The following is a 57,671-nucleotide window of genomic DNA, read 5'->3' as shown; positions in this document are numbered from 1 at the left end:
TCGCTCATCTGGCAGCGCGACCGCACGGCGGCCCTCTTCGGGATGGACTTCCGCCTCGAGATCTACGTGCCGGCGCCGATGCGGGTGCACGGCTACTACGTGCTGCCGTTCCTGTTCGGTGACGAGCTCGTCGCGCGGTGCGACCTCAAGGCGGACCGCGCCGCCGGGGTGCTGCGGCTCCAGTCCGTGCACTGGGAGCCGGGGGCGCCGCAGGAGGCGCGCGCGGCCCTCGACGACGAGCTCGCCCTGATGGCGGGCTGGCTGGGCCTCGCCCGGGTGGGGACCACCGCAGGTCCGGACGACGCCTAGCCGGTCTCGGCAGTCAACAGCACGTAACCGTTGTCGCGTCCGATCTCGCGCCAGTGCCACTGCTGCTGCAGCGCATCGGCCAGGGGTCCGTCCGCCCGGAGCAGCGCGGCCTTCGCCCCCGAGTCGGCCACCGTCGCCTGCCACCCACGTCGGCCGTCGAAAGCGGACACGTAAGCCTCGACGTAGGGCAGCGCGAAGACGTCGGTCCTGCCGTCGATGACGGGGTCCAGCTGGGGCTGCGTGAGTCCCATCCACCCGCCCAGGCGGTAGTCGTTGAAGACGACCGTGTGCGGGGTGAGCTCGGTGAGGGACCTGTTCAGACCCGACGGGAAGGTCGTGTCCGGCACCCGGGCCACCGACGGGGCGACGAGGAGGACCAGGCTGATGGCGAGGACGTAGCCGCCGCCCACGACGGCCCACTCACGGCGGGGGCGGAGGGCGATCGCGCCGGCACGGGAGCTCCCTTCGAGGGCGCTCGCCGCGATCGGTGCGAGCATCACCGCTCCCAGCGCAACGGTGCGGGCGTAGGCGATGATCCAGACGGTCGCCAGGATCCACAGCCCGATCGTCGCGTAGGGCACCGACAGAGAGCTCTTCGCCCAGAGAGACGCCACACCGATCGCCAGGACCAGGGCGGCGACGAAGAACAGCTGGTCGACGGAGCCAGGACGCCACTCGGTGACGAAGTGGGCGTAGCCCCGGACCTCGAGCGGGGCGAGGAGGAGACGGGGACCGACCGGCGTCATCGCGGCGACCACGGTGGAGGCGACCGGGATGACCGCCAGGACCAGGCAGGCTCGCACGGGACGGGTGCGGTCCAGCAGCATGCCCGCCACCGCGACCCCGCCTGCCATCACACCCGCGAGCCACAGACCGTGGCTGCAGGCCCAGACGTAGGTGAGGGGAACCAGCCACCATCGGGCCCTGCCGTCCCGGACGGTCCGCAGCCAGGCGGTCGTCGTCACGGCCAGCAGGATGAACGACACGATCTGGGGTCGCGCCGCGAATCCTCCTGAGGCACCGACCCAGCCGACGAGCGCGACGACTGCGGCGATGAGGCTGGACGCGAAGGCGCGGCAGCAGGCGTACAAGGTCGCGAGCAGGAGCAGGACGACCACGGCCTGCACGGCGGCGACGCCGGCGAATCCACCGATGCGGTAGGCGCCCGCGAACAGCAGCTCGGGCAGCCACTCGTGCATCACGAAGGGCTTCGCGGCAAACTTCGAGAACGGGTCATCCCCGACGAAGGTCCAGGTGTCCCAGAGGTACGAGCCGGCCCGGATGTGCCAGAACGCGTCCGGGTCGTCGAGTGGTTTCAGCGCGACCCGCAGGAAGGCGATCGGTGCGACGGCCATCAGCGCGACGGGCAGCCACCGGAAGAGGGTGTTCGGCCCGGGCTCGCGCTCGGCAGGGGCGTTCGACGCGTTGGCAGGCACGCAGGCAACTCTGCCGTGTCGGGCCCACGAGAGGTGAGGAATCGGACACCTGTGCCTGAACGGGTGAGCACCGGCGCCGCTCGACGACTGACGGCGGGCCGCACCGCCGCTGGCGGGATCCGGGGGACGGTTGTCCGGAAAGCGCTGTTCGCRCCGCCGTTCTGGCAGATAGCCTGCGACAGTGACGATTCCTGCCGCGACTGCGACCACCACCGCAACCCGAGGGCCGCGCGTGCACCGGGCCTGGTGGGTGGCCGCCGTGATCCTCGGAGCCCTCGTGGCGGCGGCCGGCTTCCGCTCCTCGACGGGCGCGCTCCTCGAGCCGCTCGAGTCCGAGTTCGGGTGGTCGCGCGCCACCACCTCGGGCGCGGTCACGGCGAACCTCGTGATCTACGGCCTGACCGCACCGTTCGCGGCGGCGCTCATGGAGCGGTTCGGCCTGCGCCGGGTCGTCACCCTGGCGCTGGTCCTGGTGGCGGTCGGCAGCGGCCTCACGACGGTGATGACCGCGCCGTGGCAGCTGTGGCTGCTGTGGGGTGTGTTCGTCGGCGTCGGTGCGGGTGCGATGGCACTCGTCCTGGGCGCCGTCGTGGCGAACCGGTGGTTCGTCGAGTCGCGGCGCGGACTGGTCACCGGGATCTTCTCCGCGGCCGGAGCCGCGGGGCAGCTCGTGTTCCTGCCGGGCATCGCGGCGCTCGCCGCCGGCCCCGGCTGGCGGTATGCCGCGCTCGTGGTCACCGGAGCCGCGCTCCTCCTCGTGCCGCTCGTGACCTTCGTCGTCCGCGACCGACCCGCCGACCTCGGCCTGCGCCCGGTCGGGGCACARCCGGGCGACGTGCTCGACGAGCCGGCCACGCGGCATACCGGATCGCAGGTCGGACCGGCGACGCTCGCGGTCCGCACGCTGCGCGAGAGCACGCGGTCACGGACCTTCTGGATCCTCTTCGGCACGTTCTGGATCTGCGGCTGGTCGACCAACGGGCTGATCGGCACGCACTTCATCCCCGCGGCCCACGACCACGGCATGCCGCAGACCACGGCGGCCGGCCTGCTCGCCCTCGTCGGGGTCTTCGACCTCGTAGGCACCATCGCGTCCGGCTGGCTCACCGACAAGGTGGACCCGCGGCTGCTACTCTGCGGCTACTACGGCTTCCGTGGGCTGGCGCTGCTGTTCGTCCCCGCGCTGCTGGGCCCGGACATCCACCCCAACCTGTTCATCTTCATCGTCTTCTACGGCCTCGACTGGGTGGCCACGGTCCCGCCCACGATTGCCTTGTGCCGCAGGCATTTCGGGGTCGCGCGCTCGGGCGTCGTGTTCGGCTGGGTCTTCGCCGCGCACATGGTGGGGGCCGGCGTCGCGGCGAGCTACGCCGGCTGGGTGCGGCAGAGCACCGGTGACTACTTCACGGCCTGGCTCACCGCCGGGGGACTCTGCCTGTTCGCCGCGCTGGCCTGCCTGGCCATCGCGAAGTCGCCGGAGCGCGGCTCGTGGAACTCCGAGGGTGAGGACGCCGAGGTCGGTGCCGTCGCCTGAGGCGACTGGCCGGAGCTCCGTGCGCCGAGAGGGCGGCAAACCGACCCTTCCCGCCCGGGAAGCGCCGGTTTGCCACCCTCTCGGCAGCAGCTGTCAGTGCAGCCCGCGCAGCCGCATGACGACACCGGCGTGGTCGGAGGGCCACAGGCCCGTGGCAGCGTCACGGTCGGACACCTCGTTGCCGGTGACGGTGCCGCGGTCCACGGCCGCTCCGCCCGCCGCGGTTCGCGCGAACACCAGGTCGATCCGGTGGTCGAAGCCGGCCGCGGTCGCGTCGGTCACGGCCTCGGACAGCCCTGAGGTGCAGCCGTCGTCCCGGACGTCCACCGGGCAGCTGCCCGGCCGCAGGCGCAGCCACTCGTCGGTGAAACCGCTTGCCACGATGAAGTCGTACGGGCCTGAGTGGGGGGTGCCGAGCGGGTCGGTGCGCTTGACGCTGTGGTCGAGCGGGTCGGAGTTGCAGTCGCAGACCACCACGGTGGGCTTGCTCGAGGGCGCGGCCGGACCGGCCAGGAGCTCGCGGGCCTGCCCCAGCGCGATGTCGGAGCTGGCCGACTCGAGGTGGGTGTTGACGACGCGCACGACGGTCGACCCCGAGCGGACGTCGGCCCAGTTGTAGCCGCGGATGAACACGAACGGAACGCCGCCGACGCTGACCGGGAGACGGGTGGCGTACTGCCCACCCCCGCTGGCCTGCACGGTGAGGCCCGGGTCGACCCGCACCAGCATCGCGTCACGCATCGTCAGCCGCACGTCGCGCGCGCTGGTCATCGTCCCCGCGAACGGGTTGCCCTTGAACGCAGGCCCCTCCACGTCGGACTCCTGCTGCACGTTGACGACGCGGTACTGCGCCCCTGCGGCCGCGAGGTCGTTGGTGAGCGTCGTCAGGAAGTCGTAGTCGACGTCCGGCGCGTTCGCCGTGCCGATGGCGCCCAGCTCCAGAGGACCGCGACGCCACATCGCCACCTCCTGCAGGCCCACCACGTCCGGGCGCTGCGAGGCGATCTCGGCCGCCAACAGCTTGCTGCGCAGGGGAAAGCTGGTCTGGTCGACGACGGCGCGCAGCTCGTCGTTGGAGTTGCCGAACGCCACCAGGGCCGCGGCGCCGGTCTTGCCGGCCGTGGCCACCAGCGGGCGGTTGATGTCCCCACCGAGGTAGAGGTTGCGGGTCATCACGGTCAACGGCCTGCCCGGTGCGGCATCGGGGGGAGCGGCCACGGCCGGGGTCCACGCGTTGGCGGCAAGGGCGCTCGCCAGTGCGACTCCTGCTGCCGCGGCGACTGCCCGGAGGGCGGGACGGGACGGGTGGTTGGACATCGTTGGCCTCCCTGCGTCGGGTGTGTGGGCTCATGGTGGTCACTGGTCCGCGCCGCGGCAAGGGTTCAATGGCGTAGTCCCGCTACCGGGGAGGCGCGCGACAGCCCGTCCCGGGGCAGGCAGGACCCGTCACCACCGGCGTTGACAGTCGTGCTTGGCTGGGGCCATGACGGACCCCGTGATCACGGACAACCCCGCCCAGCACCGCTACGAAGCCCACATCGACGGCACGCTGGCGGGCTTTTCCGCGTACCGGTTCAAGGGCGACCACATCGTCTTCACCCACACCGAGGTGGACGACGCGTTCGCCGGGGAGGGTGTGGGTGCGGAGCTGGCCAGGGGAGCGCTCGACGACGTCCGCGCCAGGGCGGAGCACGACGTGGTGGCACTCTGCCCGTTCATCTCCGCCTGGATCGCCCGCCACCCGGACTACCAGGACCTCGTGGCGCCCTGAGGCGCAGAGTGCCACACAGGGTGCCCACACGGCATACCTGTGTGGGTTGCCCGCGGTGTGCCGGGGGGTGCGGAACCGGCGCGGGCTGCGGCGCGTTCGGCGCTGGGGGAGGGTTCCCCCGCCCGCACGTCCGCGGTGGTGCGCCGACTCGACTAGCCTAGGTCGGGCCGTTGCCACCCGGATGACCACGGCTGCGAACTTCCGGGCGTAGCAGGAGATCAGAAACTTCCGGGCGTAGCAGGAGATCAAAACTTCCGGGCGTAGCAGGAGATCAGAAACTTCAGGAGATATTGCGTGTCCAAGATCGTCGAAAAGCTGCTGCGTGCCGGTGAGGGCCGCATCCTCAAGAAGCTCCACGGGATCGCCGCCCAGGTGAACTCGATCGAGGAGGACTTCGCCGCGCTCAGCGATGCCGAGCTGCGGGCCGAGACCGACGTCTTCCGCAAGCGCCTGGCCGACGGCGAGACGCTCGACGACCTCCTTCCCGAGGCCTTCGCCGCGGTCCGCGAGGCGTCCAAGCGCACCCTCGGCAAGCGGCACTTCGACGTGCAGCTGATGGGTGGCGCCGCGCTGCACCTCGGCAACGTCGCGGAGATGAAGACCGGTGAGGGCAAGACCCTCGTCGCGACCCTGCCGTCCTACCTCAACGCCCTCGAGGGCAAGGGCGTGCACGTCGTCACGGTCAACGACTACCTCGCCGAGTACCAGTCCGAGCTGATGGGCCGCGTGCACCGCATGCTGGGCCTGGAGACCGGCGTCATCCTCGCGTCGATGACGCCGGAAGAGCGTCGCGTGGAGTACGCCAAGGACATCACGTACGGCACCAACAACGAGTTCGGCTTCGACTACCTGCGCGACAACATGGCCTGGTCGGTCGACGAGCTCGTCCAGCGCGGCCACAACTTCGCCATCGTCGACGAGGTCGACTCGATCCTCATCGACGAGGCCCGCACGCCGCTGATCATCAGTGGCCCGGCCGACGCCGCGACCAAGTGGTACACCGAGTTCTCCAAGATCGTCCAGCGGTTGACCCGCGGCGAGCTGGAGTCCGGCGAGGGCGACTACGAGGTCGACGAGAAGAAGAAGACCGTCGGAGTCCTCGAGGCCGGGATCGCCAAGGTCGAGGACTACCTCGGCATCGACAACCTCTACGAGTCCGTCAACACCCCGCTCATCGGCTACCTCAACAACGCCATCAAGGCCAAGGAGCTGTTCAAGCGGGACAAGGACTACGTCAACATGAACGGCGAGATCCTCATCGTCGACGAGCACACCGGCCGCATGCTCGCCGGCCGGCGCTACAACGAGGGGATGCACCAGGCGATCGAGGCGAAGGAGGGCGTCGAGATCCAGAACGAGAACCAGACGCTCGCCACGATCACGCTGCAGAACTACTTCCGCATGTACGACACGCTCTCCGGCATGACGGGCACCGCCCAGACCGAGGCGGCCGAGCTGAACTCGATCTACAAGCTGGGTGTCGTCCCGATCCCGACCAACCGCCCGATGATCCGCAAGGACCAGGCCGACCTCGTCTACCGCACCGAGGAGGCGAAGTACTCCGCCGTCGTGGACGACATCGCGGAGCGGTATGCCGAGGGGCAGCCCGTGCTCGTCGGCACCGTCTCGGTCGAGAAGAGCGAGTACCTCTCGGACCAGCTGCGCCGCAAGGGTGTCCCGCACGAGGTCCTCAACGCCAAGCAGCACGAGCGTGAGGCCGCGATCGTGGCACAGGCCGGTCGCAAGGGCGCCGTCACGGTGGCGACGAACATGGCCGGTCGAGGCACCGACATCATGCTCGGCGGCAACCCCGAGTTCATGGCGGTCGCGACCCTCAAGCAGCAGGGCCTGGACCCGGTGGAGACGCCGGAGGAGTACGAAGCCGCCTGGGATGCCGCGCTCGTCAAGTCCGAGGAGGCCGTGCAGGCCGAGCACGACGAGGTGACCGAGCTCGGTGGTCTCTACGTGCTCGGCACCGAGCGCCACGAGTCGCGCCGCATCGACAACCAGCTCCGTGGTCGTTCCGGCCGCCAGGGAGACCCCGGCGAGTCGCGGTTCTACCTGTCCCTGCAGGACGACCTCATGCGGCTGTTCAACGCGGCCATGGTCGACCGGTTCATGACCACGGCCAAGATGGAGGACGACGTCCCGATCGAGTCCAAGATGGTCAGCCGCTCGATCCAGAGCGCGCAGGGCCAGGTCGAGGGCCGCAACTTCGAGATCCGCAAGAACGTCCTCAAGTACGACGACGTCCTCAACCGCCAGCGCACCGTCATCTACGACGAGCGGCGCCGCGTCCTCGAGGGCGAGGACCTGCACGAGCAGATCCGCCACTTCATCAACGACGTCGTGGGCGGGTACGTCGACGCCGAGACGGCCGAAGGCTTCGCCGACGACTGGGACCTCGACCGGCTGTGGACCGCGCTCAAGACGCTCTACCCCGTCTCCGTCACGCAGGACGCCGTGCTGGCCGCCGAGGGTGGCTCGCTGACGCCTGACACCCTGCGGGAGTACATCACCTCCGACGCCCACCACGCGTACGACGCCCGCGAGGCGGAGCTCGGCGAAGAGGTCATGCGCGAGGTGGAGCGCCGCGTCGTGCTGTCCGTGCTGGACCGCAAGTGGCGTGAGCACCTCTACGAGATGGACTACCTGCAGGAGGGCATCGGCCTGCGGGCGATGGCCCAGCGCGACCCGCTGGTCGAGTACCAGCGTGAGGGCTTCCAGCTGTTCGAGGCGATGAACGAGTCGATCAAGGAAGAGTCGGTCGGCTACCTGTTCAACGTGCAGGTCGACGTCGACCAGCCGCAGGCCGAGGCGCCGGTGGTCCAGCCGGTCAGTGTCTCCGACATGCTGGCGGGTTCGGGACTGTCGTCGGCCGCGACCGAGGTCGACGAGCCAGTGGACGCTCCCGCAGTGTCGAGCAACGGCGGCCAGGCCGCGGACGCAGACAGGGTGCCTGCCGAGTCCGCCGCGGCGGTCGACAAGCACCCGAGCTTCCGCGCCAAGGGCCTCGACCAGCCTGAGCGTCGGCCGCAGCAGCTGCAGTACTCCGCCCCGAGCGAGACCGGTGAGGTCGAGCACCGAGCGGTGGGCTCGGCCGGCGACACGTTGACGGAGGACCAGCTCAAGGGTGTCTCCCGCAACGGCCCGTGTCCCTGCGGTTCGGGCAAGAAGTTCAAGATGTGCCACGGGAAGGCCTGACCCGACCCTGATCGCGACGCCCGGCACTTCTGGCCACTCAGGTCGGGTGCCGGGCTCTCGTGGTCTCGAGACGGCGCACCGGTGGCCAGAAGTGGCTGGTGACTGGCACTTCTGGCCATTGATGCGGGGTGCGGGCCCCCGTCAGGGCGTCTGGTGGGCCACCGGTGGCCAGAAGTGGCTGGTGACCGGCACTTCTGGCCACTGATGCGGGGTGCGGGCCCCCGTCGGGGCGTCTGGTGCGCCACCGGTGGCCAGAAGTCGGGGGTGGCCAGATGTCGGGGGTGGCCCTCAGCCGACCTGGAGGGCTTCGACCCGCCATCGACCGTCGAGGCCGACGAGGCGGAAAGCCAGCGCGCGGACCCGGCCACCGTCCACCACGACGGCGCTCGCCTCGGCGACCCCGTCCGCCGGCTCACAGACCCGCACCCCGCGCACGACCGTTCTCCGCGTGGACCCTGCGCCACGCCGAGCCGAGACGGCGGCGCGGCGGGCCACCGCGGCATACACCTCGGGGGTGGTCCAGCGGAGCACCTGTGGTGCGGGGCGCGCGCCGGCCATCACTTCCACGAGCCCCTGGGCGATGTGGCCGGCCCACTCCCGTGGATCGGGCAGGTCGTCCCGGCGGGTGGGCCGCTCCCCGAAGAGCTGTTCGTCGGTCAGGCTGTCGAAGTCGATCGCGAGGGCGTCCTGGACGTAGCGGGGCGCCCCGATGTCGTCGGGGACCCACGACTCGGTCTCGGACAGCACGGGCGGTCTGGTGCGCGGCGCCGGCACGATGCGCAGGGGCCTGAGTCGCGAGACCGGCGGCTCTGTCGCCGGAGAGCCGACCGACCCGCTCACGGCCCCGGCCCCGGTCACGGCCCCGGTCACGGCCCCGGTCATCGACCCGCTCCGGAGGGCGCGCCGGCGGGGTCCGCGGCCGGGCGTGGCGGCGGTCGCAGGACCTGGCCGGGGAGGATCAGGTCGGGGTCTTCGCCGATCACCGTGCGGTTGGTGTGGTGCCAGGCCGGCCACGCGTCCGCGACCTCCGCATCGGTGGCGTCCGGCCCGAGATGGCGGCGGACGATGTCCCACAACGTGTCGCCCCTGTGGACGACGACGACCTCGGGTGCCGGGTGCGGGCCGATGCGGCCCGTGACCAGGCTGGAGGCGGGCTGGGGTCGCTGTACCGGCCGGGAGGGGGTCCACCCCGGAGCCGGAGGGGGAGCGGTCGCCCCTTCCTGGGCCGGGAGCCGTGCCGGCGAAGGGGCCCGGGTCGGTGCCGCGGTCGGTGTCGAGGGCGGTGCGGGAGAAGGGACGGTGGCAGAGGCCCTGGCGGGGGCGATGACCGGCGCCGGTGCGGTCGTCGTGAACGCGGGGGCCAGGGCGGCACGGGCTGCGGGCGGCGCGGTCGGGCCCTCCCCGAAGGCGGTCCCGGGCGCCAGGGCGGCTCCCACGACAGCGCCGACGATCGCGGCGGCGATGCGTCTGGAGACCGCTGGAGCCCAGGCCCGGGCGCACCGGTCGGCGGCATCGCCCAACCTCCCCGGCAGGTGCGCCAGCACCGCGGCGCCGGTGCTGAGGGCCAGCCAGGCGCCCAGGACGGCAGCGACGGCCACGACCATCAGCGTCAGTGCCTCGGCCAGGCTGGCCGGCCCTGGCGCGTGCACGATCCGCCACTGGGCGCGGACGGCGAGGCAGAGCGCGCCCTCGACGAGCCCGAGCACCCCCAGCACTGACATGGTGCCCACAGCGATACGAATGGCGCGGCTCATGATCCCCCCGGATGGTTGTTTGCCTGTGTTTGCGTCGGCTGAACCATAACGACGTGCGCTTGCAGATGGCAAGGAGGTCCGGCGCCACAACCAGTCCGGCCCGGCCGCGTCACGGTCGCTGGCCGGCGACGTCTCAGCGAACGGCAGCGGGAACAGGGACGAGGGGGGCACGCGATGCGGTGGGATGCCCTGTTCGCAGACCTGGCCGCCCAGTGGGAGGCCGAGTCGAGGCGAGAGCTGGACGCCGAGGTCGCCGACCGGACCAGGCGCGAACGCGCCTCGGTGGGCCTCTACGAGCGGCTGGCAGCCGCAGGGACAGGCCCCGTGACCGTGTCGCTGTGCGACGGCGCCATCGCACGGGGACGCGTTGCCGAGGTGGGCGACGGGTGGCTGCTGCTCGCAGCGGAGGCGAACGGGCCGAAGGCGGGGCCGTCGTCGGGCCCGGCACTCATTCCCTTCTCGGCCGTGACGGCCGTGACCGGGCTGTCGGCCCGCGTCCGCGGGACTGCCTCGGGGCGCAGGTTCGGGTTGGGCTACGCCCTGCGCGGGTTGAGCCGGGACCGCTCGGTCGTGCTCCTGACGGACCTCACGGGCGCCGTCGTCGCCGGCACGATCGATGCGGTCGGTCTCGACGTGCTCGAGCTCAGCGAACACGCGGCGGACCTGCCGAGGCGTACCGAGAACGTCACCGGGCGACGCCTCGTACCCTTTTCCGCTGTGGTCATGCTGCGCCCTGCGTGGGCCTGACCTCCATGACCCCCATCCCCCCGGATGGCGGCCCACGCAGGGCGCAACGTCTCAGTCCTGGCCCTGACCGAACGGGTGGGCCGCGACGAAGGTCTTGGTCTCGCTGTACATCCGCTGGATGTACCCCTCGAGCTCGGCGACCTCGACGCGCCACTGACCGCGGCCGCCGACCTTGATGGCCGGCAGTTCGCCGGATCGGACCAGGGCGTAGGCCTGGGCGGATGAGATGTCGAGCACTTCCGAGACCTCAGCCAGCTGAATGAAGCGCTTAGCCACGTCAATCCCCTCTTCTTTTCCGCCAGCCGACTTGACTGGAAGTAGACGTTCTCTTGACCGAATTTTTACCATGTTCTTGTGGCTGCGTCTGGTCGATGAGCAGATTCTGGCATCTATAGCCGTTTGGGGGAGTTGGCCTACCGACCTTGTGGATGACCCGCGAACCTGTGGATTCACCCGGCGCTGGACCACCTCGGTGCGTCATGATGTCCCGGCGGGTGCGGCCGAAGAGGCTGGTAAATGGATGATCGAGGGGACATCACCATGACCGATCTGCCCGTGCCGAAGGCTGCCAGGCTCCAGAAACCGCGGTGGCGGGACACCCGGCTCCTGGTGGGTGTGCTGCTGGTGCTCACCTCGGCGGGCCTCGGCTCGTTCGTGGTTGCCCACGCCGACGACCGGACGGCTGTGTATGCCGCGCGGGGACCGCTGGTGCCCGGGCAACAGCTGGGCGACGACGACCTCACACGGGTGGACGTGCGGCTGGGCTCCCAGCTGTCGCGCTACCTGCCGGCCACGGAGGGACTGGCTCCGGACCGATACGTGCTGCGTGAGGTCAGCGTCGGCGAGCTCGTCCCCGCCGCGGCGGTGGGGGGCAGGGACCAGGTCGGGGTCCAGCCGCTGACCCTGTCGGTCGACGCCGGCGCTGCGGCAGCGCTCCGGGTCGGCTCCCGCGTCGACGTCTACGTCAACCAGGCCGACCCGGGCGCGGCTCCCGGGGGCACGGCGTTCTCCGGTCCCGAACTGGTCCTCGAAGGCGTGTCGGTCTCGAGCCTCCCCAGGACGAGCGGGGGCCTGGGAGGCGGCGCGTCGGGTGATCGTCCCATCCAGGTGATGGCTCCCACCGCACAGATCAAGGAGATCATCGCGGCGGTCGACCTGGGGGCACGCATCACGGTCGTCCCCATCGCGGGGACGTCGCTGCGGGTCGACCAGTGACCCGTTCGGTCATCGCCGCGCTCAACGGCGCCTGGGAGTCCGAGCTGGTGACGGCCGTGGAAGCCACCACCGGCTACACGGTGTCGAGACGCTGCGCCGACCTGCCCGACCTCCTGGCCGCTGCGGCTGCCGGTTTCGGCGAGGTCGCTCTCGTGACGGCTGACCTGCGTGCCCTCGACCGGCCGGCTCTGCACGAGCTCGCCAGTCACGGCGTCGAGGTGGCCGGGGTCGTCGCACCCGGCGACGACCTGGGCGAGCGACGGCTCCGCCAGCTCGGCCTGACCGTCGTGCTCCGGGCCGACCTGGCCAGCCACGAGATCGACGACGTCCTCGACTCCCTCGGCCACCTGGGCCACCTCGCCGCCGGGGAGGGCATCGTCGTGGACCTCGCGGATGACCTGGACGAGTCGGCCCAGCCGATCGTGGCGGCCAAGGTCATCGCCGTCTGGGGACCGACCGGCGCCCCGGGACGCAGCACCGTCGCCCTCAACCTCGCGGCAGAGCTGGCCCGCAGCGCGCCCACCCTCCTCGTCGACTGCGACACCCACGGGGCGTCGGTGGCGCAGGCACTCGGCCTTCTCGACGAGGCTCCCGGCGTCGCGGCCGCGGCGCGGGCGGCCGACCAGGGCGCGCTCGACCTCGCGGCACTGGCTCGTATCGCTCCGGAGGTGGTCCCGGGCCTGCGCGTGCTGACCGGCATACCCCGGGCGGAGCGGTGGACCGAGCTGCGCGCGCCGTCGGTCGCTCACGTCCTCGCGGTCGCGCGACAGCTGAGCCAGTTCGTCGTCATCGACTGCGGTTTCGCGATCGAGGCCGACGAAGAGCTCTCCTACGACACGCTCGCCCCCCGACGCAACGCCGCCACCCTCACCGCGCTCGAGTCCGCCGACGAGCTCCTCGTGGTCGGTTCGGCAGATCCGGTCGGCCTGCAACGACTCGTCCGTGCCGTCCAGGACCTTGCGGCGGTGACGTCGCCGACCCCACGAGTGGTCGTCAACAAGGTGCGCGCGTCCGCGGTCGGCACCCGACCCGAGCGACGCATCGCCGATGCCCTGGGCCGGTTCGCCGGCATGGAGGACCTCACCTACCTGCCCTGGGACCAGGGCAGCCTCGACGGCGCCATGTTCGCCGGCACGTCGCTGGCCGAGTTCGCACCCCAGTGCGAGCTGCGGCATGCGATCGCGTCGCTGACCACCCCGTATGCCGTGTCCGCACCCGAGCGCCGCCGCCGCCGGCGCCGCTGACCCTGCCGGCTGAACCTCAGGAGCTGAACAGCAGGGTGAGGCCGCCGACGGTGTAGCCCACCATCAGCACGAGCAGGGGTACCTGACCCAGCACGGCGGCCCGGCGGGGGAACAGCGAGACGGCCCGCTCGTGCGCGGCGACGACGCCGAGGACGTGGCCGGTGATGATGGCGACGACCTGGATGCCGGCGACGAGGCCGGGAGCGATCAGCGACGCCGACGGGGTCACGCCCGCAGTGCCGAGCCAGTTGGCGCCGCTGCCCAAGGGGTCTGACATCTTCGCGAGGCCGTTGGTGCCCTCCCACACCCACAGCGACCAGTAGTGCGCGACGAGGTATCCCGCGGCGATCGGGATCAGCGAAGGGGCGAAGGCCGTGGCGACTCCGCGCACGCTGACTCCGGCGAGCCGCGCGGAGAGGACGGCCGCGGCATACAGGGAGGCGGCCACGACGAGGCTGAAGGTGACCAGCGCGCCGGTCTCCCACACCCGGGCAGGGAGGCTGGAGGACTGGACGAAGGTGTACCAGCGGGTCTCTCCGGAGAAGCCGTCGTAGGCGGTCGTTCCCAGCATCACCGAGCAGACCGCCAGCAGCCCCGGGGCGGCGCCGAGCTCCAGGGGGCCGTGCAACGGCGTGCGGAGGACCCATCGGCGGTCGGCCCGGCGCCCGAATGGGCTGAGGGTGCCGTAGAGGGAGGACCACGCGGTGAACGGGTCGCCGCGGCGCAGGTAGGGGCCGCCGAACGCCATCGCGAACACCAGGCTGAGGACCAGGTAGCCGAGGATCGCGACCCGCAGCACGGGAAGGTCCGCGTTGTCGGGTGCGATCAGCTCGAGCCAGGCGAAGGCGAGCAGCCCCGTTGCCGCGGGCCAGTAGCCGAGCCGGTACTCGGCCAGCGCGAAGTCCGGCTCTATCCGCAGCGCCGCGAGGATGCCCCGGTGCAGCCAGCGCACGGGGTTGACCAACCGCCAGATGCCGCCGAAGACCATGGAGACGAAGGCCAGCCCCACCCAGAGCCAGACGTAGACGACCGACGGCACCGGGTTGTTCGCGTTGTCCTTGCCGAGGGCCAGCGCCAGCAGGGTCCATCCGGTGATCGTCAGGGACGCGATGACGAACAGACCGCGCACCGCCGCGCTGTCGAGGGCCAGGGCGACCGGCATCGGCAGCAGCCGGCCGTCCTCGGGCCGAAGCCTGGGCTGTTTCCACAGGGCGCCCAGCGCCACGAACGACACGACGAGTGCCAGCCCCGCGCCGACCAGCAGGAGGGTGAACGGCAGTGGAAGGTCCTCGCGGGACCCGACCCCGTGGGCCGGCAGCGCGGCGAGAGCTGGCAGGGTCACTTGACCGCGATCTTCAGCAGGCGCAGCTCGGGGTGGTGGGTCTCGACCTCGTAGACGCCGGGCTGGGCACCGGTGACGGTCACGGAGAGCGGCTGCCCCGCGACCAGGTCCTTCTCGATCTCGAAGCCGTGGATGTGCAGCTGGTCGGCATGGTCGCTGGTCACGGTCAGGGTCAGGGACTCACCGACGCCGAGGTCGACGGTTGCCGGGGCGGGCGCCACCTGGTTGCCCGTGACCCTGATGTCGATCGTGCGGCCGGCGGGGGTCGATGAGCTGCCCGAGGCGCCGTCGGACGCCGACGTGTCGGGTGTGCTCGAGGACGACGAGCTCGACGACCCGCTCGTGGTGCCCACCGCGGCGTCACCGGCCCCGCCGCAGGCGGTGAGGCACAGGGCGAGGGCCAGCCCCGCGGCATACGAAAGGGGCACGCGCAGAGTCATCTTCGTCACGAACGCGAGTCTAAACAGCGCTTTCTGACACGATGAGCGGGTGCCTGACCGCCTGAACTCCCTCGACGCGTCGTTCCTCTACCTCGAGGAGGCGACCACGCCGATGCACGTGGGTTCGGTCATGGTGTTCGACCCACCGAGCGACGGGTTCGACTACGACCGGCTCGTGCAGCTCATCTCCACGCGGATCGCGTTCGTGCCGCGCTACCGCCAGCGGATCCGCCAGGTCCCCGGGCGGCTCGCCAACCCGGTCTGGGTCGACGACGAGAACTTCGACGTGACCTACCACGTGCGGCGCTCGGCGCTCCCGAAGCCGGGCAACGACGAACAGCTGCAGGAGTTCGTCGCCCGCATCCAGCCGCGCGCCCTCGACCGCAACCGGCCGCTCTGGGAGGTCTACCTCGTCGAGGGCCTCGACGAGGGCCGGTTCGCCATCGTCACCAAGTCGCACCAGGCCCTGGTCGACGGCATCAACGCGGTGGACATCGCGCACGTCATCGTCGACGGCGACCCGGCCGCCGAGGGGCTGGTCACCGACACCTGGCGCCCGTCGCGGGAGCCCAGCGACATCGAGCTGGTCACCGGCGCGCTCGTCGATGCGGTGCGTCGCCCGAGCGAGGTCGTCGAGAACATCCGCGGCGGCATCGTGGACGTCAAGGCCGTTGGCGCTCGCGCCCTCACCGCCGCAGGCGATGTCGTGGCGACGCTGGCTCGCACCGCAGCCCGGCCGGCCCCGCACTCACCGCTCAACGCCTCGGTGGGCGAGGCTCGTCGCTACGTGATGATCGGCACCGATCTCGAGGACTACCGCAAGGTCCGCAGTCGGCTGACGCGAGGCAACTACGCCGATGACGTCTCGATCAACGACGTCGTGCTCGCCACCATCTCCGGCGCCTTCCGCACCTGGCTGCTGACCCGGGGAGAGTCCGTCCACTCGGGCACGACGGTGCGGGCGATGGTGCCGGTCAGCGTCTACGACGCCGACGCGCGACACGTCGGCAGTCGCCTCACGGCCTGTTTCGTCGACCTGCCCGTGGGGGAGCCCGGTCCCTCGATGCGGCTGCACCAGATCGCCTTCGCGATGCGCCAGCAGATGGAGGGCGGCCAGGCAGTCGGTGCCGAATCGCTTGCAGGACTAGCAGGATTCGCACCACCGACCCTCCACTCGCTCGGCGCGCGGCTCGGCTCCGCCATGTCGCGGCGCCTGTTCAACGTCGTCATCACCAACGTCCCCGGACCGCAGCACACCTTGTATGCCGGTGACGCACGGATGTTGTCCACCTACCCCGTGATGCCGCTCGCCAAGGGTCAGGCGCTGTCGATCGGGCTGACGTCCTACGACGGCGGCGTCTACTACGGCCTCAACGCCGATCGTGACTCGATGCCCGACATCGACGTGCTCGGCCAGAGCATCGTCGACTCCCTCGGTGAGCTCCTGGACAGCCACCGGTCCAAGGCGCGATGACCGCCGCGTCCCGCCCAGGGGCCGAGCGCTCTCGCCCGCGCGGTCCGCGCCGGGGCCTGGTGCTCGGTGGCGGTGGTGTGCTGGGTGCGGCCTGGATGGTCGGCGCCCTCAAGGCCCTCGAGGACGAGCTCGGCGTCGACGCCCGCGACTTCGACGAGTTCGTGGGGACGTCGGCCGGCTCGGTCCTCGCCGGACTGCTCGCGTCGGGGGTGTCGGTCACCGACCTGCTCGTCCACCAGCTCGAAGGCACCATCGACGTGGGACCCCTCGCGGGGTACTCCTGGAACTACGAGAAGGACACAGGTGGCGACCGCCCCGGACTGCCCAAGGTCGGTCTGGGATCACGAGAACTGTTGCGGCGCAACGCACTCAACCTTCGCCACCTGCCGCCCACGGCGGTGCTGTCGGCCATCCTGCCGGAGGGGCGCGGCAGCATCGAGGCGGTCGGCGCGCTCGTCGGTCACGTCGTGCCGCGCGGATGGCCCGACCGGTCCGGGCTCACGATCGTGGCCCTCGACTACGACACCGGTGAGCGGGTGCCGTTCGGTCGGGCAGGCGCTCCGGTGGTGGACCTCTCCGCAGCGGTGATGGCGTCGTGCGCGATCCCCGGCTGGTACCAGCCCGTGCGCATCGGCGAGCACCGCTACATCGACGGCGGCGCCTGGTCGTCCACCAACCTCGACCTGATGACCGGCCTGGAGCTCGACGAGGTCTACGTCCTCGCGCCCCAGGTCAGCTTCGTCCGCGACGCGCCGACGCACTGGCGCACCCGGGTGGAGCGCCAGTGGCGCAACCGCGTGACGCTGCGGGTGCTGCGCGAGCTGGCCAAGGTCCACGGCGACGGTGCCGACGTGACGGTGCTCGGTCCCGGCGAGGAGGACCTGGAGGCGTTCGGCTCCAACCTCATGGACGTCAGCCGTCGCCCCGCAGTCATCGCCACCTCGCTGCGCACGTCCGCAGTGGCGCTGCACGAGCCTGCCCCCCTGCCCGACCGCTCGGCTTTCCAGGACGTTGGACCCAGTGAGGACGTGGGATGAGAGAACAATGACGCAGACCCGGATCTACGTACCGCTGCTCCCCGACGCCGTGCGTCGGCTTGCCGCCGAACGCCGGCTCGGACCAGCGCCGATCGCCGCGTTCGGCGTCACCGAACGCGTCGAACGTGCCGACCCGACCGGCCTCGAGGAGGAGTGGGAGTATGCCGCGCTGGTCGAGGCCGTCGAGGCCGCGGCGGGACTCCAGGGCACCAGCGTCGCCAAGCGGGTGGTGGCCGCCGCCGACGTCGACCCGGGGTCGGTGTCGACCGACGGTGGTCGCGAGGGCCTGGGCGCGGTGACCGTGTCGGCCGCTGTGCCGCTCTCGCGGATCGTGTCGTTCCACGTCGACGAGACGGCCGGGGACCAGGGCATGGCGGACCTCCTCTGGTACGACGCGACCGAGCTCGACGAGGTGCTGCGCCTGCTCTGAGGCGGGTCAGGTCGCTCACTGTCAGGGTCGACCGGCTCAGCGGGTACGGAGAACGCCGGTTCCGCAGGCTGACCGACCACCCCGATGCTCAGGGCAGGGAAAGGGCAGAGGGCAGGGAGTCGGGAGGCGACGTGCTGGGCGACGCGGAGCGTCAGGCGGGGCTGTCCGAAGCCATGGCCGCCAACCTCGCAGGCTCGACGATCCCGCACGTCGTCGTGATCCTCCCCGCGTTCAGCCTGGCCGACAGCCTCCTGGCGCACTATGCGACCAGGCTCGGCGCCTACGAGCACCGCTACCTGCTCACCACCCTGATGCTCCCCAGGATTCCCGGGTGCGAGCTGGTGTTCGTGACCTGTCAGGCCCCGGAGCCCGAGGTCCTCGAGTACTACGACCGCCTCGGGTCACCCGACCGCCCGGGGGGCCTGCTCGAGCGGCTCCACGTCGTCACCGTCGACGACCGCACCGCGCGGGGCGTGTCGGCCAAGCTGCTCGACCGGCCGGATCTGCTGCAGCAGCTCCGTCGGCTGACCGAGGACCGGCTCGCCGTGATCGAGCCGTGGAACGTCACCGACACCGAGCTCGAGGTGGCCAGGGCGCTGGGGGTGCCCGTCAACGGCACGGATCCGGGACTGTGGCCGCTGGGGTTCAAGAGTGCCGGTCGCAGGCTGTTCCGTGAGGTCGGCGTGCCCACGCCCGCCGGGATCGAGGACGTCCACGACCTCGCAGGCGTGGCCCGGGCGGTCGCCGAGATCCGACGGACCAGGCCCGAGCTCGCGTGCGTGGTCGTCAAGCACGACAACAGCGGGGCAGGCGACGGCAACGTCGTGGTCGCCGTCCGTGACCCGGTGGGACACGCCATCGAACCCGACGACCTCGTCGTGGCGCTCGAGCAGTCCCTCCCACCTTGGTACGTCGCTGATCTCGAGGCAGGTGCGGTGGTCGAGGAGCTGCTGACGGGTCGTCACGTGCAGAGTCCCAGCGCCCAGGTGGACGTCCTGGCGGACGGCTCCGTGCGGGTGGTGTCGACCCACGAGCAGATCCTCGGTGGCGACAACGGTCAGGTCTACTCGGGCTGCCGCTTCCCGGCCGACCCCGCGTATGCCGCGCGGCTCGGTGAGTACGCCGTGGCCGTGGGTCGGTGGCTGGCCGAGCGCGGAGCCCGTGGTCGGCTCGGCATCGACTTCCTCGCGCTGCGGCGCCGGGGTCACTGGGACGTGCGTGCCCTGGAGGTCAACCTGCGCAAGGGGGGCACCACGCACCCGTTCGCCGCCCTGCGCCACCTGGCGCCGGGGACCTACGACGCCGCGACCGGGAGCTACGACCTGCACGACGGGACCGGCCGGCGGTGCTACCGCTCCTCGGACGGGTTCATGGACCCGTCGTGGACGAGTCTCACGCCGAGACAGGTCATCGACGCCGTCGCCGCTGCCGGCCTCGAGTTCGACCCGGTCCGACGGGTCGGCGTCGTCCTGCACATGCTGAGCTGCCTGCGCGTCGACGGCAGGCTCGGGGTGACGGCCATCGCCGCCGACCACGACGAGGTCGAGCGCCTCTATGCGGCGACGGAGAAGGTCGTGTCGTCCCTCGTCACGGCCTGAGGCGTCATCAGAACTGGTCGGCCAGCCAGGGATCGACCAGGGAGTGGAAGGCAGCGGGCACGTCCCGGCGCACGCAGTGGTTGGCGTCCAGCAGCTCGAGCCGCACATGGGGGTTGTCGATCGCCTTGGCCCGCAGTCGGATCGGCTCGGGGAGCAGGGTCGATCTCTCGCCGATGACGACGAGCGTCGGCACCTCGATCGCTGCGACGAACTCCTCCCACGGCCGGGCAAAGGACGCGACTCCGAGGCGCAGGAAGTCGAGGTCGACCTCGGTCTTGGCCTGCGCCCACGGGGCGAACTCGGCCTCGGGCCAGGTGGGGTTGTCCGCGTGGCCTTGCGCGAGCTGTCCCGCGAGGTCGTCGACGAAGGCCAGACAGTCGGCAATCCGCTCGGCGACGACCGACGGGCCCCTCACTCGAAGCTCCGGGTCACGCCAGGCCGGCTCCTCGAGCACCGCAGCCCGCACGAGGTCAGGGCGGCGCGCGGTCAGCGCTGTCGCGATGCCCCCACCCATCGAGTGCGCCACGAGCGCCACGGGACCACTGGCCGAGGCGACCTGCTCCAGCGTCGCGAGGGCCGCGGCATACATGTGCTCGATGGGGTCCTGCGCCGCGCGCTGCTCCGGCGTGAACCGCGGGGAGCGGCCGTGTCCGAGCAGGTCCAGCCCGACCACCCGGTAGCTCGGTGACCAGCGGCGCACGGCATCCGGCCAGCAGTCGCCGGAGTCACCCAGTCCGTGCAGCAGCACGATCGTGGGGGTGGTCGGGTCGGCGGACCCGGACCAGCGGTAGGCGAGGTCGGCGGCGTCGAGGGCGGGCGGCATACGTGACACCATAGGTGGGCGCTGCGCTGCCCCACGGAGCTGTTGGGGACTACAGCCGCGCCCGAGCCACCGAAGCGACCCCGAGGAGCCAGCCCACATGGATGCCGTCACCCAGGTGCCCGTCCCCGTCAACGAACCCGTCTTCGACTACGCACCCGGTAGTCCGGAGCGCGCCTCGCTCGAGGTCGCGCTGGCCGAGCTGGGCAGCGCGAGCATCGACCTGCCGCACACCATCGCCGGCAAGCGGGTCATGGGCACGGGCAAGAAGATCGAGGTGCGCCAGCCGCACGCCCGTCGCAAGGTCCTCGGCACGATGCGGAACGCTACGGTCGGCGACGCGCAGGCAGCGGTCGACGCGGCCAAGGCGGCGGCACCCGGGTGGCGGGCACTGTCCTTCGACGACCGGGCGGCGATCCTGCTGAAGGCGGCCGAGCTGCTCTCCGGACCGTGGCGGGCCCACCTCAACGCCGCGACGATGCTCGGCCAGTCCAAGACGGCCGTGCAGGCCGAGATCGACGCGGCCTGCGAGCTCATCGACTTCTGGCGGATCAACGTGCACTTCGCGCGCCAGATCCTCGCCGAGCAGCCGCCGCTCAACTCCAAGGGCATCTGGAACCGCACCGACCACCGCCCGCTGGAGGGGTTCGTCTACGCGATCACGCCGTTCAACTTCACGGCCATCGCGGGCAACCTCCCCACCGCCCCGGCCCTCATGGGCAACACGGTCGTGTGGAAGCCGAGCCCGACCCAGCAGTTCGCCGCCAACCTGACCATGGCGCTGCTCGAGGCCGCAGGCATGCCGCCGGGCGTCATCAACATGGTGACCGGCGACGGCCTCAACGTCTCGAAGGTCGCCCTCGCGGACCCCGACCTCGCTGGCATCCACTTCACGGGGTCGACGCCGACGTTCCAGCACCTGTGGCAGGAGGTCGGCGCCAACCTGCCGAACTACCGCACCTACCCGCGCCTGGTGGGGGAGACCGGGGGCAAGGACTTCATCCTCGYCCACCCCTCGGCCGACCCGGATGTGTTGCGGACAGCCATGATTCGCGGCTCGTTCGAGTATCAGGGTCAGAAGTGCTCGGCTGCCTCGCGTGCCTATGTGCCGCGGTCGCTGTGGAAGAAGATCAAGGCGGACCTGGTGTCGATCACCAACGGCCTGAGCCAGGGCGACGTCACCGACCTGTCCAACTTCATGGGCGCGGTCATCGACGAGCGGGCCTACGCCAAGCACAGTGCGGCGATCGACCGGGCCCACGCGACGCCCGGGGTGGACGTCGTCGCCGGTGGCACCTATGACGACAGCGAGGGCTGGTTCATCCGCCCGACCGTCCTGGAGATCGACGACCCCACGGACGAGTCGTTCAAGACGGAGTACTTCGGCCCCATCCTGTCGGTCCACGTCTACCCGGACCGCCAGTACGACAAGGTGCTCGACCAGATGGAGAGCTTCGCGCCGTTCGGCCTGACGGGCTCGATCATCGCCCAGGACCGCATGGTCATCGCCGATGCCACACACCGGTTGCGCTTCGCCGCCGGCAACTTCTACGTCAACGACAAGCCGACCGGTGCCGTCGTCGGGCAGCAGCCGTTCGGTGGCGGACGGGCGTCGGGCACCAACGACAAGGCCGGCGCCGCCCAGAACCTCCTGCGGTGGACGAGTGCGCGCTCGATCAAGGAGACGTTCAACCCGCCCACGCAGCACGCCTACCCGCACATGGGCTGACGCCTCGCCAACAGACGGAAGGGCTTGGAACCGTTGGGGTTCCAAGCCCTTCCGTATGCCGTGGGCGGCCTCGCGGCCCCTCTCACCGCTAGCGGGCGAGCCACTCCTGCGCGGTCGTCGCCTCGATGTCGATGGCTTCCTCGATCGGCGGGGCGGCGGCCTTCTCGATCTTGCCGCCGATGAGCGGCACCCTGGCCTTGAGCTCGGCGTCCAGCTGCTCGACGGTGCCGGCCCCGCCGGGCGCGATCGCCAGCGTTCCCGTCAGGGCGATCGGAGCGCCGGCCACGGCCATCGCTACGGTGCCGCGCCGGCTGCCGTCGGCCGCTGCAGGGCCCCAGTCCTGCGTCTCGGTGACCTTGAGGGTCTCGCCCACCATCGACTTCGCGAAGTCCGGCAGCCCGTCGCTGGGCAGGATCCGCATCGTGGTGATGACGGTGTGGTCCCCGACGGTCTCGACGCCTGCGGAGTGCTTGATGGCCGCCGTGGCGGCGCACTTCGCCTCCTGGAACTTCACGTCCGACAGGACGGCGAAGACCTCCTCAGGGGTGGCGGCGTACTCGATCGACTTGGCGATCTTCATGCGTCTTCTCCTGTCGCGGGTTCGGGTGCCCACCGTGCGGCGGACGTCGCGTCGTCAGCGTAGCCACGTCACCGTCAGGACCGCGACGAAGCCTGCCGCAGCCGCACCTGCTGGCCCGGCACGAGCTGGGCGGCCGCGTCGGCAGAGCGGGACGTGAGGACACCGACGACGGGGTAGCCGCCGGTGACGGGGTGGTCGGCGAGGAAGAGCACGGGACGTCCGTCGGCCGGCAGCTGCACGGCTCCGCGGACGACGCCCTCGCTGGGGAGCTCTCGACCCTCGAACCCGGCCGCACGAGTCAGGGTGGGTCCGTCCAGTCGCACCCCGACGCGGTCACTCGCGGCATGGACGCGCCAGGTGGGCTCGGTGAGGGCGACGAGGTCGCCGAGCCATTCGCTGCGGGGCCCGAGGGTCACCTCGAGCGTCACGGTCCCAGCCTGTGGCAGGACCACCGGGGCGACGTCGACGAGGGGTTCGCCCACCGGCGACCCGACGGGGAGCTGGTCGCCGTCTCGCAGGGGCGCGGGGCCGATGTCGGAAAGCGTGTCGTACGAACGAGATCCGAGGACGGGTGACACCAGGATGCCGCCGCGGACGCCCACATAGGTGCGCATGCCGCTCGTCGGGGTGCCCACCCGCAGCACTGAGCCGTCGCGCACGAGGAACGGCGCGGCATACCCGACGGGTGTGCCGTCGACGGTGGCCGGGACCGGCGCACCGGTCAGGACCATGGTGACGCTGCCGTGCGCGCGCAGGGTGAGTCCGCCGTGGTGGCACTCCAGGGCGGCGCAGCTGGAGGGTTGGCCGAGCAGCCGCGCGCCGAGCGTGAAGGCGCCCAGGTCGGCCGCGCCCGACGGGCCGACGCCGAGCGAGGCGAGGCCGGGTCGGCCCAGGTCCTCGACGAGCGTGAGCGGCCCGGCGGACACCACCTCGAGGCGGGCGTATGCCGGGTGCTCGCCCGCCGTCACCGGTCGCCTCCCGCATCGACGAAACTGACCCGCAGTCCTGGTCGCAGCAGCGCCGGGGGATCGCGGTCGAGGTCCCAGAGGACCAGGTCGGTGCGGCCGATGAGCTGCCACCCGCCGGGGGAGGGCCGCGGGTAGATGCCGCTGAACTCGCCGGCAAGTCCCACGGCGCCGGCAGGCACGCGGGGCCGAGGGGTCGCTCGACGTGCGACGTCCAACCGCGAGTCGCCGTCGACGAGGTAGGCGAAGCCGGGCGCGAACCCGGCGAAGCCCACCCGCCACGACCGCCCGGTGTGCGCGCTCACCACCTCGTCAGGCGTCAGGCCGGTCAGCCGCGCCACGTCGTCGAGGTCGGGTCCGTCGTAGTGCACCGGAATCTCGACGACCCCGCCACCCTCGACGACCCCGCCACCCCTGACGTCAAAACTGTCGTCAGGGTCCGTAGGTACAGACCCTGGTGACAGCTCCGGACCCCGAGGCCCGGCCAGGAGACGCGAGACCTCGGCACGCACTCGAGCCAGGTCGCGGGCCGAGGCCGTGACCAGCAGGAGCGTCCGTGCTCCGACGACGGCGTCGAGCAGGCCGGGTGCCCGCTCGCGCACCCAGAGCCGGTGGTGCAGCGCGAGCACGTCGTCGAGGGAGTCGACCTCGACGAGGACCGCGTGCTCGCCGCTCGGCAGCACCCGTCCGGTCACGACGCCCTAGCCGGCGACCGCGACGAACGGCGCCAGCGTCACGCCAGCGGCTTCGAGGCCGGCCCGGACCGACGTGGCCATCGACACCGCTCCCGGGCTGTCGCCGTGGACGCAGAGGGAAGCCGCGTCGATCCGCAAGGACGCCCCGTCGGCTGCCTCGACCTCGCCGGTGACGACCATCCGCACGGCCCGCGCCGCCACCGTCTGCGGGTCGTGCAGCACGGCTCCCTCCCGGCCGCGGGGGACGAGGGTGCCGTCCGCGAGGTAGCCGCGGTCGGCGAAGGCCTCGGTGACGGTGGCCAGCCCGGCAGCCTCGGCCAGCCTGAGCAGCACCGAGCCGGGCAGACCGAGCACTGGCAAGGACGCGTCGACCCTGCGGACGGCCTCGACCACCGCGGCGGCCTGGGCCTCGTGGTGGACGAGGGCGTTGTAGAGAGCCCCGTGGGGTTTGACGTAGCGCACGGCCGTGCCGGCAGCCGCGCAGACGCCCTGCAGCGCACCGATCTGGTAGATCACGTCGGCCATCAGGTCGGCGGGATCGACGTCGATGAACCGGCGACCGAAGCCCGCGAGGTCGCGATAGCCCACCTGCGCCCCGATGACCACCGAGCGCTCGGCGGCCTGCTCGCAGACCCGCAGCAGCCCGCGAGGGTCGCCGGCGTGGAACCCGCACGCGACGTTGGCGCTCGTGACGACGTCGAGCATCGCCTCGTCGTCGCCGAGGGTCCACCGCCCGAACGACTCCCCGAGGTCTGCGTTGAGGTCGATCGTCGTCACCGGCGCAGTGCTCCGGCGTGGGTGGCGAGCACAGCCCTCGACTCGCGCAGGGTCGCGGCCAGCCGTTGGCGGCGCTGCCCGACCATGGCGGCGACCGCGTCGAGCTGGGCCTGCAGCTGCGCGCGCTGGGCGTCCAGGCGGGCGCTCGTCGTGCCGTCCGCGACACCGCTGACGCCCCATGCGGCCGCGAGCTCGCCGTCGGCCACGCGCAGCCCGGCTGCCTCGGCGCGGTCGGTGAGCAGGCGACTCCGGGCAATGGCTTCGGCGAGGTCGCTGGCGTGGGCCTGGAGGGCGGTGCCGATGCGGTCCACCTCGCGGGCCGCCGTGGCAGCCCCGGCGTCGAGGAGGTCCACCCGGCGTCGGGCCTGCGCGAGGACGGGTCCGGGGCGAGCACCGTCACTGCTGTCGAACGTGTGGTCGAACGCGTCGTGGGCCGCCCGGCCGGAGGTACGCAGTCGGGTGGCCAGCTGCCGCAGCGTGCCGCCGAGCTGGGAGCACGAGGCCGGGTCGCCGCTGACCATGCTGGTCACCGGAACACCTGACCGAAGCCGTGGTTCGACCACTCATGCTGGGTCGCGGGATCCATGGCGTGCTCGTGGTGCGGCGGATCCGGAGCTCGTGACCCCCCGGCGTTCAACGCCGCGACCCGCAGCACGTCGGCCAGGTCCGACGCGGTGGCATCGATCTCGCGCAGCAGGTCGGCTGCCTGCTCCACCCAGCCGTCGAGGGCCGCCTGGGTCTCACGGTGGCCCACCTCGGGGAACTGCGCGAGAACCTCCTCCGCACCCCGTCCGGCGCAGTCGCGCAACGGCCCGAGGGCCGCACCGAGGGAGCGGAGACGGTCGGGATCGACCGGAGCGGGCGGCATACCCATCACTGTAGTGAGGTCATGGCAACGGCCCCCGGAGATACCCACATGCTTTCAGGTGGGCACTCCGGGGGCCGTTCGTCACGAACTGAGTCCGATCAGTACCAGTGCTTCCGGCCACCGATGGCCCGACCGGTGCCACCCAGGACGGCCAGCACCAGCCCGACCACGATGAGGATGGCGCCGATGGTCACCAGGATGGAGAGGCTGTTGACCAAGAGGCCGAGAATCAGCAAGACGATGCCGAGGATGATCACGTGGAGCTCCTTCTGTTCGTGTTATGCAAACACCCCACCTCATCACAGATTCGGAAAAAACACACCTTGACCTGCGCAAACATGCGCCGTCTGGGGCCCCAGGGACGGGGTATGCCGCGTGCGGGCACCGAGCGATAGTCTCGGTTGCGGCGCACATCGTGGTGCGGCCACGTGCATGACGATCCACCGTGCATGACGAACCACCGAGCATGACGATCCACGTGAGGGTGAAGTCGACAGCCATGTCCGCGTCGTTGGAGCAGTCCCGTCAGCAACTCCTGCACACCGCCGCCGAGCGCGCGGACCACGGGGGTGGTGAGGCGGTCGAGCAGTTCCTGAGGACCTACTACCGACACGTGGCCACCGAGGACCTCCTGGCGCGGGCGCCCGAGGACCTGCTGGGCGCGGCGATGGCCCACCGCGAGCTGGCCCAGGACCGCCCCGTCGGCACCGCCAAGGTCGAGGTGTTCAACCCGGAGGTCGAGGAGCAGGGCTGGGCCAGTGGGCACACCGTCGTGCAGATCGTGACCGACGACATGCCGTTCCTCGTCGACTCGGTCAGCGCGGAGCTGCAGCGGATGGAGCGCTCGGTGCACCTGGTCGTGCACCCGACGATGCGGGTGCGCCGCAACGCCGCGGGCGAGCTCGAGGAGCTCGTGCTGGGTGACGCCGACGGGGCCCCGGCGTCGGGTTCCGACGGCTCGGGTGGGAGCGGTTTCGGGCTGGTCCGCGAGTCGTGGATGCACCTGGAGATCGACCGCGACAGCGACCTGGCACAGCGCGCCGACGTGGCCGAGGGGCTGCGCCGGGTGCTGGGCAACGTCCGGGAGGCGGTCGAGGACTGGCCCAAGATGAAGGCGACCTGCTCGCAGGTGGCTCAGGACCTCGTCGACTCCCCGCCGACCGGCATACCGAACGACGAGGTCGAGCAGGCTCACGGGCTGCTCGAGTGGCTGGCCGACAACCACTTCACCTTCCTGGGCTACCGCGAGTACGCCCTCGACCGGGGCGCCGACGGCGACCGGCTCGAGGCGGTCCAGGGCACCGGGCTGGGACTCCTGCGCTACGACCGCCCCGGCGAGGGTGTGCTGCTCAGCGAGCAGGCCAGGACCGTGGCCAGGGCTCGTGAGCTGCTCATCATCACCAAGGCGAACTCCCGGGCGACGGTGCACCGCAACACCTACCTCGACTACGTGAGCGTCAAGCAGTTCGACGACGCCGGCGAGGTGACCGGCGAGAAGCGCTTCCTCGGCCTGTTCACCTCCAGCGCCTACACCGAGTCCGTGACCCGCGTGCCGGTGCTGCGCGACAAGGTCTCCGCGATCTTCCAGCGCACCGGGTTCCTCCCCGACTCGCACTCGGGCAAGGACCTGCTCGAGGTGCTCGAGAACTACCCGCGCGACGAGCTCTTCCAGGCCGAGGAGGAGTCGCTCTACGACAACGCGACCTCGGTGCTGCACCTGCAGGAGCGTCGCAAGACCAAGCTCTTCCTCCGACGAGACCGGTTCGGCCGCTACGTCTCATGCCTGGTCTACATCCCGCGCGACCGCTACAACACCGCGGTGCGACTCAAGATGGAATCCATTCTGCGGCAAGCCTTTCCGGGCGCCACGGTGGACTTCACGACTCGGGTTTCCGAGTCGGTGCTCGCCCGGCTGCACTTCGTCGTCCGGGTGCCGGCGGGGGAGTCCATCCCGTCCATCGACGAGGCGGTGCTCGAGCGCCAGCTGGTCGACGCCACCCGCACGTGGGACGAGGACCTCAGCGAGGCCGCCCGTTCCGAGCACGGTGAGGAGGCGGCCGCTCGCCTGGCGGGTCTCTACGGTCGCGCCTTCCCTGAGGCCTACAAGGAGGACTTCACCTCGCGCATCGGGGTGGCCGACATCCGCCACATGGATGCGCTCGAGGGCGACGACTCCACCGGGCTCAACATGTACCAGGAGCCCGGCGCCCCGGCCAACGAGCGCCGCTTCAAGCTCTACCGCCGCAGCCCCCTCTCGCTGACCCAGGTCCTGCCGATGTTCACCCACATGGGGGTCGAGGTCGTCGACGAGCGGCCCTACGAGATCTCCCGCGGTGACGGCGTGGACCTCTGGGTCTACGACTTCGGCCTCCGGGTGCGCAACGACAAGGTGTGGTCCGGGGACGGTGGACGCGACCGGTTGCGCGAGCTGTTCCAGGACGCGGTCGGGGCGGTGTGGCGCGGCCAGGCGGAGTCCGACGGCTTCAACGCGCTCGTCCTCGGGGCCGGGCTGACCTGGCGCCAGGTGGTCATCCTGCGCACCGTCGCCAAGTACCTGCGCCAGACCGGTTCGACGTTCTCCCAGGACTACGTCGAGTCCGCTCTCGCGTCCAACCTCAAGCTCGCGGGCAAGCTCGTGGCCCTCTTCGAGGCCCGTTTCGACCCCAGCCGGTATGCCGGTGCGGCAGGTCCCGAGCGCGAGGCCGCCCAGAGCGCGTTGTGCGACCGGATCACCAAGGACCTCGACGACGTCAAGAGCCTTGACCACGACCGGATCATCCGCGCGTTCCTCGGCGTGATCACCGCGACCCTGCGGACGAATTTCTACCAGGCCGACGCGTCGGGGGCGGACAAGTCCTACGTCTCGATCAAGCTCAACCCCAAGAAGGTCCCCGACCTGCCCGCTCCGCGGCCGCAGTTCGAGATCTTCGTCTACTCGCCGAGGGTCGAGGGCGTGCACCTCCGGTTCGGGCCGGTGGCCCGCGGCGGGCTGCGCTGGTCGGACCGTCGGGAGGACTTCCGCACCGAGGTGCTCGGGCTGGTCAAGGCGCAGATGGTCAAGAACGCCGTCATCGTGCCGACCGGGTCCAAGGGCGGCTTCTACGCCAAGCAGCTGCCCGACCCCACCGTCGACCGCGATGCCTGGCTGGCCGAGGGGATCGGGTCCTACAAGGTCTTCATCTCGGGGCTGCTCGACCTCACGGACAACCGCGACGGGTCGCAGATCGTGCCCCCGGCCTCGGTGGTGCGGCACGACCCCGACGACTCCTACCTCGTGGTCGCGGCCGACAAGGGCACCGCGACGTTCTCGGACATCGCCAACGGCGTGGCACAGTCCTACGGCTTCTGGCTCGACGACGGCTTCGCGTCGGGTGGTTCCGCCGGCTACGACCACAAGGCCATGGGCATCACGGCACGCGGTGCCTGGGAGTCGGTCAAGCGGCACTTCCGCGAGATGGGCCACGACACCCAGACCCAGGACTTCACCGCCGTCGGGATCGGCGACATGTCGGGCGACGTCTTCGGCAACGGCATGCTGCTCTCCGAGCACATCAGGCTGGTGGCCGCCTTCGACCACCGCCACATCTTCGTCGACCCCGATCCCGTTGCGGCGACGAGCTTCCCGGAACGCGTGCGGCTGTTCGACCTGCCCCGCTCGTCCTGGGCCGACTACGACACGTCGCTGATCTCCGCGGGTGGCGGGGTGTTCGACCGGTCGCTCAAGTCGATCGCCATCACCCCGGAGATGACCGAGGCGCTGGGCCTGCCCAAGGGCGCCACGACGATGACCCCGGCCGCGCTGATGAAGGCGATCCTGCAGTCGCCGGTCGACCTGCTGTGGAACGGCGGCATCGGCACCTACGTCAAGGCCGTCAGCGAGGGCAACGCCGACATCGGTGACCGCGCCAACGACGCGATCCGCGTCGATGGTGGGCAGCTGCGCTGCAAGGTCATCGGCGAGGGCGGCAACCTCGGCCTCAGCCAGCTCGGCCGGATCGAGGCAGCCCTGCACGGCGTCCGGGTGAACACCGACGCCATCGACAACTCCGCAGGTGTCGACACCTCGGACCACGAGGTCAACATCAAGATCCTGCTGACCGCACTGGTCAAGGCCGGCGACATGACGCTCAAGCAGCGCAACACCGTGCTCGCGTCGATGACCGACGACGTCGCCCACCAGGTGCTGCGCGACAACTACGAGCAGAACGTGCTGCTCGGAAACGCCCGCGCCCAGGAGCACCCGATGCTCCCCGTCCACCAGCGGCTGATCCACTGGCTGGAGGAGCGCGGTGACCTCGACCGGGCCCTGGAGTTCCTGCCGACCGACACCGAGATCGACCGCCGGTTCGCGGACGGCCTGGGCCTGAAGTCCCCCGAGTTCTCCGTGCTCGTGGCCTACGCCAAGCTGGCCCTCAAGGAGGACCTGCTGCCCTCGGAGCTGCCCGACGACCCGTGGTTCCAGGCGACCCTGACCGAGTACTTCCCCGCCGCGCTGCGCGACCAGTTCGCCGGCGAGCTGGCCGAGCACCCGCTGCGCCGAGAGATCATCACCAACTCGGTGGTCAACTCGATGGTCAACCGGGGCGGCATCACGTTCGCGTTCCGTGCGATGGAGGAGACCGGCGCGACGCCGGAGCAGATCGCCCGGGCGTTCGTCGTCTGTCGCGAGATCTTCGACCTGCCGAGCTTCGTGCACGCGGTCGAGGGCCTCGACAACGTCGTGTCCACCGACGTGCAGAGCCAGCTCTACCTAGAGTTCCGGCGGTTGATCGACCGGTCGATGCGGTGGTTCCTCACCTCGCGGCCCTCACGCCTCGACGTCGCCAACGAGGTGGCGCGGTTCGGCGCAGTGGTCGGCCAGTTCGCCCCGCAGATCCACGACCTGCTCAAGGGTGCCGAGCTCAAGCGCCTGCAGCGCAACGCCGCCAGCCTCGAGAAGCTCGGCGTGCCCGAGGGCCTCGCCCTGCAGTCCGCGAGCCTGCTCGACCAGTTCTCGCTGCTCGACATCGTCGACATCGCCACCGACACGGGGGAGGCGCCGACCGACGTGGCACCCCTCTACTTCGTCCTCTCGGAGAGGTTCGGCATCGACGCGATGCTCACCCGGGTCACCAACCTGCCGCGAGACGACCGGTGGGACGCGCTGGCGCGAGGCGCCCTTCGAGACGACCTGTATGCCGTGCTGGAAAGCCTGGTGCGCTCTGTGATCGACGCGTCGACGTCGGGCGCGACACCGGTGGAGCGGTACGAGCAGTGGGCCAAGGTCAACGCAGAGAGCCTGACGCGCGCCAGGACGGCCCTTTCCGGCATCGAGCGGCTCGACAAGCCCAACATCGCCGCGCTCTCGGTCGCCCTGCGCACGCTGCGCTCGGTGATCCGCTCGGGGGCAGCGAGCACGTAGCCCGGTTGTGCCGCGGGTGCTACGGGGTCAGGGCGCGGACGACCTGGCCGACGACGACCACGGCCAACCACAGCGCGGCCAGGCCGAGCACCACCCACAGGCACCCCATACCGGGGCGCGGCTGCTTGGTGAACCCGATGTTGCCCCTCGCGAACTGGTGCAGGGGCGAGGCATACCAGACCTCGACGACCTGACCGGGAGCCACGGTCGTGTCGAGGGCAGCCTGGCCATAGGTCCGCAGCCACTGGGCCTGCATGTCCAGGTGGTTCGGTCCCGCGTAGACCGGCAGGTCCTGGGTGCCGTAGCGAGTCGGCACGGGGTATCCGTTGATGCGCAGCGTGGGCGTCAGGGCGTTGCTGGTCATCACGTTGCCCTGGATCGTGAGCCGGATGGTGCCCAGCGGCGCAGCCGGCGGAAGGGGAGGCTGATCGGTCATGGTCCGCGAGACTAGGCCGAAACTGTCGGCGAAGTGGCGTGATCGTGCGGTTAGGGTGACCCGGGTGACGGCTGAGCTGACGAAGAGCCAGGTGATCCTGGTGACCCGCTACCCGGTGAAGTCCATGGGCGGCGAGCCCCTGTCGACGGTGGAGGTCGGGCCGGCGGGCCTGCTCGCCGACCGCGAGTACGCCGTCTACGGCGCCGACGGCAAGCTCGCCAGCGGCAAGCACACCCGCCGCTTCCGCCGGATGGACCCGGTCTTCGACCTCGTCGCGGTCAAGCGCGGCGGCGACACCGTGGTGACGCTGGCCGACGGGAGGGAAGCCGTGGCCGGACAAGCGGATTCGGACGCGATCCTGTCGGAGCACTTCGGCGAGCCGGTCACCCTGCGACGCGAGACCGACGTCATGCACCAGGACCAGGCCCAGCTGTCGGTCGTCGGCAGCGCGACCCTCGTCGAGCTCGGTAGGCACGAGGGCGACGGACGGCCGCTCGACCCGCGCCACCTGCGGGCCARCATCGTGGTCCAGACGACCCGGGCGTATGCCGAGGAGGACTGGATCGGCCACGACGTCACCATCGGGGCGGTGCGGGTGCACGTCGCCGAGCCGATCGAGAGGTGCCGGATGGTCGGGGTGGCACAGGTCGGCCTCGCGGCCCGCGAAGGCATGCTGAAGGCGATCAGCGACCACCACGACCTCAATGCCGGGTTGTACGCCTCGATCCTCCAACCCGGCACGATCTCGGTCGGGGACCCGGTCACCGTCGACTGACCCGCGGCGCCGGACGAGGAGCACCGTGCGAGCGAGGTGGGCGCGCCGTGGGTGGCGGCGGCTCGCCGATTAGGCTTCCCGCGTGCCCACCCTCAACGAGGTCCTCCAGTCTGCGACCGACCTCGCGCCCGCCGAGGTCGAGTGGCTGCAGCTGCTCGTCGGTGACTGGCAGCTCATCTCCGACCTGTCGTTCGCCGACCTCGTGCTGTGGGTGCCGGGGGGCATCGAGGGCTGGCTCGCCGTCGCCCACGTGCGTCCGACGACCGGGCAGATGGTCTTCTTCGAGGACGTCGTGGGCCGCCGCACCCACCGCGGCCGGCAGTCATTGCTCGACCAGTCCTACCTCGACCTGCGGATCGTGCGCGAGAAGGACCCGATCTTCCGCGACGACATGCCGGTCCGCGAGGAAGCCATCCCCGTCGTGCGGGGAGGGCGCGCGCTCGCCGTGATCACGCGGCATACCAACCTGGCGGCGATGCGGACGCCGAGCCGGCTGGAGCTGACCTATCAGGCGCTCGCCGACGCGTTGGCGCGGATGATCGCGGCGGGAGAGTTTCCCAGCACGGCCGCGCCCACCGGGCAGCGGCGTGGCGCGCCGCGCGTGGGGGACGGCGTGATCCGGCTCGACGTCAACGGGATCGTGTCCTACGCGAGCCCGAACGCCCTCTCGGCCGTGCACCGCCTCGGGCACGTCGGCGACGTCATCGGCGAGCTGCTGGCCCAGGTCGTCGCCGACCTGCTGCGTGACGAGTCGCCCGTCGACGAGTCGCTGGCGCTCGTGCTGACCGGGCGGGCGCCGTGGCGCACCGAGGTGGCATCACGTGGCGCGAGCGTGTCGATGCGGGCGATCCCGCTCACCGAGGGCGGCAACCGGGTCGGGGCGCTCCTGCTGCTGCGTGACGTGTCCGAGCTGCGGCGCCGCGAGCTGGAGCTGCTCACCAAGGACGCGACGATCCGCGAGATCCACCACCGGGTGAAGAACAACCTCCAGACCGTCGCGGCCCTGCTGCGGCTCCAGGCCCGGCGGCTGCCCGAGGGGGAGGCCGGCCGGGCGGCGCTCGAGGAGGCGGTGCGACGCGTGGGGGTGATCGCGCTGGTCCACGAGACGCTGAGCGCGGGCTTCGACGAGACGGTGGACTTCGACGACATCGCGGTGCGCGGGCTGCAGGCCATCACGGAGGTGGCCAAGGTCGAGCACCCCATCACGTCAGTGGTGCAGGGGTCGTTCGGCACCCTGCGCGCCGAGGACGCGACGGCGCTGGCGATGGTGATGTCGGAGCTCGTGCACAACGCCGTCGAGCACGGCCTGGCCGAGACCGGTGGCGGCACCGTCGAGGTGGAGGCGCGCCGCACGACCGACGACCGCGGCGACGAGCTGCTCACGGTGACGATCACCGACGACGGGGCGGGTCTGCCGGGCGACTTCCGGCCGGGTGGCTCGGGGCTCGGCACCCAKATCGTGCAGTCCCTCGTCCAGGACCTGCGGGGGCGGATCACCTGGGAAGCAGCAAAGCCGCACGGAACGCGGGTGCGTTTCATCGCGCGGCTTCGGCCACTGGGGAGGGAGTCCGCCTGAGGGCGGTCCCTGTTCTCTGCAGTTGTGGTGGTGCTGTTGCGGTGCCGACGTGAGTCGGCGGAGAGGCTTGGGGTCAGCCGGCGCGACGGGCGCGAGCGTTGCGACGCTTGAGAGCGCGGCGCTCGTCCTCGGACATGCCGCCCCAGACGCCGGCGTCCTGACCGGACTCGATGGCCCACTTGAGGCACACGTCGACAACGGTGCAGCGTCGGCACACAACTTTTGCTTCCTCGATCTGGAGGATCGCTGGGCCGGTGTTCCCGATCGGGAAGAACAGCTCAGGGTCCTCGTCGAGGCAGGCAGCGCGGTCGCGCCAGTCCATGAAGATCGTGCTCCTTGCGGTGACAGGGGGAATCGCATTCAGGCGCCGTGGTCCAGGGTTTGGGGACCTCACGGCACGAACGCGTCATTGCGGGGTGTGCGGGGTCGTGCACCTGAGAGTCAGGGCCGACCGGCTAGCCTAGCCGACCCAGATCCACACAGGGCGAAACACGTGCGCACCCATTTTGGTGGGGTGGACGCACTTCTGCCAACGGGTTGCCGGGTGTTTCTGTTCCAGCGTCACGGATCCGGCTCAGTTTCGGGCGGCTGAGCACAAGATATCGCCCGGGTAACAGTGAGGTGTTGGTCACATGTCGGACGGGTGTGCCCCCGGGAGGCCCTTTCGCGCGTCCGAATCCCGGTCATCCGCGTCCATCAGGTGGCCTCGACGGCGCCTGTGTGGCACGGCTGGCCTGCCACGGCGGACCTGAGGGCGACTTCGGTATGCCGCGTGCGAGCCGTCCGCCCGCGGGCCTAGCCTGAGTCCCGTGACCAGTCCGGCTCCCGCCCAGTCCCGCCCGCGCGACGTCTTCCGTTCGGTGGCGGCGGGGGTCTGCGTCGTGCAGGTCGTGGTGCTGCTGGGGTTCGTGGTGTTCTACCTCTGGGAGCTGACCCAGGACTCGGGCGGCGACGTCGCCCGCGTGGTCATGTCGGCCCTGCTGATCGCCGTCTTCGCCGTCGGGATCGCGGCCATGGCCCGGGGCTGGCTGCTCGGGGACAACTGGCCGAACACCCCGACCGTGGTCTGGAACGCGCTGCTGCTCCCTGTCGGCTGGAGCCTGGTGCAGGGCGACCGCAGCCTCGTGGGCGCGCTCGTCATCGTCGTGGCACTGGTCGGCATCGTGGCGGCGATCCGGGCGAACACCACGGACGCCGAGGAGTCCGAAGACGTCTCGACGGACTGAGCTCGGTGCAGGCGGAGCCTGAGGCAGTCGCCCCGGAGGTCCGGGTCAGGCGGCGTCGGGCGCGGGCGTGATCCGCAGCATGACGCGCTGCGGTGCGCCGCGGCGGAGCAGTCGCTCGATGCCCATGACGAGGCGGTACTCGAGCCCGTACTTGGCCCCCATCACCTCACCGAGCCGGTCCATCGCGCCGGATCCCTCGACGACCTCGGCCACACCGGCGACTAGCGGGGCAGACGTGTCGACGGTCCCGCGACGGCTGGACGGCTGGAGCTCGATGCGCTCGTCGCCCCGCACCCGCTTGACCTTGCCGCTGCCGCTCGGGGTGGTCACGACGAGCGAGTCACCGTCGCGGCCGACCCACACGGTGGTGGGGACACCCACGCCCGACTTGCGGAAGGTGGTGAGGGAGACGAACTTCTCGTCGCCGAGCGCGGCCAGGTCAGGGGTGAGAGTCACCTCCTGACCGTAGTCGGTCCGCGCTCACATCGACCGACTACGTCTGCATCGGTGCCCAGTTCGGCGCTCGCGGCAACCGCGACCTGAAGGGCTGTCGTGACTCCGCAGCGCACGAGGTAGCCCCGACCGTAAGAGCAGCCCGGTAGATCGGCGCCGGCACTCTGATCTCATCCATCCGGTTTGGAGCCCGCGGCGGCCGGTCGGTTGACGACCTGTGGGCGGTCGCGACGGGTACTTCCGGTGACCTCCTCGGATGGGCCGGCATGCTCCACTCCGGGCCATCCGCCAGCAGGTCTCTACCTCAGCTATTGCGCAGACTGGCGAGATGAAGTTGCCCTGCAGCAAGAGCACCTAGACTGGGCGGGTCGCGGAAACGCAGGACGGGTTTTCTACCGCTCAGTGGGCGGGTCGCCAAGGCGCGATGCCGAGGCCCTACGGCCTGCGAGGAAGCGACTGAGGCACGGCACTACCCGAAAAGGGTGTCCTCGGTAGAGCCCGAGTTGGAGTCGCCGTTCCCCTGCTGGCTAGGGCCGCAATGGTACGGGCAGCAGGGGAACACGCCTCGACTAGAAGGGTGACTCATCGACAGGTCGGCGGAGCGTGTAGTTGACACGCAGACCGGCAGCCCGGAGTTGCGAGGCGAAGTACCGGATGTTGAAGCGCGTCTCATTCGGTTGGCTCTTCGTCAACGTGAAGGGCCTTCCCCTAGGCGAGACGAGCCGCAGTGTGGTCTGGCTGTTGGTCTTGACAGTCCAGCCCTGCGCCACAGCGTTGTCGCACAGGAGGTCAAGTTCCCTTTGGAGCGCCGTCAGCGGGGAAGTTGTGTCCACGGGTGCGCTGGCCCTATCCAGGCGGCCCATGCTGCGGACCCGCTCCTCGATGAGTAGTGCCGCCTCCGTGACTGCGGCGCGGTGGTTCCCGTCCGACCGAGGACGGTATGGCAGCCGCGTCAGGCCGAGGGCGTCGGTCGGCAGTTTGAGGTCGCCGGTGGCCAGCAGATACGTGCGCTTGCGGCCAAGCGCACCAGCAAACAGCCCGAACTCCAGCACGACATTGTCGCGCGCTGAGGCCGTCGTCTCGCCCCGACTGTCAGTCTTGTCATCGGGCGTCGCCACCAGCACGGCAAAGTCGACGCTAGCTGCGGCGGAGATGAGGGAGTCCAGAGCGTAGCCGGACGGCTCGAACACGTTCTGGTACCAGAGCACGACCTCACAAGAGTTGCCTAGTTCCGCCTGGAGATTGCGGGCTACCTCGCGGCCCTCGGCGGACGAGCCGAGGAACAGGCGGGGGAGCGTGGGCGAGGCAGACACGGACGAAACCCTACGGGACACAGCCGCGCGGCCACCTCCGCGAACCGCGTGCCCGACAGGGGCCTTCGGGCTCCTGCCCTGTTCGCGCCCAGTCTGTTTGAGTTGGCGCTGCTCGCTGAACGGCCGGCGTCGCACCGGCAGCCCTTCTGGTAATCCGCCTGGCCGCGGGTGGCCCGGCCGAGGTGCTTGGCCGGGTCACGCTGCACCTCCGGGCACATCCGGTGCATCGTCTGCCCTCGGTGAGGGTCGTGCGGTGACGCGACATGATTAGGTCGAGCAATCGCGCTACCTGCAAGACGCCCGCCTGAACTTTCGTCAGTCGAACCTAGTCGTGGCGCGGCGACAATAGGCTGCGGCTGGGGCAAGGTATGGACGTGCCACACGAAGCGAGCCGATGGAGAAGCACGTGACTGAAGCTCAAGCCGGTCCAATTCAGTCGATCCGCCTGAAGAACTTCAGGCGATTCGAGGACACGGGCGAGATCCGGCTTGCACCCGTAACGCTGGTTCTGGGAAAAAATAGTTCCGGCAAGACGTCTCTGCTCCGGTCACTTCTCTTGGTGAAGCAGATAATCGCTGCGGCGACTTTCGAGGACGTTCCTCTCGCGGGCCCGTACGCAGACTTTGGCTCCTATCGGGAGTTCGCTTTCGGTGGCGAGTTAAGTCGCGACGTGTCCATTGAACTCAGACTGAAGCTGGACGGACAACCCCGTCGCGGCTATCCAAAGTCGTTTTATACGGACGACATTGAGACATTCATGCGTGGGACCATTGTTGAGTTGGTGCTGCACTGGAACAAGCGGATGGGTCGCCCACAGTTCACATCGATAAAGTTCCATTCTGCAGAAGATCCTGGCCTCTTTTTGAATTTCTCGCGGCGGGGGCCGAAGTCCTTCGTCATGGAAAGCCAATTGCATAAGGTAACCGTCCCCTTTTCCTTGACATACGGAAATCTGCGACGAATGCCGCTTGACCAGCGATCGCTAAGTTTGTCCAAGGCTGGAGCGAAGGCGCAGGGGCGTCGGGACTACACATTGTGGTTGCTGATGGATGCAATCGGCGAGGTGTTCGACGATCTGCAGTACGTGGGGCCCCTGCGTGACATGCCGGATCGGGCCTACCGTATTGACCAGCTGAGCCCCGAGAGTCCGACGGCGTCCGTTGTGAATTTGCTCGATCGGCAAAAGCAGGCGCAGGCCACCATGTCGCAGGCGCTCCGAGACCTTGGTATGGCTAGAGATGTCTCTCTTTCGGTCTTGGCTCCTGGCTACGTGGGCATCGTCCTCACGGATCCTGTTTCGGGTCGAGTCGACAACCTGACGGATGTGGGATTCGGGGTCTCGCAGGTACTCCCCGTGATCGCGGCCGTTGCGACCGCGACCAGGTCTGCGACGATCATGATCGAGCAACCCGAACTGCACCTCCACCCGGATGCTCAGGGCCGCCTAGCCGATGTGCTGGTTAATCTCTTGGCCTCAAAGCAGGCAAGCCTTCTTGTCGAGACGCATAGCGAGCACATCCTCATCCGAGTGCTGAGAAGGGTGGCTGAAGGAGTCCTTGCCTCGGAAAGTGTCTCCATTGTGGTCGTTGACGACGGAGAGGTGCGAAGCCTGGGGGTGGATGAATTGGGTCGGCTCATCAATGGTTCCCTACCTCTAGGCTTCTTTGAGGAGGATTGGGAGGACACGATGCTACTCGCAAAGGCCGCCGCAATTAGGGCTGCTGAGCAGTGACGGATGCCGTGGCTCTGGACTGTTGCTGGCTTGTTCACTCTGGCGAATGCGACGGCGAGCAGTTCTTGGGAGCACTCCATCTGCTGGGTAAGCTCGACAAACATCAAGTGTCGCTGCTGTTTGACTGCGAGAACCACATATATGGCGAATACATTCGACATGTGACTTCTGGTGTGGGGCGCCAGTTCATCCAGTCCTGTATTCGTGGTGGGCGGGTCCAATACTTTTCTAACCGTCTCACGGCAGCCGCCAACGCCAAATTGGATGCGATTGGATTCGACCCTAGCGATCGACCCTATCTTGGAGTCGCGGCGGCACATGGGCAGGCGCCATACGTGACCACAGAGAAGAAGCACCTTGAGCCCGCCCAGGCAGCGGCCATCCAGGCAGCTTCGGGCGTCGAGGTGCTCGACACCGCTGGCGCCCTGGGCCGCTTCACTTGAAATAGCAACACAACTCGTTGGCCGCTTGGGCAGGGGTGGGCGGCGTCCGGCCTGGCAGGTGGCTCAGGGCACGGGGAGTCCCGACGGCGAAACGGACGTCGTCCGCATCTCCGGCACGGCTGACCTGCCGTTGGTCGGCGGCCTGCTCGACCGCCTCGGCGGCTCGCTGACGATCACCGTGGAGTCTCGCGCACGCGCAGGCCTGGTTAGCCGTTGGTGCGTGACGATTCGCGACACCGTGAGGCCGCGATGAGTGATTGTCGTGAATGTCGAGGTTTGGGTTGCCAGATCTGGCGGCTCTGTGACAGGCCGTTGACCGCCGACTCTCGCCGCTGGTTACCTGCATGGAGCATCACTGACGTGCATTCGCTTGGGTGTGGCTGCGGAAGGGCCCGGAGCCACACCGCATTGGGCCGTGTCTGGGGAGTCCGGGGAGACGGTCCGTCGATGGTCCGCGCCGCCTTCAGGGAGGTGTGCTGTGACGCTCCGGGGCGAGCTTCCCTCTGGCGCGCGGAACTCCGGCGCGCGCAGCTCTGGCGCTCGGGCCTCCGGCGCGGTCGGAGTCGGCGCCGCGACGGGTCTGCGTGACGTCCTCACCGACGCGTCCATCCTCAAGGCGATCCGCGGCGCTGACCGGCTCAAGCCGGGGGACCGGCCGAAGAAGGGCGTGACGCTCAAGGCTGCCGAGGCGACCCGGCTGCTGCGCAGCATCATCCGCTTCGTGGCCGACGTGCCGGCCGACTCCTCGCCGATCGTGGTGTGGGAGCAGGAGGGCAGCGAGCTCTGGGTCGACATCTCGACCGTCGCGCTCACCTGCATCCCGGGCGTCATCCGGGTCGCGGTCAAGGTCGGCTGCGACCAGCTGCCGGAACCGGCTGTGATCACGGTGCCGTTCGGGGTCGGCACACCAGAGGCGCCCACAGGTCTGGTGATGTCGAGCCTGAGCCGGCTCGACGGGCCCGAGGTCGTCACCGGCCGCTGGACCGCGGCCCTCACCGCGTTCGCCTGGGAGGCGATCCTCGAGCTCGCCCGCAGGATGTGCGCCGAGCTCGGCAAGGACGCGGCCGGGCTGCCCCTCATCCCGGGGTCGGTCGCCGCCGGGTCGCAGATCCTCGTCGTGCAGCCGATGGCGCGCAACGACCTCTCCGGACTGCGGCGCTGACCGATGCCACTGACCCAGGACGGGATGGGCGCCTTCGGGTCGCTGGCCCAGGCGCTGGGCATCACCGACGGGTCAGGGGCCAACAGCGCGTGGTTCGGCGACCCGATGGGCACCTCGGGCAACACCCACGGCCTGACGACGATCCTCGCCGACACCGGCCAGCGGGACGCCCTCATCGCCTTCGTCGATGAGGCGCTCGGACCACCCGAGCAGCACCGCGAGGGTGAGCAGAAGTGGATCCCCCTCTTCTCCGAGACCTCGCCGGCCATCACCGTCTACGCCGTGGTCGAGCCGGTGCAGGGCGCGGTGCGCGTCGGCGTCGCGGTCGAGCACCAGGCCGGGACGACCGCGCCGACGGTCAAGACGACGATCCACGTCCCGATCTTCCACGTCCCCCGCAGCGGCCAGACCGACAGCCGCCCGACCGACGCGACCCTCCCGCGCTGGCTGCTCCTCGGCCGCCCCGGTGGCCGGATCAGCATCGGCGTCGAGGCCGACTTCGCGGACGCCCCGCCCGTCCCGGGCGTGGCCTACCTCGGCGGGGCGAGCGTCCACCTCGCGATCCCCACCACGACGGCCGACACCGTCGTCTTCTCCCTCTCGCTCGTCGACCTCCAGCTCCCCGGCGCGACGACCCCACAGAGCCGCACCCTCGACCTCGACTCCCTGACCACCCTCGGCGCCGACATCCTCGAGTTCGTCGTCGGCATGGTGCGCCAGCAGATCGACGCCCTCGACCCGAACGACGTGGTCTTCCGGCATGTCATGGGCCTGGCCGGCATGCTCGGCCTGCGGGGAGCAGGCGTCGGCGTGCCGCCCCTGCCGATCGCCGACCTCACGACGCGTGGCGTGGCCGCCCTCGTCGAGTGGGTCGAGTCGATCCTCGAGGACGACACCGTCCTGGACGCCTGGCTGGCCGAGCTCGCCCGCCTCGTCGGCGGCACCCCCGATGCCGCGACGAACTCCGTGGGCTTCGCCATCGGCCCCGCCACGCTGCGACTCGGGCTGCGCGTGACTCCCGGCACGGGTGGGCACCCCACGCTCGTGCCCTGGCTCGACGTCAGCTGGTCACCTGCCCCGGGGACCGCCGACCTCACGGCGACCGTCGACCTCCTGCGGGCGGACACCGGCACCGGCTCGGTCACCGCCGTCCCGGGGTTGCGGGCCGAGGCTGTCTTCGGCTCCCAGGCGAACGGCGGCACGCCGCTAATGACCGGAGCGACCGCGGTGGCTGGCCTGCGGGTCGGCATCGGCCTGGACGCCGCCCGCCACCCGGCCTTCACCCTGACCCTCCACGGGGTCGACCTTCCGGGCGGCATCCACCACGACCTGCTCGACCTCTCCTCGCCGCAGGCAGCCGTGGCGGCGGTCGACTCCCTCGTCTCCACGGCCCTGGGCAATGCCCTCTCGGGCCTGGGCGGCGCCCAGGCCGCCGTCGAGAGGCTCCTCGGCATCGCCGCCCCGACCAACGTCACCCCGATCACCGCCTCGGCCCTCATCGCCGACCCGCTGGCCGCGATCAAGAACTACTGGCTCGACGTCCTGCAGACCCCCAACGCCATGCCCGACGTCCTCGGCCGCCTCGCCGAGCTGCTCACCGGCACCGTGCAGACCCCGACCCAGACCGGAGACGCGGACGACCCGTGGCGGCTCGACGTGGCCAGCGGCGTCGGCCTGCGGGCCTGGCGCGAGACCGACGCCGTCCACGGCACCGACACCCTCGTCCTCGCCCTCGGCGCGGACGCCTCCCTGCCCGTGCTCACCGACCTCGAGGTGGCGGTCGGCGCCGACGTGGTCCTCCTGCGCGTCGAGCTCACCGCCGGTCACGTGTCCCTGGCCGCCGGCGCGAGCGCCGAGGTCCTGCTCCGACCCGTGGGCGTCGACCCGATGACCCTCGACCTGGAGATCGCCAAGGTCGCCTTCACCGGCATCGGTGTCGCGGCGTCATGGGCCCCGACGGCTGGGCTGAATGCGCGCATCCTGGGCAACGGGCTCTCCGTCACCTACACCGACCCGCGCACGCTGGTGCAGCGCGTCCACGGCATACCGCTGCCCGAGATCTCCGCCGCGGGGGTCGTGACGTTCACGCCCGACTGGGACCAGGTCGAAGGCCTGGTCACCGCCCTGCTCGGCAGGGCGCGGTCCGACGTCCTCGGCACCCTCCTGGACCTCGTCGGCTGGCGGGGGAGCGGCGCGCACCTGCGCCTCGGCGCCCTCATCGACGACCCCGGCACGGCCGTCGAGAGCTGGCTGCTCGACCTGGCCCTCGACTGCGCCAACATCCGCACCGCCCTCGGCCCGGTCGCGTGGCTGCTCAGTGGTGGCGCGCTCGCGACACCACTCGGAGGCGGCCGTCCGGCTGATCCCTACCGGTGCCCGATCGCCGGGGATCGGCGTGCGCCCGGTCTGGCGGTCTGGACCGTCCCCGGCTGCCCGGACGTCTCGAGCGGCGGCCCCGGCGGGCCCGGGTACGGCGAGCTGCTGCGCGGCTACACCGTGCCCGACGGACCGGCGGTCGCCGCCACGTTGCGGGCGGCCGCCCCGAGCGCGCCCGACCTGGCCGACCTGCTCGTCGGCCGGACCAGGCTGGGGGAGGGCATCGACTCGCTCGTCACCCGCTGGAAGGACACCGACGGCGTCGTCGGCGCGGTGGCACCCGCCGGCGTGACCACGAGCGTCCTGGCCGGCCTGTCGTATGCCGAGCTGGTCGCCAACGGACGGACCGGCAGCTACGTCCTCGACGGCGTCGGCGTCGCCACGGACACGGTCGTCCACGTCGGCTGCGGTGCGGGCTGGCTCACCGACGTGCCGGGCGGCCAGGCGATCGACGCGACGGGGACGGCGCCCACGGCGATGCCCGATGCGACGACCGGACAGTGGTTCGTCCAGCTGCCGACCCCTCCGTCCGTCGCAGCCGAGCGTCCCGACCATGACACGGTCGCCGCGCTCGCGGCGCGCCTGACCGCTGTGCTGGCCGGGCGCAGCGCCGACGTGGTGCTCGTCGGCTATGGCGCGGCAGGCGCGGTCGCCGTGCGCGCGGCGGTCGCGCAACCGCGGGTCACGGCAGTCGTCACCGTGGGGACGCCCTGGTCGGCGGTCGCGCTGACCTCGCTGACCACCGGCCTGGGTGGCGATGCCGTGCGCCTCCTCGACCGGCTCGTCCCCGACCCGTTGCCGGTCTGGACCGACACCCTGCTCGCCCTCGGTTGCGACCCGCTGCGGCGCGGACAGGGCCTGGTGCGGCGAGCCATGACGGTGCTCACCCCCGAGGACCTGCCGAGCGCCGTGGCCGAGACCCTGCCATCGACGGCCGAGGTGCACGCGGTGTTCGGCGCGGTCCCCGAGGCAGACGTGCGCTCGGCCATCGCGTCGGTCGCCGTGGCCGGGATCGCAGCCCGCTCGGCGGCAGCGGCGGCCGAGGTCGCGCGCACCACCGGCCCTCCGACCGAGGTGCACGTCGGCGTCGACCTGCCCGTCCTCGACCTCGACCTCGGGGGCCTGCTGGTCGGCGTCGGCGCGCGCGTGGACCTCGCCTCGGCCCGCCGGGCGACTCCGCACCTCCAGCCGCTGCGCGAGGTGGTCCTCGACGTCCACCTCGGCATCACCGACGGGTGGCTCGTCGGCGGGCCGGGAGCCGCGCAGCAGGACCTCGCGGTCCGCTGGGTCGAGGCGCGGGTGACCATCCCTCTCGGCGAGGGCGGCGGCGACGGGACGACCGAGCTCGTGCTCCACGAGGCTCGCGCGTTCGCGGCATACCGCGAGTCGTGGGTCGTGCGGGCCGACGGTGACGGCACCACGGCCACGACCGCGCTGCCCGAGGTCAAGATCCTGCTGTCCGAGATCGGCACCCGCATCCGCACCGCCTCGCCGGCGCTCGCCGGCCTGCTGACGCACCTGGGGATCCTGCGCGACAGCGGTGTCGACCCCGACGCCATCGACCACCTGCTCCACGACCCGGTCGCCACGATCCGTCCCCTCGTCGTCGCTCGCGCCGCCCAGCTCGCCGACGACGTCCGCGCCCTGACCGGCGTGACTGTGCGCCCGAGCGACCTGGCGCCGACCGCGATCCGGATCGGGGCGAACGGCCTGCACGTCGACGTGGACCTCGCCACCGGCACCGTGACCGGCGACGTGACGCTCGCCGTGGAGGGCCTGCCCCCGCTGGAGGTGACGCTGGCCGCTGGTCCTGCGGGCGTGACGGCGACCGCGGCCCTCGGCGCCCTCGTCGCCGGCGTGGGTGGTGTGCGCCTGGTCGGGTCCGCCGGGACCTCGGGTGCCCACCTGGCCGTGGAGACGCGGGCTCCGGGCGCGACCTCGACGACGACGACGACCGCGCTCTATCCGGCGGTCGACGCCGATGCCCTCGTCCGGCTCGCGACGGTGGCCGTCCCGGCCGTCGTGGCCCAGCAGCTCGCGCGCTGGGTCCGCACCGAGGCGAGCGACGTGGGGCGGGCCACGATCGACGCGGGCCTGTCGGCCCTCGGGCTCCTCGGTCCGGCCGCCCCCTCCGGCGCGCGCGACGTCGTGCTGCCGGTCGGGCTCTTCACCGACCCGGGTGCGTGGCTGCGGACCCGTTCGGATCCCCTTGCGGCGGCGGTCGCCGTGCTCGAGGCACTGGCTCCCGTCGTCGTCCCCGGCCGCGCCGTCGGCGAGACCGGCTGGCCGCTCGGCAACGGCCTGACCATCTCGTATGCCGTGGCCGCGGGTCGGCTCGACCTGTCCGCCGAGCTCGCGCTGAGCCCCGATGTGGGGGGCAAGACGGTGACGGTCGCGGTGAGTGGCGGACTGTCGATCACGGCCGCGGGGGTCGTGGCCCCGCTGCTCGACGCCGAGGTCCTCGTCGACGGCCCGGGGCTGCGGCTGCAGGTCGCACCCACCGTGACCCTCGACCTCGTGAGGAGCGCACCGGGCACGCCGATCCGGCTCTACCCCGCGGGAGCGGGCCTGGCGGACGCCATCGGGGCGGCGGCCCAGTCCGCCGTCCGGGTCGCCCTCAACGAGGTCATCGGCCACCGCAACGACGGGACGGCCACGCCCCTGCGGGCGGTCGCGAGGGCGGTCCACGAGCTGGGCTCCGGCCTGGACCTGCTGGTGGCCAACCAGTTCACCGACGGGCGGATCACGGCCTTCATCACCCCCAGCCCCGCGGCCTACCTCGAGGGGCACCTGGCCGGCGTGGTCACCTCGGGCCTGTCGGCGCTGGCCGAGGCACTGGACCCGACCCACGCCATCGTCCGGGTCGACCCGGTCGCCCTGGGCGTCCGGCGGATCACCTTCGGCACGGTCACGCAGATCCACCTCGACCTCGACTCCACCACGCCTTCGCTGACGATCGGCGGAGACGTCACGCTGCGCGACAGCGGCGCCCACCTCATCGGCCACGTCGCCCTCGAGGGCCTCACCCTCTCGCCACAGGGCGTGCGGGTCGCCCTGCGCGCGGGACCGTTCTCCATCCCGGCCGGGCCTGTGGTGCTCCGCCCGATCGCCGTCATCCGGGCCGGCTTCACCGGTGACGGCTTCATCCCACTCGTGGGCGTCGGGGTCGGCCTCGACGCTGCCGGGGCGGAGTCGGTCGAGGTCCGCTTCGGCCCGACCGGCGTCGACGTGGCAGCGGTGACCCGCGTCGCCGGCGTCGAGACCGGCGCCGACCTGACGCCGGCAGGCGTGGCGTCGCGGGTCCTCGGGGTCGCGCTCGACCTGGCCGCCAGCGTGCTCACCGAGCAGCTCGGCACCGTCGTCACCGACCGGGCGACGGGCATGCTCCAGGGCGTCGTCTTCACCGGCGGGGGGCGTCAGATCGACACCACCCTGTTCGGCGACTTCGAGCACCCGGAGCGGCTGCTCCACCGCCTCCAGGTCCTGCTGTGGAACTGCGCCACCGACCCCGCCCACGGCGTCAACCCGGTGCGTCCGGTCGGCGTGACCATCGACGGGGCCGTGAAGATCTCACTCGCGAGCGAGGACCTCGGTGGTGGGCAGAAGCAGATCGGGCTCAACGTCACGCCGGTGGGCGACTTCGCCTTCCCGACATCCGGCGTCAACGTCGTCCTGCGAGCCGACGCGTCGTGGATCGACGACGACGTCCTGCCAGGCCTGTCGATCTTCGTCCTCAAGGGCACGAACGTCGACGACCTCGTGATCTCGCCGGCCTTCACGGTGGCCGGCGTCGGCGTCCGGATCACCAAGCCCGCGGGTCCGCTCCTCGAGCTGGGCTCGATCGCCCTGGACGGCATCGGCCTGTCGATCTACGCCGCGGTCAACCCGGACGGCGTCGGCGGCGGAGCCCAGATCGAGCTCGTCGGACTCGCGGTCGCCCCCGGTGGCGGCGGCGACAACGGCGTCGCGAACAACATCATGAACGACGTCGGGTCGGCGAGCCAGAACAACCGCCCCAACTTCAGCCCGGCCCTGTCGGTCCAACGACAACCCGGACCCGGCCAGCAGGTCAAGGTCGGGCTGCGCGCCGGCGAGCCGCCCGGGCCGTGGTGGCTGGTCATCCAGCGACAGCTCGGGCCGCTGTACGTCGACCGGATCGGGCTGGGCGTCGTCGAGTCAGGCGGGCGGGTCACCGAGATCTCGCTGCTGTTCTCCGGCCAGCTGTCCATCTTCGGCCTGACCGCGGCGGTGGACCGGCTGTCGATCACCTGGCACGGCGGCGACGTCCTGTCGATCTCCAGCTGGTCGGTCGACCTCATGGGCCTGGCCGTCTCCGCCGACTTCTCGGGACTGGCCATCGCCGGCGGCCTGCTCAAGACCGTCGACGGCGACACCACGTCCTACGTCGGCATGCTGATGGGGCGGTTCGCGGCCTACGGGCTGTCGGTCTTCGGCGGCTACTCCGACGACGGCCACGGCCACGCGAGCTTCTTCATCTTCGGCGCGATCAACGGACCGATCGGCGGTCCGCCGGCCTTCTTCCTCACCGGACTCGGGGGCGGCCTGGGCATCAACCGCGGGCTGGTCATCCCGCAGGACATCTCCCGGTTCGGGGAGTTCCCCTTCATCCGCGCGCTCGACCCGGGTGCCACACCACCCGCCAACCCGATGGACGAGCTGCACCGACTGTCGATCTACTTCCCCCACCAGATGGGCAACTTCTGGTTCGCGGCCGGCATCTCCTTCACCTGCTTCAGCCTCATCGACGGAGTCGCGGTCGTCGCCGTGTCCTTCGGCAACGGGCTGACGATCGACCTGCTCGGACTGGCCAGGATGGCCCTGCCGCGGCCGCAGGCGGCCATCGTCTCCATCGAGCTGGCCCTGCTCGTGCACTTCTCGACGAGCGAGGGCGTCTTCCTCATGAAGGCCCAGCTCACCGACAACTCGTGGCTGCTCTACCGCGACGTCCGGCTCACCGGCGGCTTCGCGTTCGCCCTGTGGTGGAAGGGGCCGCTCGCCGGGCAGTTCGTCGTGACGATGGGTGGCTACCACCCCAGCTTCCACCGCGACGGCTATCCCGTGGTGCCGCGGCTGGGGATCGTCTGGCAGATCAGCAGTGTGCTCGTCATCAAGGGCGAGTCCTACTTCGCGCTGACGTCCGAGGCGCTGATGGCCGGCATCAAGGTCGTCGTCTCGCTCGACCTCGGGTGGGTCTGGGCGCGGGTCGAGTTCGGCGCCGACGGCATCGTCTACTTCGACCCGTTCTGGTTCGAGGTCAGTGCCTACGCCCGGATCTCGGCCGGCATCCACATCGACCTCGGCTGGTTCGGCACGATCAGCTTCAGCATCACGCTCGGCGCGAGCATCAAGGTCTGGGGCCCGGACTTCGCCGGCCGCGCCGAGTTCGAGATCGGGCCGTGCACCGTCCCCATCGAGTTCGGTGGCTCGAAGGCGCTGCCGCCACCCATGCCGTGGACCGCGTTCGTCGCCAAGTACCTCGAGGCCTCGGGCAGCTCCGCTCGCACCCTGTCGGCCATCACCGGCAAGGGCACGCTGCCCACTGCCGCCGGGGGCCAGGCGGGCGCGCCGTCCTCCGACGGCACCCCGGCCCTGCCGTTCCGGGTGTTCGCCGAGTTCGAGCTCACCATCACGACGAGTGCGCCCGCGACGGCCTTCTCCTTCGGTGCCACCACTTTCCAGGTCCCCATCCTGCGGGCCGGCCAGTCCACCCGGCTCGGCCTGTCGCCGATGCAGGCCCACGACCTGACCTCCACGGTCGCCGTCCAGCTCTTCGCCCTCGACCCGGTGACGGGCGTGGCCACCCCCGACGCGCGCCTGTCCAAGCTCGTCACCGGCTTCAACTCCAGCCTCACCAGCCCGCGGTCGGGGAACGACTTCTACCCGGTCGGCGTGTGGGGCCCGCCGGGTGCCGACGTGCCGAACAAGCCGCTCCCGCAGGGTGACGTCGTCCAGGCCGGCAAGCTCGTCGTCCTCGTCGCGGGTATCGAGGGCGCTGCCGTCGGTCCCCAGATCGACTACCGCCAGGTCAAGGCGCGGCCCGAGGACCGCCGCCCCCTGCCCCTCACCGCCAAGGGCACCGACCGCAAGCAGTTCCTCAACGTCGCCAAGGCCCTGGACGACGTGCCGGTCAAGGCGATCGCGTCGGCCGACGACGCCCTGGCCCTGGCCGCCGCCCGCCTGTTCACCGAGCGCAACGGCCTGCCACGCGGCGGGCACAGCGCGGTCGCCCGCGCGGCATACCGGCTGGACCACACCGCACCACCCATGTTCGGCACGCTGACCGACGGCCTGGCCCCGGCCAACGCCGACAAGGGGGTCAAGACAGAGCTCGACCCGCCGACGGCACCCGGGCAGCGCGACCCGCGCAGCCCGTTCGTGGCCGGGCACCTCACCTCCGGGGTCGGGGCCGTCATCCGGGCCACGGGGACCACCGTCGCCGACGGCAGGCTCAAGCGCCGCCCCGCCCCGTCGATCGAGTCGGTCCACGGGCGCATGGCCCTCCACCTGCCCGTCTCGCTGACCCTCGGGGCGCCGCCCTCGGTCGCGGCGCGTGGCACCGTGCTCGCCTCCGGGTCCGTGCCCCGCACCGATGCCGTCGGGTCGATGCGTTCGTATGCCGCGGGCCCGCTCGGCACCCCCGGCCTCCAGTCACTCGTCGGCGGGCTTCGCACCGATGCTCCGCGCGCCTCGGCACGCGGCCGCCGGTCCACGGCTCGTGCGGACGCCGCCGCGACCGTCCTGCGCAGCGGCGACGTCGTCGCGCTCCAGTGCCCGGACGCGGTCTTCGACGTCGACGACGCCCGGCGTCCGCGACTGACGGTCACCGGCAAGGCCCGGGTCACCGTCCTGCAGGGACGCAGCGTGCTGTTCGACGACGACGTCGTCGACACGACCGTCGCGATCCCCGCCGGCGCCACGCACGTCGGCCTCCACGCCGACGGCGACGCCGACGCGTCGGACGGGCTGTCGGGCTGGCACGAAGGCACCCGGGTGGCGCGCCTGGGGAGCCAGACCGCGATCGCCGCCGGCTGCGTCGTCTCCTCCGCCGCCAGTGGTGGCACGGGGCTGCTCCAGTGGGACAGCGCCGGATCCGTCGCCCACGAGGCGCCCGAGGTGACCACCCGCTTCAGCCGACCCGTCCACACCGTCGCCGTAGCCCTCACCGGCACCACCCCCTCGACCCTCGACCCGACCGAGCTGCGGCTCGTCGGCGGGCACGTGGCGACCGACCGCGCCGGGGTCGAGCGCCCACCCCAGGCGGTGTCGCTCGGCGCGACCAGCGTGCTCGTGTATGCCGTCGTGCCCGACAAGGACGCCACGGCGATGTCCGTGGTGGTCACGGCTGGCTCGGCCTGGGTCGTCTCCGGCGTCGTCGGCTCCGACCTGGCGCCGGAAGAGCTCGCGGCGGTCCTGGCCGCACGCGGCCTGTCGGCCGCCACCGCCAAGGTGCTCGCCGTCGCGGGGCCGGGGTGCCAGGTCACGTGGGCCGCCCCCGGTCAGGCGCGGTCCGGCGGGCCGAGGCGACCTCGGGCATCTGCTCCCTCTCGCGCACGGAAGAAGGCCAAGCCATGACGATGCAACCGGGCCACTTCCAGCTCTACACGAAGTTCTCGCCGGCCCTCACCGCGGGCAACTACAAGTTCACGACCAACCAGAACCTCGTGGCCGTCGGCAAGGACGGAGCCCTCGGCGCGAGCGACCTGCCCGTCGCCCGGCTCGACACCCACGTCACCGTGACCTCGCCGCGCTACCTCCTGCCGCCCGACCAGGCCCTGTCGACCTACCCGCCCGCCGGCACCGAGGGCGCCTACGGCTCGCGGCTGCCGCAGGTCGTCATCAAGCGCCGCACGCTGCCCTGGGAGCGGGCGGTGGCGGGCGCGCCAGCAGGGACACCGTGGCTGGCCCTCGTGGTCTTCGCCGAGGGTGAGGCCGAGGTGCTCACCAATGTCGACGTCGCCCAGTGCGTCACCTCCGGCGTCACCCTCCCCGGAGCTCCCGATGTCGCCAAGGCCTCGTGCCTGGTGATCCGCAAGTCGATGGTCGACACGATCATGCCGACCCAGAAGGACGTGCCGCTGCTCGTCCACGGCCGCCAGGTCGACCTCGACGACACCGAGCTGATGATGGGCGACGACGACGGCTTCCTCGCGGTCGTGATCGCCAACCGGCTGCCCCTGGCCGTGACGGACTCCGAGGGCAAGGAGGTGCCGGTCAAGTACAACGCCTGCCTGGTCAACCTCGAGGGCCAGTTCGACCAGCTGCTGCCGCAGGCGCCGCCGCACCGTCTCTTCACCGACCACCTGGTCCTGGCGACCGGCTACTTCCAGTACACCCAGGCGGCCTACGACCAGAAGCTGATGGGGATGACGACGCCGGCGACGAAGACGGGACTGGGCGCCCACGGCGACGCCCTCGAAGGACCGGTCGGCCCGGCTGCGGACCCGGCGGACCCTGCCGCGGACCCGGCGGGTCCCGGCGCAGGACCGGCGCCCCGGGCGGCCCAGGTCGCCACCCACTACGCCGCGACGGTGAGCCCCGAGACGACGACCAAGGCCTACACGGGGTCCACCTCGTGGGTGGCCGGCAAGGCGTCCTCGGAGGTCTCGAAGGACGTGGTCGTCTCCGCCGTCGCGGACCACATCATCCTGGCGCTCGACCCGGTGCTGCGTTTCCCGGTGCTGCTGCGCTGGAGCTTCACGTCGGTCGGCGACGCGACCTTCGAGCAGCTCATGAAGCACGTCGACAACGGACTGCTCGGCACTCGAGGTGTGACCCCCAGGGAGCCGGAGGGCCGGGCTGCCCTGGAAGTCACCGAGACCGGACACGTGGGCCTGGACCAGCGCACCCGACGCGGTGACCTGGTCCGGGCCTGGTACCGCGGACCGCTGCTCCCGCACCCGGCGGACCTCGCCAGCGCGCGGCTGCCGCTCGCCCACACCGGTGACCAGCTGCGGTCGGTCATCCCCGACGGCCGGGAGGACCTGTCGCTCGCCGCAGCGTTCGAGATCGGCAGGCTGCTCGCGCTGAGCCAGCCCTCGATGGTCGCCGCCCTGCTCGAGTGGCGTCAGCGGGACTACCAGGTGGCGCGCGGGCACGCGATCTGGGACGGGGTGATCGCAGACCTGGGCATCTCGGGTGTCCTGATGAACGCCGCGCCGAGCCTGGGGGTCATGCTGTCCCGCGCGTTCGCCGGAGCTGCGGCGTCCGCCCCCGGTGCCGTCATCGGGCCGCCGCGCCAGCTGGTCACGCCGGGCGCGCCGATGGAGCTCGGGGGTGAGGGGCTGGCGACGGTGCTCCAGCACTTCGGCCTCGACGTCGCCGCCGACGTGGACCTCCCCGTCCTCCTGCACACCCTGCGCGAGACGGAGGTGCCCCGTATGCCGCTCGCGGACCTCACCCGTCCGGCCGCCAACGCGGCACTCACCGGGGCCCTGCGCACCGCGCAGGAGCGCACCGTCACCCAGTTCGTCGCCGGCGCCCTGTCCACCCAGATCCTGACCGGACCCGGGCTGGAGGCCGGGCTCGCCGGCACACCGGGACTGCCCGGCGGCATCATCGGCGGCGTTCCCGTCATCCCCCACGACGCACCCCTCGACGAGGGTGAGGACCCGCTCGACCGGGCCCTTCACGACCGCGCCCCGCACGACCGGAGGGAGGAACCGTGAAGCTCGACGTGCCCACGATGGTCTTGGACCTGCCGCTGCGGCTCAGCGAGGCGATCGCCGTCCCCGTGACGGTCGAGGACGACGACGCCGACTCGGCCATCCCCGCTGCGCTGCGCGCCTGGCTGGTCCGGCTCCGCCTCCTGGAGGGCGTGCCGTTCGCCAACCTCGTCGCCGACAGCGAGCTGCTGCCGCCGGAGTCGATCCGGTGGTTCTACCTCGACCGCCGCTGGACCGACGCCCTGGTCATGGGGGCGCTGTCGGTCGGCACCGTCAACAGCGACGACCGCACCCAGCTCACTGCTGCCTACGACGCGATCCGCACCGAGCTGGACCAGGAGGAGCGCAACGCGCGGCGGCACCCGGGTCAGCCGCGGTACGGCGGTGCGGTCGACGCGGTCAGTGGCTTCCTGCTGCGCTCCCAGGCCGTCTCGGGGTGGCCGGGCCTGCACGTCCGGGCGATGACGCTCGACCCGGTCGACGAGGCCGACAACCGGTTCGTCCCCGAGGACGACCCCAACCGCATGCGGCTCCTGCGTCTGGAGCGGCTGGCTCCCGCTGTGCTCTTCTGCCTCTTCGACGGCATCCCCTCGGTCGTCCACGTCGAGGAGCCGCGGCAGGGCGTCCAGTTCGGCTTCGACCCCGGCGAGGTCGACGGGTCGTTCAGCTACATCCCGCGCGACGTCAACACCTTCGCGGACCTCGAGAAGCCGGGCGGCGCCCCGGTCGTCCTCGACGTGCCGTTCCGGGCCACCGAGGGCGCGACGGGCGTCATCGACATCCAGCAGGTGCAGAAGGACCTCGTCAACCTGGCGGCGACCCACGTGGGGGGCAGCCTCGACGCCGCGGAGTACGCCCTGCAGCTGCTCCGCTTCCCCTACCGGCAGGTCTTCGGTGACCCTCGCGGCGTGAGCATCGGCCTGGTGTTCAAGGCCTCGGTCGTCTACGCCAAGCAGGTCAACGACACGTTCAGGCTGGGAGGCGTGTGATGGCTGACTTCGACCTCACTCCCGAGCGGCTCGCCAAGAGTGTCTACACCGATCGCTTCGCCGCCCTTGCCCGCGCCGACGTCGACCTCGCCACGTGGAAGACGTGGGACAAGCTCCTCGTCCGTGAGAAGCGGATCCTCGTGCCGGTCGACGTCCAGGCCTATGTCGTGCCCGCCGGTGGCACCGAGCCCTGCGTCGACGTCGCCGGGGTCGACGGGGACCCGTCGCCCTTCGACCCGGGCGCCGCCCGACCGGTGGGGGTGCACCTCCACTGGGCGCTGCCGGATGCGTTGCTGCGTGGCGAGAACGACCCGGTCACCAAGAAGGTCAAGCTGCCCCGGCTCCCGGACCGGTGGGTCGTGGTCCGCACGCTGCTCCCCGAAGGTGCGCGGGCGGCATACGCCTCGGGGTGGGTCCTGGACGCCGTCACCGGCGGCGTCACGCCGCTGTCCACGTATGCCGGGACCGTCCCGCCCGGCGCGTTGCCGCTCGACGGCGGCGTGCCGATGGACGTGCTCGACGGTGGGGCCCGCGGCAGCCTGATGTGGACGGCCACCTACCTGGGCGCGATCAACCGGTTCGCCCTCCACGACCCGCTCGTCGACCTGCCGGGTGTCGAGGTGGCCCCGCACGGGTTCCACCGGGGCAAGGCGAGCTACACCGTCGCCGGCTGGTGGACCGACTCGGCCGCGGACCCGCTCGCCGGGAGCCGCGGGGAGACCAGCGTGCGGGCCCGCCTCGCCGAGCTGCGGTGGTGGGTCAGCCCCGACGGCGAGGACGCCGTGGAGTACGCCGAGGACCCCCGGACCGCCAAGCTCGAGCAGTACGCCGGGCTGAAGTCGCCCCGGACCTACGCGCCGACGACGGTGCAGACGCCGTACGCGAAGTCGACGACGACCTACAGCTCGGTCGCCCCCGAGGTCGCGATGCCCATCGCCGACGTGGCGGGGGTGACCGTGGGGATCGGCGCCACGCGCTACCACACGATGCTCCACGGCTCGGTCATCGGTGTGCCCGTGGACGGCACGGCCGGCGGCGCCGACGACCGGCCGGACCCCTCGACCGTGGCGGCGAGCCTGGGCACCGACATCGACGACATCGTGTCGGCCTTCGCGGCCCCGGCACTCGGCATCGACCCGGCGAAACGCCTGACCGCGGAACGCCTGTGCGCGGCCTTCACCGGTGACCTGCTCGGGCGGATCGGTACGCCAGACGGGCTCTCCGACCTCGCCGACCAGGAGCACGCCAACGGCTTCTGGGCGCTGCCCGGGCGCCCCGTCGCGGGCGCGAAGGCGGACCGGCTGCGGACCGAGGACTCGACCCCGTTCGGCCCCCTGGCCGTCGGCCGCAAGGGCCGGGCCGCCAACCAGCCGGCCAAGGGATCCGGGGTGCCCAAGGGCACCAAGGTCGGCTGGCGGGGTGTGGCACCGATGACGAGCGGCAAGCGCGCCACGGCGCGCGACGAGGCACCCGGCGAGCGCGGCGAGCGCGGCGAGCGCGACGACCCGGGAGCGGGGACGCGCAAGGGCGGCACCAGCACCGCGCCTCCCGCAAGTCGCGACGTCGTCCGCGCGGCACCCCGGGTCTTCCGTCCCGCCCCCCTCATGGTGGGTCTGCGGGGGGTCCACCCCTCGGCGCGGCACCACGGAGACGGGATGTTCGACGACCAGGGGCTGCTGCGCTGCCGCTTCCCGGGCGAGGTGTCGCCGTCGATCGACGGCACCGTCGACGGGCGCTCGGTCCTGCCCACCCTGGGCAGCGGGGCGGTGCCCGGCGAGGTCACCCGGGTGGTCCGCGAGGCGATCATCTTCGACGGCTACTCGGTCGGCTGGCTGGCGGCGTCCTCCGGGCGCAAGGGGGCAGAGGTGCGGGCCCTCGAGGCGCGTCTGTCCGCCGAGATGCTGCGGCTCTACGGCACGACGGCTTCGTATGACGGGTCCGGCACCGGCCTGGTCGCGGAGGCCGCCCGCGCGCGGATGCCGCGGGCGGCCGCCCAGGACTCCTGGTCGGGCTACTCACAGCTCGAGGAGGTCACGACCCTCCAGGTCGCTGCCGAGCTGTCCCGGTTCTCGCTCGTGGCATGGAGCCCGCCGAGCCCCATCGCCATCACGACGTGGCGCCAGCCCTGGGCCCCTCTCTGGCTCGAGTGGCGGGTCGAGCTCACCGGGACCGAGGACCTGGCCGGGTGGTCGCTCGTGGACGGCGACCTTCGGCGCACCGACCCGGTCGTGGGCGACACGCGGACCCTGACCGGACGCAGCCCGCTGACGACGGGGGTGGGTGAGTCGCTCACCACCGCCATGGCCAAGTGGCTGGAGCAGGAGCAGGCGCGTGACCTGGCCTCGCCCAGCCAGTCCCTGATCCCTGACCCCGACGAGGGCGTCCTGGCCGCCGTGGCCAACCTGGTCCGGCCGCTGGACCTGTGCTCGGCCTCCTTCGACGGGATCCGCGAGCAGCTGCTCGGGATCGCCTACGAGGGGTTCGTCCAACGGGTTCGGGGCACCGACGGGGTCAACCGGCCTCGCGCCACGGGCCTGCCGGTGCCGCTCTTCGGTGGCTCGCTCTCGGTGCTGGACCTGCGACTCGTCGACGCCTTCGGCAGGGTGGTCGACGTCCCCTTGGCCGAGCTCGCCCGGACGAGCACCCAGGAGCTGCCGGCTGAACCGACCGGTGTCCTGCTGCCCCCACGCATCCAGAACAGCGCCCGGTGGCTGCTCCGGCTCGTCGACCCGGCCTACGCGCTCGACCAGGACCCGGCCGACGCCCCCGAGGCCTACGTCGACCAGCTGCGGGCCGCGCTCGCCGTGACCCCGGTGTCGGGCTTCCTGCTGCCCGACCACATCGACGAGGCGCTGGAGGTGTTCGACCGCGACGGCCACCCACTCGGGCAGCTCGAACACGACTCCTTCAGCGTCGACGACGGCCCCGGCTCGGTGCGCTGGGACCCCGCGCCCGGACGACCGATCCCGCCCGACGCCGGGCCGCTGACCGACATCCCGCCCCACGCGCAGCACGCGGCCCTGTTCGCCGCGGGGCTCGTCCAGGCCGACATCGAGGCCCGGCAGGCGGCGGCCCCGCCGTCGTGCAGCGCGCTCTCGGCCCTGCTGCGCGCGATCGACTCCACGCTGTGGACGGTCGACACGTTCGCCGCCATCGGGACCCCGACGATCGCCGGGCTGGTCGGGCGCCCGGTCGCCGTCGTGCGGGCCACGCTGCGGCTCGATGCGCCCGACGACGTCGACGAGGTGCAGGTCGACGAGGCAGGTGGGCCCGCCGCGCGCAAGGCGGCCTACGCGTCCCTCGAGGCCCACGAGTTCCCGTTCCGCATCGGCGAGCTGGGTCGCAGCGACGACAGCGTCCTCGGCTTCTTCGTCGACGACGACTACACCCGGTTCCACGTCGTCGACAAGGTCGTGGCCGACTCGGCCCTGGCCTCCGGCCCACGGACCGGGTTCCTCGGCCGGCTCGGCGACACCCCGGGACAGGACCCGATCGAGCACGGCTACCTCGTCCTCGAGGACACCCTGACGATCCGCATCGGCCAGACCCTGCGCCTGACGATCCTCATGGTGCCCGCAGGCAAGGTGCACGTCACCTCGGGCATCCTGCCGCGCAAGGCACTGGAGCTGGCCGACACCTGGGTCGGCCCCGGACTGGCTGCGATGGTGCCCTCGATGCGCGTGGGACCGCTGCTCGTCGACCCGGCCGAGATCCGGCTGCCCAACGTCGCCTMGCTGGGCGGCAAGCAGCAGTTCACCCGGCGCACCGGCCCGATCACCTGGCGGGACGACCCGATCCTCGCGTCGACCACCAACGCCTACCTTCCCACGATGCCGCACGAGGTCCAGGAGGGCTGGATTCGCGTGGCGCCGGACGAGGAGGACAGCCCGTGACCGGCAAGCGGCGCGCACCCCTGGGGTCCGCGGCACAGCGCGAGGCCATGGCGGCCGGGCTGCGCCGTGAGGCGCGACGGGCGGCCAAGCGCGGCGTCGCCGCCGACCGCGCGGCGCGGGAGGCGCAGCTGCTCGAGGGTGTCGACCGGGTGGCCCTGGAGGAGGCCATGCGGTCGGTCCTCGCCGCGCGCGAGGAGGCGGACCCTGACCGGCCGCACGCTGACGCGGCGGACGCCCCCCACAC

The 57,671-nt window shown here is 71.3% G+C and carries 43 protein-coding genes (1 of these 43 running past the window's edge); 24 read left to right on the top strand and 19 right to left on the bottom strand.

From position 1 onward, the window contains the following. Positions 1 to 309, top strand: the 3' end of a protein-coding gene (locus tag AC1DVZ_RS07650; RefSeq protein WP_477617587.1) for a winged helix-turn-helix domain-containing protein. Its footprint begins 798 nt before the window's first position; 309 of the gene's 1,107 nt are visible here — the last part of the coding sequence; its start codon lies off the left edge, out of view; its stop codon occupies positions 307 to 309. On the opposite strand, the gene AC1DVZ_RS07645 is transcribed toward AC1DVZ_RS07650, so the two are convergent. Then, positions 306 to 1,745 (bottom strand): hypothetical protein, encoded by a 1,440-nt coding sequence (locus tag AC1DVZ_RS07645; protein ID WP_477617586.1) that lies wholly within the window; start codon positions 1,743 to 1,745, stop codon positions 306 to 308. The genes AC1DVZ_RS07650 and AC1DVZ_RS07645 overlap by 4 nt on opposite strands. 181 nt (positions 1,746 to 1,926) lie before the next feature. Here AC1DVZ_RS07645 and AC1DVZ_RS07640 point away from each other — a divergent pair, with 181 nt between their 5' ends. Continuing rightward, complete coding sequence (locus tag AC1DVZ_RS07640) at positions 1,927 to 3,279, top strand: MFS transporter (protein WP_477617585.1); 1,353 nt, start codon at positions 1,927 to 1,929, stop codon at positions 3,277 to 3,279. A 93-nt stretch (positions 3,280 to 3,372) separates the two neighbouring features. On the opposite strand, the gene AC1DVZ_RS07635 is transcribed toward AC1DVZ_RS07640, so the two are convergent. Further along, entirely contained in the window at positions 3,373 to 4,596 is a 1,224-nt protein-coding gene (locus AC1DVZ_RS07635; RefSeq protein ID WP_477617584.1) for an endonuclease/exonuclease/phosphatase family protein, read from the bottom strand. A gap of 166 nt (positions 4,597 to 4,762) precedes the next feature. On the opposite strand from AC1DVZ_RS07635, the gene AC1DVZ_RS07630 reads away from it, so the two are divergent. Both AC1DVZ_RS07630 and secA read left to right on the top strand, forming a co-directional pair. Further along, positions 4,763 to 5,050 (top strand): GNAT family N-acetyltransferase, encoded by a 288-nt coding sequence (locus tag AC1DVZ_RS07630; RefSeq protein ID WP_477617583.1) that lies wholly within the window; start codon positions 4,763 to 4,765, stop codon positions 5,048 to 5,050. Positions 5,051 to 5,344: 294 nt separating this feature from the next. Further along, positions 5,345 to 8,254, top strand: coding sequence for a preprotein translocase subunit SecA (secA, locus tag AC1DVZ_RS07625; RefSeq protein ID WP_477617582.1), 2,910 nt, complete (start codon positions 5,345 to 5,347; stop codon positions 8,252 to 8,254). 288 nt (positions 8,255 to 8,542) lie between these two features. On the opposite strand, the gene AC1DVZ_RS07620 is transcribed toward secA, so the two are convergent. Then, a complete protein-coding gene (locus tag AC1DVZ_RS07620) occupies positions 8,543 to 9,136 on the bottom strand; it encodes an Rv3235 family protein (protein WP_477617581.1) in 594 nt (197 codons plus the stop codon). After that, positions 9,133 to 10,008 (bottom strand): LysM peptidoglycan-binding domain-containing protein, encoded by an 876-nt coding sequence (locus AC1DVZ_RS07615; protein ID WP_477617580.1) that lies wholly within the window; start codon positions 10,006 to 10,008, stop codon positions 9,133 to 9,135. Before AC1DVZ_RS07615 ends, AC1DVZ_RS07620 begins: the two co-directional genes overlap by 4 nt. A gap of 174 nt (positions 10,009 to 10,182) precedes the next feature. On the opposite strand from AC1DVZ_RS07615, the gene AC1DVZ_RS07610 reads away from it, so the two are divergent. Next, positions 10,183 to 10,755: a hypothetical protein gene (locus AC1DVZ_RS07610; RefSeq protein WP_477617579.1), complete on the top strand. Its 573-nt coding sequence runs from the start codon at positions 10,183 to 10,185 to the stop codon at positions 10,753 to 10,755. 51 nt (positions 10,756 to 10,806) lie between these two features. Here AC1DVZ_RS07610 and AC1DVZ_RS07605 read toward each other — a convergent pair whose 3' ends face one another. Beyond that, positions 10,807 to 11,031, bottom strand: a complete 225-nt coding sequence (locus AC1DVZ_RS07605; protein WP_477615037.1) for a helix-turn-helix domain-containing protein — start codon at positions 11,029 to 11,031, stop codon at positions 10,807 to 10,809. Positions 11,032 to 11,295: 264 nt separating this feature from the next. Here AC1DVZ_RS07605 and AC1DVZ_RS07600 point away from each other — a divergent pair, with 264 nt between their 5' ends. Together AC1DVZ_RS07600 and AC1DVZ_RS07595 are read left to right on the top strand one after the other, a co-directional pair. Continuing rightward, positions 11,296 to 11,970 carry a CpaB family protein gene (locus tag AC1DVZ_RS07600; RefSeq protein WP_477617578.1) on the top strand — a complete coding sequence of 225 codons (675 nt, stop codon included), beginning with the start codon at positions 11,296 to 11,298 and terminating at the stop codon, positions 11,968 to 11,970. Beyond that, the gene (locus AC1DVZ_RS07595; RefSeq protein WP_477617577.1) at positions 11,967 to 13,214 is read left to right on the top strand and encodes a CpaE/TadZ family protein; all 1,248 of its coding nucleotides are present in this window, start codon (positions 11,967 to 11,969) and stop codon (positions 13,212 to 13,214) included. Before AC1DVZ_RS07600 ends, AC1DVZ_RS07595 begins: the two co-directional genes overlap by 4 nt. A gap of 16 nt (positions 13,215 to 13,230) precedes the next feature. Here the strand turns inward: AC1DVZ_RS07595 and AC1DVZ_RS07590 are convergent, their stop codons facing one another. Both AC1DVZ_RS07590 and AC1DVZ_RS07585 read right to left on the bottom strand, forming a co-directional pair. After that, positions 13,231 to 14,556, bottom strand: a complete 1,326-nt coding sequence (locus AC1DVZ_RS07590) for a hypothetical protein (RefSeq protein WP_477617576.1) — start codon at positions 14,554 to 14,556, stop codon at positions 13,231 to 13,233. Next, positions 14,553 to 15,005, bottom strand: coding sequence for a cupredoxin domain-containing protein (locus AC1DVZ_RS07585; protein ID WP_477617575.1), 453 nt, complete (start codon positions 15,003 to 15,005; stop codon positions 14,553 to 14,555). Before AC1DVZ_RS07585 ends, AC1DVZ_RS07590 begins: the two co-directional genes overlap by 4 nt. Before the next feature lie 40 nt (positions 15,006 to 15,045). Between AC1DVZ_RS07585 and AC1DVZ_RS07580 the strand changes: the two genes are divergently transcribed. From AC1DVZ_RS07580 to AC1DVZ_RS07565, 4 genes are all read left to right on the top strand, one after another. Next, complete coding sequence (locus AC1DVZ_RS07580) at positions 15,046 to 16,470, top strand: WS/DGAT/MGAT family O-acyltransferase (RefSeq protein ID WP_477617574.1); 1,425 nt, start codon at positions 15,046 to 15,048, stop codon at positions 16,468 to 16,470. Continuing rightward, complete coding sequence (locus AC1DVZ_RS07575) at positions 16,467 to 17,507, top strand: patatin-like phospholipase family protein (protein ID WP_477617573.1); 1,041 nt, start codon at positions 16,467 to 16,469, stop codon at positions 17,505 to 17,507. The genes AC1DVZ_RS07580 and AC1DVZ_RS07575 overlap by 4 nt, the downstream gene beginning before the upstream one ends. Before the next feature lie 7 nt (positions 17,508 to 17,514). Then, positions 17,515 to 17,937: a DUF6912 family protein gene (locus AC1DVZ_RS07570; RefSeq protein WP_477617572.1), complete on the top strand. Its 423-nt coding sequence runs from the start codon at positions 17,515 to 17,517 to the stop codon at positions 17,935 to 17,937. A 131-nt stretch (positions 17,938 to 18,068) separates the two neighbouring features. Continuing rightward, on the top strand, positions 18,069 to 19,535 hold the full coding sequence (locus AC1DVZ_RS07565; protein WP_477617571.1) for a peptide ligase PGM1-related protein: 1,467 nt from the start codon (positions 18,069 to 18,071) through the stop codon (positions 19,533 to 19,535). A 7-nt stretch (positions 19,536 to 19,542) separates the two neighbouring features. Here the strand turns inward: AC1DVZ_RS07565 and AC1DVZ_RS07560 are convergent, their stop codons facing one another. Continuing rightward, positions 19,543 to 20,358, bottom strand: coding sequence for an alpha/beta fold hydrolase (locus tag AC1DVZ_RS07560; protein ID WP_477617570.1), 816 nt, complete (start codon positions 20,356 to 20,358; stop codon positions 19,543 to 19,545). Positions 20,359 to 20,455: 97 nt separating this feature from the next. On the opposite strand from AC1DVZ_RS07560, the gene pruA reads away from it, so the two are divergent. After that, positions 20,456 to 22,084: an L-glutamate gamma-semialdehyde dehydrogenase gene (gene pruA, locus AC1DVZ_RS07555; RefSeq protein WP_477617569.1), complete on the top strand. Its 1,629-nt coding sequence runs from the start codon at positions 20,456 to 20,458 to the stop codon at positions 22,082 to 22,084. Between the two features lie 88 nt (positions 22,085 to 22,172). Here pruA and AC1DVZ_RS07550 read toward each other — a convergent pair whose 3' ends face one another. The 7 genes from AC1DVZ_RS07550 to AC1DVZ_RS07520 form a co-directional block, all read right to left on the bottom strand. Continuing rightward, entirely contained in the window at positions 22,173 to 22,664 is a 492-nt protein-coding gene (locus AC1DVZ_RS07550; protein WP_477617568.1) for a DUF2505 domain-containing protein, read from the bottom strand. 74 nt (positions 22,665 to 22,738) lie between these two features. Next, positions 22,739 to 23,632: a 5-oxoprolinase subunit C family protein gene (locus AC1DVZ_RS07545; RefSeq protein ID WP_477617567.1), complete on the bottom strand. Its 894-nt coding sequence runs from the start codon at positions 23,630 to 23,632 to the stop codon at positions 22,739 to 22,741. Further along, positions 23,629 to 24,324: a 5-oxoprolinase subunit B family protein gene (locus AC1DVZ_RS07540; RefSeq protein ID WP_477617566.1), complete on the bottom strand. Its 696-nt coding sequence runs from the start codon at positions 24,322 to 24,324 to the stop codon at positions 23,629 to 23,631. Before AC1DVZ_RS07540 ends, AC1DVZ_RS07545 begins: the two co-directional genes overlap by 4 nt. Positions 24,325 to 24,330: 6 nt before the next feature. After that, on the bottom strand, positions 24,331 to 25,101 hold the full coding sequence (locus tag AC1DVZ_RS07535) for a LamB/YcsF family protein (protein WP_477617565.1): 771 nt from the start codon (positions 25,099 to 25,101) through the stop codon (positions 24,331 to 24,333). Next, positions 25,098 to 25,631, bottom strand: coding sequence for a hypothetical protein (locus AC1DVZ_RS07530; protein ID WP_477617564.1), 534 nt, complete (start codon positions 25,629 to 25,631; stop codon positions 25,098 to 25,100). The genes AC1DVZ_RS07535 and AC1DVZ_RS07530 overlap by 4 nt, the downstream gene beginning before the upstream one ends. Continuing rightward, positions 25,628 to 25,969, bottom strand: a complete 342-nt coding sequence (locus tag AC1DVZ_RS07525) for a hypothetical protein (RefSeq protein WP_477617563.1) — start codon at positions 25,967 to 25,969, stop codon at positions 25,628 to 25,630. The genes AC1DVZ_RS07530 and AC1DVZ_RS07525 overlap by 4 nt, the downstream gene beginning before the upstream one ends. Positions 25,970 to 26,067: 98 nt before the next feature. Then, positions 26,068 to 26,226, bottom strand: coding sequence for a DUF6131 family protein (locus AC1DVZ_RS07520; protein ID WP_477617562.1), 159 nt, complete (start codon positions 26,224 to 26,226; stop codon positions 26,068 to 26,070). A gap of 209 nt (positions 26,227 to 26,435) precedes the next feature. On the opposite strand from AC1DVZ_RS07520, the gene AC1DVZ_RS07515 reads away from it, so the two are divergent. Then, positions 26,436 to 31,370 carry an NAD-glutamate dehydrogenase gene (locus AC1DVZ_RS07515; RefSeq protein WP_477617561.1) on the top strand — a complete coding sequence of 1,645 codons (4,935 nt, stop codon included), beginning with the start codon at positions 26,436 to 26,438 and terminating at the stop codon, positions 31,368 to 31,370. Between the two features lie 19 nt (positions 31,371 to 31,389). On the opposite strand, the gene AC1DVZ_RS07510 is transcribed toward AC1DVZ_RS07515, so the two are convergent. Further along, positions 31,390 to 31,806 carry a hypothetical protein gene (locus AC1DVZ_RS07510; RefSeq protein ID WP_477617560.1) on the bottom strand — a complete coding sequence of 139 codons (417 nt, stop codon included), beginning with the start codon at positions 31,804 to 31,806 and terminating at the stop codon, positions 31,390 to 31,392. Between the two features lie 64 nt (positions 31,807 to 31,870). On the opposite strand from AC1DVZ_RS07510, the gene AC1DVZ_RS07505 reads away from it, so the two are divergent. After that, complete coding sequence (locus AC1DVZ_RS07505) at positions 31,871 to 32,581, top strand: MOSC domain-containing protein (protein ID WP_477617559.1); 711 nt, start codon at positions 31,871 to 31,873, stop codon at positions 32,579 to 32,581. An 82-nt stretch (positions 32,582 to 32,663) separates the two neighbouring features. Further along, positions 32,664 to 34,157: a sensor histidine kinase gene (locus tag AC1DVZ_RS07500; protein ID WP_477617558.1), complete on the top strand. Its 1,494-nt coding sequence runs from the start codon at positions 32,664 to 32,666 to the stop codon at positions 34,155 to 34,157. A 73-nt stretch (positions 34,158 to 34,230) separates the two neighbouring features. Here the strand turns inward: AC1DVZ_RS07500 and AC1DVZ_RS07495 are convergent, their stop codons facing one another. Next, the gene (locus AC1DVZ_RS07495; protein WP_477615057.1) at positions 34,231 to 34,479 is read right to left on the bottom strand and encodes a WhiB family transcriptional regulator; all 249 of its coding nucleotides are present in this window, start codon (positions 34,477 to 34,479) and stop codon (positions 34,231 to 34,233) included. A gap of 487 nt (positions 34,480 to 34,966) precedes the next feature. Between AC1DVZ_RS07495 and AC1DVZ_RS07490 the strand changes: the two genes are divergently transcribed. Beyond that, positions 34,967 to 35,383, top strand: a complete 417-nt coding sequence (locus tag AC1DVZ_RS07490; protein ID WP_477617557.1) for a hypothetical protein — start codon at positions 34,967 to 34,969, stop codon at positions 35,381 to 35,383. A gap of 45 nt (positions 35,384 to 35,428) precedes the next feature. On the opposite strand, the gene AC1DVZ_RS07485 is transcribed toward AC1DVZ_RS07490, so the two are convergent. Together AC1DVZ_RS07485 and AC1DVZ_RS07480 are read right to left on the bottom strand one after the other, a co-directional pair. Then, the gene (locus AC1DVZ_RS07485; RefSeq protein WP_477617556.1) at positions 35,429 to 35,839 is read right to left on the bottom strand and encodes a PPOX class F420-dependent oxidoreductase; all 411 of its coding nucleotides are present in this window, start codon (positions 35,837 to 35,839) and stop codon (positions 35,429 to 35,431) included. A 566-nt stretch (positions 35,840 to 36,405) separates the two neighbouring features. Continuing rightward, on the bottom strand, positions 36,406 to 37,149 hold the full coding sequence (locus AC1DVZ_RS07480; protein ID WP_477617555.1) for a nucleotide-binding protein: 744 nt from the start codon (positions 37,147 to 37,149) through the stop codon (positions 36,406 to 36,408). A 406-nt stretch (positions 37,150 to 37,555) separates the two neighbouring features. Here AC1DVZ_RS07480 and AC1DVZ_RS07475 point away from each other — a divergent pair, with 406 nt between their 5' ends. From AC1DVZ_RS07475 to AC1DVZ_RS07440, 8 genes are all read left to right on the top strand, one after another. Next, positions 37,556 to 38,881, top strand: coding sequence for an AAA family ATPase (locus tag AC1DVZ_RS07475; protein ID WP_477617554.1), 1,326 nt, complete (start codon positions 37,556 to 37,558; stop codon positions 38,879 to 38,881). Further along, positions 38,878 to 39,324: a hypothetical protein gene (locus tag AC1DVZ_RS07470; protein WP_477617553.1), complete on the top strand. Its 447-nt coding sequence runs from the start codon at positions 38,878 to 38,880 to the stop codon at positions 39,322 to 39,324. The genes AC1DVZ_RS07475 and AC1DVZ_RS07470 overlap by 4 nt, the downstream gene beginning before the upstream one ends. Before the next feature lie 478 nt (positions 39,325 to 39,802). Further along, positions 39,803 to 40,486 (top strand): hypothetical protein, encoded by a 684-nt coding sequence (locus AC1DVZ_RS07465; protein ID WP_477617552.1) that lies wholly within the window; start codon positions 39,803 to 39,805, stop codon positions 40,484 to 40,486. Positions 40,487 to 40,489: 3 nt separating this feature from the next. After that, complete coding sequence (locus tag AC1DVZ_RS07460; RefSeq protein ID WP_477617551.1) at positions 40,490 to 50,455, top strand: DUF6603 domain-containing protein; 9,966 nt, start codon at positions 40,490 to 40,492, stop codon at positions 50,453 to 50,455. Continuing rightward, positions 50,452 to 52,548 carry a hypothetical protein gene (locus AC1DVZ_RS07455; protein ID WP_477617550.1) on the top strand — a complete coding sequence of 699 codons (2,097 nt, stop codon included), beginning with the start codon at positions 50,452 to 50,454 and terminating at the stop codon, positions 52,546 to 52,548. Before AC1DVZ_RS07460 ends, AC1DVZ_RS07455 begins: the two co-directional genes overlap by 4 nt. Continuing rightward, positions 52,545 to 53,534 carry a hypothetical protein gene (locus AC1DVZ_RS07450; protein WP_477617549.1) on the top strand — a complete coding sequence of 330 codons (990 nt, stop codon included), beginning with the start codon at positions 52,545 to 52,547 and terminating at the stop codon, positions 53,532 to 53,534. The genes AC1DVZ_RS07455 and AC1DVZ_RS07450 overlap by 4 nt, the downstream gene beginning before the upstream one ends. Continuing rightward, positions 53,534 to 57,427, top strand: a complete 3,894-nt coding sequence (locus AC1DVZ_RS07445; protein ID WP_477617548.1) for a hypothetical protein — start codon at positions 53,534 to 53,536, stop codon at positions 57,425 to 57,427. Before AC1DVZ_RS07450 ends, AC1DVZ_RS07445 begins: the two co-directional genes overlap by 1 nt. Further along, positions 57,424 to 57,671: hypothetical protein (locus AC1DVZ_RS07440; RefSeq protein ID WP_477617547.1), on the top strand; the 248-nt coding region annotated here is incomplete at its 3' end. The genes AC1DVZ_RS07445 and AC1DVZ_RS07440, both read left to right, overlap by 4 nt.

Source organism: Pedococcus sp. P2_E5 (assembly GCF_056403895.1).
The sequence above is the reverse complement of the archived record's forward strand: the minus strand, read 5'-3'. Positions and strand labels throughout refer to the sequence as shown.

Coding starts and splice junctions, on each gene's coding strand:
- AC1DVZ_RS07575 (WP_477617573.1), top strand. CDS start 16,467: ATGACCGCCGCGTCCCGCCCAGGGGCCGAGCGCTCTCGCCCGCGCGGT.
- AC1DVZ_RS07620 (WP_477617581.1), bottom strand. CDS start 9,136: ATGACCGGGGCCGTGACCGGGGCCGTGACCGGGGCCGGGGCCGTGAGC.
- AC1DVZ_RS07630 (WP_477617583.1), top strand. CDS start 4,763: ATGACGGACCCCGTGATCACGGACAACCCCGCCCAGCACCGCTACGAA.
- AC1DVZ_RS07635 (WP_477617584.1), bottom strand. CDS start 4,596: ATGTCCAACCACCCGTCCCGTCCCGCCCTCCGGGCAGTCGCCGCGGCA.
- AC1DVZ_RS07550 (WP_477617568.1), bottom strand. CDS start 22,664: ATGAAGATCGCCAAGTCGATCGAGTACGCCGCCACCCCTGAGGAGGTC.
- AC1DVZ_RS07455 (WP_477617550.1), top strand. CDS start 50,452: ATGACGATGCAACCGGGCCACTTCCAGCTCTACACGAAGTTCTCGCCG.
- AC1DVZ_RS07570 (WP_477617572.1), top strand. CDS start 17,515: ATGACGCAGACCCGGATCTACGTACCGCTGCTCCCCGACGCCGTGCGT.
- AC1DVZ_RS07510 (WP_477617560.1), bottom strand. CDS start 31,806: ATGACCGATCAGCCTCCCCTTCCGCCGGCTGCGCCGCTGGGCACCATC.
- AC1DVZ_RS07615 (WP_477617580.1), bottom strand. CDS start 10,008: ATGAGCCGCGCCATTCGTATCGCTGTGGGCACCATGTCAGTGCTGGGG.
- AC1DVZ_RS07515 (WP_477617561.1), top strand. CDS start 26,436: ATGACGATCCACGTGAGGGTGAAGTCGACAGCCATGTCCGCGTCGTTG.
- AC1DVZ_RS07495 (WP_477615057.1), bottom strand. CDS start 34,479: ATGGACTGGCGCGACCGCGCTGCCTGCCTCGACGAGGACCCTGAGCTG.
- AC1DVZ_RS07525 (WP_477617563.1), bottom strand. CDS start 25,969: ATGCCGCCCGCTCCGGTCGATCCCGACCGTCTCCGCTCCCTCGGTGCG.
- AC1DVZ_RS07600 (WP_477617578.1), top strand. CDS start 11,296: ATGACCGATCTGCCCGTGCCGAAGGCTGCCAGGCTCCAGAAACCGCGG.
- AC1DVZ_RS07610 (WP_477617579.1), top strand. CDS start 10,183: ATGCGGTGGGATGCCCTGTTCGCAGACCTGGCCGCCCAGTGGGAGGCC.
- AC1DVZ_RS07560 (WP_477617570.1), bottom strand. CDS start 20,358: ATGCCGCCCGCCCTCGACGCCGCCGACCTCGCCTACCGCTGGTCCGGG.
- AC1DVZ_RS07460 (WP_477617551.1), top strand. CDS start 40,490: ATGCCACTGACCCAGGACGGGATGGGCGCCTTCGGGTCGCTGGCCCAG.